The sequence below is a fragment of the Mycolicibacterium fluoranthenivorans genome (genome assembly GCF_011758805.1).
Lineage (GTDB): Bacteria > Actinomycetota > Actinomycetes > Mycobacteriales > Mycobacteriaceae > Mycobacterium > Mycobacterium fluoranthenivorans.
The window spans coordinates 2057099-2114769 of sequence record NZ_JAANOW010000001.1 but is presented as its reverse complement, the minus strand read 5'-3'; the positions used below and the strand labels follow the sequence as shown (position 1 = coordinate 2114769).

The 57671-nt window shown below is 67.3% G+C and carries 46 protein-coding genes, 1 tRNA gene and 2 pseudogenes (2 of these 49 running past the window's edge); 20 read left to right on the top strand and 29 right to left on the bottom strand.

Features of this window, described 5'->3' with window-relative positions; all coding sequences use genetic code 11:
* The 4 genes in view from FHU31_RS10285 to FHU31_RS10270 are tightly spaced (at most 14 nt apart) and all read right to left on the bottom strand, a layout consistent with a single transcriptional unit that may run on beyond the window.
* Positions 1 to 8886, bottom strand: partial view of a non-ribosomal peptide synthase/polyketide synthase gene (locus FHU31_RS10285; RefSeq protein ID WP_263987946.1) — the 5' end (the start) only. It extends 13656 nt beyond the left edge of the window; 8886 of the gene's 22542 nt are visible here — the first part of the coding sequence; the start codon lies at positions 8884 to 8886; the stop codon falls past the left edge of the window.
* Positions 8883 to 10691 (bottom strand): ABC transporter ATP-binding protein, encoded by a 1809-nt coding sequence (locus FHU31_RS10280; protein ID WP_167157966.1) that lies wholly within the window; start codon positions 10689 to 10691, stop codon positions 8883 to 8885. The genes FHU31_RS10285 and FHU31_RS10280 overlap by 4 nt, the downstream gene beginning before the upstream one ends.
* The gene (locus tag FHU31_RS10275) at positions 10688 to 12400 is read right to left on the bottom strand and encodes an ABC transporter ATP-binding protein (protein ID WP_167157964.1); all 1713 of its coding nucleotides are present in this window, start codon (positions 12398 to 12400) and stop codon (positions 10688 to 10690) included. Before FHU31_RS10275 ends, FHU31_RS10280 begins: the two co-directional genes overlap by 4 nt.
* Before the next feature lie 14 nt (positions 12401 to 12414).
* On the bottom strand, positions 12415 to 12669 hold the full coding sequence (locus FHU31_RS10270; protein WP_090355129.1) for an MbtH family protein: 255 nt from the start codon (positions 12667 to 12669) through the stop codon (positions 12415 to 12417).
* Between the two features lie 114 nt (positions 12670 to 12783).
* On the opposite strand from FHU31_RS10270, the gene FHU31_RS10265 reads away from it, so the two are divergent.
* Entirely contained in the window at positions 12784 to 13728 is a 945-nt protein-coding gene (locus tag FHU31_RS10265) for a methionyl-tRNA formyltransferase (protein ID WP_167157962.1), read from the top strand.
* Positions 13729 to 13791: 63 nt separating this feature from the next.
* Here FHU31_RS10265 and FHU31_RS10260 read toward each other — a convergent pair whose 3' ends face one another.
* Both FHU31_RS10260 and panD read right to left on the bottom strand, forming a co-directional pair.
* Positions 13792 to 15123 carry a lysine N(6)-hydroxylase/L-ornithine N(5)-oxygenase family protein gene (locus tag FHU31_RS10260; RefSeq protein ID WP_167157960.1) on the bottom strand — a complete coding sequence of 444 codons (1332 nt, stop codon included), beginning with the start codon at positions 15121 to 15123 and terminating at the stop codon, positions 13792 to 13794.
* Entirely contained in the window at positions 15123 to 15530 is a 408-nt protein-coding gene (gene panD, locus FHU31_RS10255) for an aspartate 1-decarboxylase (protein ID WP_167157958.1), read from the bottom strand. Before panD ends, FHU31_RS10260 begins: the two co-directional genes overlap by 1 nt.
* 76 nt (positions 15531 to 15606) lie before the next feature.
* Between panD and FHU31_RS10250 the strand changes: the two genes are divergently transcribed.
* Entirely contained in the window at positions 15607 to 16617 is a 1011-nt protein-coding gene (locus FHU31_RS10250) for an iron-siderophore ABC transporter substrate-binding protein (RefSeq protein ID WP_234901179.1), read from the top strand.
* On the opposite strand, the gene FHU31_RS10245 is transcribed toward FHU31_RS10250, so the two are convergent.
* The 4 genes from FHU31_RS10245 to FHU31_RS10230 are packed head-to-tail and all read right to left on the bottom strand — an operon-like array spanning position 16614 to position 20371.
* Entirely contained in the window at positions 16614 to 17432 is an 819-nt protein-coding gene (locus tag FHU31_RS10245) for an ABC transporter ATP-binding protein (protein WP_167157956.1), read from the bottom strand. The genes FHU31_RS10250 and FHU31_RS10245 overlap by 4 nt on opposite strands.
* A 12-nt stretch (positions 17433 to 17444) precedes the next feature.
* On the bottom strand, positions 17445 to 18503 hold the full coding sequence (locus tag FHU31_RS10240; RefSeq protein WP_167157954.1) for a FecCD family ABC transporter permease: 1059 nt from the start codon (positions 18501 to 18503) through the stop codon (positions 17445 to 17447).
* A complete protein-coding gene (locus FHU31_RS10235; RefSeq protein WP_167157952.1) occupies positions 18500 to 19531 on the bottom strand; it encodes an iron chelate uptake ABC transporter family permease subunit in 1032 nt (343 codons plus the stop codon). The genes FHU31_RS10240 and FHU31_RS10235 overlap by 4 nt, the downstream gene beginning before the upstream one ends.
* A gap of 3 nt (positions 19532 to 19534) precedes the next feature.
* A complete protein-coding gene (locus FHU31_RS10230) occupies positions 19535 to 20371 on the bottom strand; it encodes a siderophore-interacting protein (RefSeq protein ID WP_167157950.1) in 837 nt (278 codons plus the stop codon).
* Between the two features lie 203 nt (positions 20372 to 20574).
* Between FHU31_RS10230 and FHU31_RS10225 the strand changes: the two genes are divergently transcribed.
* Positions 20575 to 21684, top strand: coding sequence for a GGDEF domain-containing protein (locus FHU31_RS10225; protein WP_409371213.1), 1110 nt, complete (start codon positions 20575 to 20577; stop codon positions 21682 to 21684).
* Between the two features lie 103 nt (positions 21685 to 21787).
* Here the strand turns inward: FHU31_RS10225 and FHU31_RS10220 are convergent, their stop codons facing one another.
* Positions 21788 to 21949 (bottom strand): DUF6131 family protein, encoded by a 162-nt coding sequence (locus FHU31_RS10220; protein WP_167157948.1) that lies wholly within the window; start codon positions 21947 to 21949, stop codon positions 21788 to 21790.
* A 107-nt stretch (positions 21950 to 22056) separates the two neighbouring features.
* On the opposite strand from FHU31_RS10220, the gene FHU31_RS10215 reads away from it, so the two are divergent.
* Positions 22057 to 23463: an IS1380 family transposase gene (locus tag FHU31_RS10215; protein WP_167155782.1), complete on the top strand. Its 1407-nt coding sequence runs from the start codon at positions 22057 to 22059 to the stop codon at positions 23461 to 23463.
* 321 nt (positions 23464 to 23784) lie between these two features.
* Here the strand turns inward: FHU31_RS10215 and FHU31_RS10210 are convergent, their stop codons facing one another.
* The 4 genes from FHU31_RS10210 to FHU31_RS10195 form a co-directional block, all read right to left on the bottom strand.
* Positions 23785 to 24591, bottom strand: a complete 807-nt coding sequence (locus FHU31_RS10210; RefSeq protein ID WP_167160869.1) for a transglutaminase-like domain-containing protein — start codon at positions 24589 to 24591, stop codon at positions 23785 to 23787.
* A gap of 255 nt (positions 24592 to 24846) precedes the next feature.
* Entirely contained in the window at positions 24847 to 25005 is a 159-nt protein-coding gene (locus tag FHU31_RS10205; RefSeq protein ID WP_167157946.1) for a DUF6307 family protein, read from the bottom strand.
* Positions 25006 to 25198: 193 nt separating this feature from the next.
* Entirely contained in the window at positions 25199 to 25660 is a 462-nt protein-coding gene (locus tag FHU31_RS10200; protein ID WP_167157944.1) for a DUF5994 family protein, read from the bottom strand.
* Positions 25661 to 25793: 133 nt separating this feature from the next.
* Positions 25794 to 26270, bottom strand: a complete 477-nt coding sequence (locus tag FHU31_RS10195; RefSeq protein ID WP_167157942.1) for an ANTAR domain-containing protein — start codon at positions 26268 to 26270, stop codon at positions 25794 to 25796.
* A gap of 321 nt (positions 26271 to 26591) precedes the next feature.
* On the opposite strand from FHU31_RS10195, the gene FHU31_RS10190 reads away from it, so the two are divergent.
* The 3 genes from FHU31_RS10190 (at position 26592) to FHU31_RS10180 (ending at position 28883) form a co-directional block, all read left to right on the top strand.
* Positions 26592 to 27299 (top strand): GAF and ANTAR domain-containing protein, encoded by a 708-nt coding sequence (locus FHU31_RS10190; protein ID WP_167157941.1) that lies wholly within the window; start codon positions 26592 to 26594, stop codon positions 27297 to 27299.
* 125 nt (positions 27300 to 27424) lie between these two features.
* Positions 27425 to 28102, top strand: a complete 678-nt coding sequence (locus tag FHU31_RS10185) for a GAF and ANTAR domain-containing protein (RefSeq protein WP_167160867.1) — start codon at positions 27425 to 27427, stop codon at positions 28100 to 28102.
* Positions 28103 to 28127: 25 nt separating this feature from the next.
* Positions 28128 to 28883, top strand: a complete 756-nt coding sequence (locus FHU31_RS10180) for a GAF and ANTAR domain-containing protein (protein ID WP_167157939.1) — start codon at positions 28128 to 28130, stop codon at positions 28881 to 28883.
* Here the strand turns inward: FHU31_RS10180 and FHU31_RS31230 are convergent.
* The 3 genes from FHU31_RS31230 to FHU31_RS10170 form a co-directional block, all read right to left on the bottom strand.
* Positions 28863 to 29354 carry a hypothetical protein gene (locus tag FHU31_RS31230; protein ID WP_208410188.1) on the bottom strand — a complete coding sequence of 164 codons (492 nt, stop codon included), beginning with the start codon at positions 29352 to 29354 and terminating at the stop codon, positions 28863 to 28865. The two genes, FHU31_RS10180 and FHU31_RS31230, sit on opposite strands and share 21 nt — an antisense overlap.
* Positions 29348 to 29761, bottom strand: coding sequence for a hypothetical protein (locus FHU31_RS31225; protein WP_208410187.1), 414 nt, complete (start codon positions 29759 to 29761; stop codon positions 29348 to 29350). Before FHU31_RS31225 ends, FHU31_RS31230 begins: the two co-directional genes overlap by 7 nt.
* Positions 29762 to 29860: 99 nt before the next feature.
* Positions 29861 to 32227 (bottom strand): arylsulfatase, encoded by a 2367-nt coding sequence (locus FHU31_RS10170; protein ID WP_167157937.1) that lies wholly within the window; start codon positions 32225 to 32227, stop codon positions 29861 to 29863.
* A gap of 191 nt (positions 32228 to 32418) precedes the next feature.
* Between FHU31_RS10170 and FHU31_RS10165 the strand changes: the two genes are divergently transcribed.
* Positions 32419 to 34767 (top strand): arylsulfatase, encoded by a 2349-nt coding sequence (locus FHU31_RS10165; RefSeq protein ID WP_167157935.1) that lies wholly within the window; start codon positions 32419 to 32421, stop codon positions 34765 to 34767.
* Positions 34768 to 34927: 160 nt separating this feature from the next.
* On the opposite strand, the gene FHU31_RS10160 is transcribed toward FHU31_RS10165, so the two are convergent.
* From FHU31_RS10160 to pgm, 4 genes are all read right to left on the bottom strand, one after another.
* Positions 34928 to 36205: a sensor domain-containing phosphodiesterase gene (locus FHU31_RS10160; protein WP_167157933.1), complete on the bottom strand. Its 1278-nt coding sequence runs from the start codon at positions 36203 to 36205 to the stop codon at positions 34928 to 34930.
* A gap of 1172 nt (positions 36206 to 37377) precedes the next feature.
* Positions 37378 to 37453: transfer RNA gene (locus FHU31_RS10155), tRNA-Ala, on the bottom strand.
* Between the two features lie 55 nt (positions 37454 to 37508).
* Positions 37509 to 38762: an MFS transporter gene (locus FHU31_RS10150; RefSeq protein ID WP_167157931.1), complete on the bottom strand. Its 1254-nt coding sequence runs from the start codon at positions 38760 to 38762 to the stop codon at positions 37509 to 37511.
* A 96-nt stretch (positions 38763 to 38858) separates the two neighbouring features.
* Positions 38859 to 40493 (bottom strand): phosphoglucomutase (alpha-D-glucose-1,6-bisphosphate-dependent), encoded by a 1635-nt coding sequence (gene pgm, locus FHU31_RS10145; protein ID WP_167157929.1) that lies wholly within the window; start codon positions 40491 to 40493, stop codon positions 38859 to 38861.
* A 74-nt stretch (positions 40494 to 40567) separates the two neighbouring features.
* On the opposite strand from pgm, the gene FHU31_RS10140 reads away from it, so the two are divergent.
* Positions 40568 to 41230 carry a hemerythrin domain-containing protein gene (locus FHU31_RS10140; protein ID WP_167157927.1) on the top strand — a complete coding sequence of 221 codons (663 nt, stop codon included), beginning with the start codon at positions 40568 to 40570 and terminating at the stop codon, positions 41228 to 41230.
* Here the strand turns inward: FHU31_RS10140 and FHU31_RS10135 are convergent.
* Positions 41227 to 44502 (bottom strand): ATP-binding protein, encoded by a 3276-nt coding sequence (locus FHU31_RS10135; protein WP_167157926.1) that lies wholly within the window; start codon positions 44500 to 44502, stop codon positions 41227 to 41229. The genes FHU31_RS10140 and FHU31_RS10135 overlap by 4 nt on opposite strands.
* A gap of 48 nt (positions 44503 to 44550) precedes the next feature.
* On the opposite strand from FHU31_RS10135, the gene crcB (FHU31_RS10130) reads away from it, so the two are divergent.
* The 6 genes and pseudogenes from crcB (FHU31_RS10130) (at position 44551) to mbtN (ending at position 49448) form a co-directional block, all read left to right on the top strand.
* Positions 44551 to 44946 (top strand): fluoride efflux transporter CrcB, encoded by a 396-nt coding sequence (gene crcB, locus FHU31_RS10130; RefSeq protein WP_167157924.1) that lies wholly within the window; start codon positions 44551 to 44553, stop codon positions 44944 to 44946.
* On the top strand, positions 44943 to 45320 hold the full coding sequence (gene crcB / locus FHU31_RS10125; protein ID WP_167157922.1) for a fluoride efflux transporter CrcB: 378 nt from the start codon (positions 44943 to 44945) through the stop codon (positions 45318 to 45320). Before crcB (FHU31_RS10130) ends, crcB (FHU31_RS10125) begins: the two co-directional genes overlap by 4 nt.
* Positions 45317 to 46378: a putative PII-like signaling protein gene (locus FHU31_RS10120; RefSeq protein WP_167157920.1), complete on the top strand. Its 1062-nt coding sequence runs from the start codon at positions 45317 to 45319 to the stop codon at positions 46376 to 46378. Before crcB (FHU31_RS10125) ends, FHU31_RS10120 begins: the two co-directional genes overlap by 4 nt.
* Positions 46379 to 46441: 63 nt before the next feature.
* A pseudogene (locus FHU31_RS10115) lies at positions 46442 to 46717 on the top strand (acyl carrier protein); the annotation flags it as partial.
* Complete coding sequence (gene mbtM / locus FHU31_RS10110) at positions 46714 to 48291, top strand: long-chain-fatty acid--ACP ligase MbtM (RefSeq protein ID WP_167157916.1); 1578 nt, start codon at positions 46714 to 46716, stop codon at positions 48289 to 48291. The pseudogene FHU31_RS10115 and the gene mbtM, both read left to right, overlap by 4 nt.
* Entirely contained in the window at positions 48288 to 49448 is a 1161-nt protein-coding gene (mbtN, locus tag FHU31_RS10105) for a mycobactin biosynthesis acyl-ACP dehydrogenase MbtN (RefSeq protein WP_263988152.1), read from the top strand. The genes mbtM and mbtN overlap by 4 nt, the downstream gene beginning before the upstream one ends.
* A gap of 10 nt (positions 49449 to 49458) precedes the next feature.
* Here the strand turns inward: mbtN and FHU31_RS10100 are convergent, their stop codons facing one another.
* Together FHU31_RS10100 and FHU31_RS10095 are read right to left on the bottom strand one after the other, a co-directional pair.
* Positions 49459 to 50088, bottom strand: coding sequence for a GNAT family N-acetyltransferase (locus FHU31_RS10100; RefSeq protein WP_167157912.1), 630 nt, complete (start codon positions 50086 to 50088; stop codon positions 49459 to 49461).
* 85 nt (positions 50089 to 50173) lie between these two features.
* Positions 50174 to 50560 carry a DUF2237 family protein gene (locus FHU31_RS10095; protein WP_167157910.1) on the bottom strand — a complete coding sequence of 129 codons (387 nt, stop codon included), beginning with the start codon at positions 50558 to 50560 and terminating at the stop codon, positions 50174 to 50176.
* A 168-nt stretch (positions 50561 to 50728) separates the two neighbouring features.
* Here FHU31_RS10095 and FHU31_RS10090 point away from each other — a divergent pair, with 168 nt between their 5' ends.
* Positions 50729 to 50959, top strand: a complete 231-nt coding sequence (locus FHU31_RS10090) for a hypothetical protein (RefSeq protein ID WP_167157908.1) — start codon at positions 50729 to 50731, stop codon at positions 50957 to 50959.
* Here FHU31_RS10090 and nagA read toward each other — a convergent pair.
* The 3 genes and pseudogenes from nagA to FHU31_RS10075 all read right to left on the bottom strand — a co-directional run bounded on the left by nagA (position 50916) and on the right by FHU31_RS10075 (position 52858).
* Positions 50916 to 52076 carry an N-acetylglucosamine-6-phosphate deacetylase gene (gene nagA, locus FHU31_RS10085; RefSeq protein ID WP_167157906.1) on the bottom strand — a complete coding sequence of 387 codons (1161 nt, stop codon included), beginning with the start codon at positions 52074 to 52076 and terminating at the stop codon, positions 50916 to 50918. The two genes, FHU31_RS10090 and nagA, sit on opposite strands and share 44 nt — an antisense overlap.
* Positions 52077 to 52259, bottom strand: a pseudogene (locus FHU31_RS32280) (glucosamine-6-phosphate deaminase); the annotation flags it as partial. It abuts the gene before it with no gap.
* 143 nt (positions 52260 to 52402) lie between these two features.
* Complete coding sequence (locus FHU31_RS10075) at positions 52403 to 52858, bottom strand: PTS sugar transporter subunit IIA (RefSeq protein ID WP_167157902.1); 456 nt, start codon at positions 52856 to 52858, stop codon at positions 52403 to 52405.
* Between the two features lie 68 nt (positions 52859 to 52926).
* On the opposite strand from FHU31_RS10075, the gene FHU31_RS10070 reads away from it, so the two are divergent.
* Positions 52927 to 54471, top strand: a complete 1545-nt coding sequence (locus FHU31_RS10070; RefSeq protein WP_167157900.1) for a PTS transporter subunit EIIC — start codon at positions 52927 to 52929, stop codon at positions 54469 to 54471.
* Between the two features lie 12 nt (positions 54472 to 54483).
* Here the strand turns inward: FHU31_RS10070 and FHU31_RS10065 are convergent, their stop codons facing one another.
* Positions 54484 to 55113 (bottom strand): TetR/AcrR family transcriptional regulator, encoded by a 630-nt coding sequence (locus FHU31_RS10065; protein WP_167160866.1) that lies wholly within the window; start codon positions 55111 to 55113, stop codon positions 54484 to 54486.
* A gap of 108 nt (positions 55114 to 55221) precedes the next feature.
* Here FHU31_RS10065 and FHU31_RS10060 point away from each other — a divergent pair, with 108 nt between their 5' ends.
* The 3 genes in view from FHU31_RS10060 to mhpA are tightly spaced (at most 41 nt apart) and all read left to right on the top strand, a layout consistent with a single transcriptional unit that may run on beyond the window.
* On the top strand, positions 55222 to 56346 hold the full coding sequence (locus FHU31_RS10060; RefSeq protein ID WP_167157898.1) for a VOC family protein: 1125 nt from the start codon (positions 55222 to 55224) through the stop codon (positions 56344 to 56346).
* On the top strand, positions 56343 to 57278 hold the full coding sequence (locus tag FHU31_RS10055) for a fumarylacetoacetate hydrolase family protein (protein WP_167157896.1): 936 nt from the start codon (positions 56343 to 56345) through the stop codon (positions 57276 to 57278). Before FHU31_RS10060 ends, FHU31_RS10055 begins: the two co-directional genes overlap by 4 nt.
* Before the next feature lie 41 nt (positions 57279 to 57319).
* Positions 57320 to 57671, top strand: partial view of a bifunctional 3-(3-hydroxy-phenyl)propionate/3-hydroxycinnamic acid hydroxylase MhpA gene (gene mhpA / locus FHU31_RS10050; RefSeq protein WP_167160864.1) — the beginning only. Its footprint extends 971 nt past the window's final position; only the first 352 of its 1323 coding nucleotides appear in the window; it begins with the start codon at positions 57320 to 57322; its stop codon lies off the right edge, out of view.

The window sequence follows — 57671 nt, the reverse complement described above, 5'->3', positions numbered from 1 at the left end:
CGCACCGGCGATGTACAACTCGCCGATCACACCGTCGCGTACCGGGCGCAGCCACGCGTCCAGGACATAGGCACGGGTGTTCCAGATGGGCCGGCCCACGGTCGGGGTGACGCTGTCGTCGGTGCCGCCGCCCAGGGTGTTGATCGTGTACTCGGTGGGGCCGTACAAGTTGTAACCGGTGCTGTCCGGCCGGTCCCGAAGGCGGTTCCACACCTCCTCGGACACCGCTTCGCCACCCAACAGCACCAGGGTCGGCGCGTGGCCGCCTTCTCGGGCGAGCGAAGCGACGGGGGAAGAACCTCGGGCGAGCGAAGCGACGGGGGATGAACCCGAGGCGAGCTCACCCAGCAGGCCTTCTTCGAAGAGGTGGTGGGCATAGCTCGGGGTGACGTTGATGACGTCGATCCGATGCTGGTGGCAGTACGCCACCAGTGCGGTGGCATCCCGGCGCAACTCCTCATCGCAGATGTGCACCTCGTGGCCCTCCACGAGCCACAGCAGCTCCTCCCACGACATGTCGAAGGAGAACGACACGGTGTGCGCGACGCGTAGCCGCCGGCCACCGGCCTTGGCGATCGCCGGTGCGAAGATCTCGGCCCGGTGGTTCAACTGCATGTTGGTCAGGCCGCGGTAGGGCGTCACCACACCCTTGGGGCGTCCGGTGGAGCCCGAGGTGAAGATGACGTAGGCCGGATACTCGAGCCGCCGCACGCCCACGAAGGCACCGAGTTCGCTGTCGGACAGCGCAATTCCAGATGTCTGGGACAGTGCGTGCGTCACCGCTGCGCTGTCCGGGCTCACGACCGTGCCGCCGAGGCGGGTCTGGTGCGCGGCGAGTTCGGTGCTCGATTCCGGGCACACCAGCAGCACCGGGCGCGCGTCGTCGAGCATGCCGGTGAGTCGGGCCGGCGGATAGTCGCGCTCCAACGGCAGATAGGCCGCCCCGGTACGCAGGACCGCGAACAGCGCCACCACCATGTCCACCGAGCGGGGCAATGCCAGTGCCACCACCTGTTCCGGGCGGGCGCCGTGCGCGATCAACAGCCGTGCCAGCCGGTTGATCCGCTCGTCGAGTTCGGCGTAGGTGAGTCGCTGGGCGCCGAAGACCAGCGCGATGTCCTCCGGGCACGACGCGGCACGGTCGGCCAGCAGGTCGGCGATGGTCTCCGTGCCGATCTCGTGTTCGACATTGTCCCACTGCCGCACCAGTGTTTCGTGTTCGGCGGCCAGCGTCAGGTCGAGCGCCCCGACCTGAGAATCCGGCTGGGTCAACAGCAATTCGACCGCGCGGCAGAGCCGGGCGACCATCACCGCCGCGGTGTCGGCATCGATCACATCGGGCCGGTACTCCAGTTTGATCCGCAACCGCTCCCCCGGGGTGAGCACCCAGGTCAACGGGTAGTGCGTGGTGTCAACGAAGTCGACGCCGACGATGCCCTGTTCGCGTTCGAAATCGGTGAAGGTGTCGTCGTCCAGGAAATTCTGCAGCACATAGAGGCTGTCGAAGAGCTGCTGCTGACCCGTGGCGCGGGTGATATCGCCGAGGCCGAGGTAGTCGTGGGCCATCAGGTCGAGCCGGAAATCCTCCACGGCACGCAGCAGTTCGGTCACCGTCGACGTCGGCGCCATGTCCACCCGGACCGGGACGGTGTTGAGAAACTGTCCGATCACATGCTCGACACCGGGCAGCACCGGTGGGCGCCCGGCCACCGTCGTGCCGAAGACGACGTCGGTGCTTCCGGTCTCATACCCGAGCACGATGCCCAGCGCGGTGGTGAGCACGGTGTTGGCCGTGGTCTGCGTGCGACGGGCGTGCTGGTCGAGCAGTGCGGTGATCTCCGCGGACAGTTCGCCGTAGACCCGTTGCGGCATCACCGGTTCGGCACCGGTGCCCTCCGGCGGGGCGACCAGGGTCGGCTGGTCGAGACCGGCCAGCGCCTCCGACCACGCCCGTGTCGAGGCGGCGCGATCCTGCGCACTCACCCACCGCAGGTAGTCGGCGTAGGTGGCCGTACCCGCGGGCAGCACGCCACGCAGGCCGCCGGAGTTGTACAGCGCGAACAACTCCCGCAGGACCAGCTCACGCGACCAGCCGTCCCACAGCAGGAAGTGGCAAGTCAGCAGCAGCCGGTCACCGCGGTCGGGCAGCCGGATGACGGTGAGACGCACCAGTGGTGGCATCCGCAGATCGAAGGGGGTTTCGCTGTCGGTGCGCATCACCCCGGCGAGCTGAGCTTCGGCGACATCGGCGGTCAGGTTCGACAGGTCCACCTCGGCGACCGTGGCGGGCACGAACCGTCCCACGTATTGCACGGGCCGCGACAGGTCATCGCTGGTGAATCCGGCGCGCAGGTTGTCGTGACGGGTCAGCAGGGCCCCGAATGCGACCCGCAGGGCGTCGACGTCGAGTCGATGGTCGAAGTCGAAGACATTCTGTGCCAGATAGGTGTTGACGTCGTCGGTGTAGGTGCACTGGTAGTACACGCCTTCCTGTAGCGGCGAGAGTGGCCACACCTCGGCCACCTCGACGGGGCTCGACGCGGTCAGCAGGGCCAGCTCGTCCTCGGAAAGTCCGTGCCATGCTTGCGGTGTCACCGCAGCGATGGCGGGGGCTTCTGCGCCCAGCGCGGTGGCCAGCGCGCGTGCGGTGCGCAGCCGGAACAGCTCGCTGGTGGCCAGCGTGAGTCCGGCCCCGGCCAGCCTGTTGACCACGCGTAGCGCCAGCAGACTGTCTCCGCCCAGCGCGAAGAAATCCTCGTCTATTCCGGCGTCCTCGGTGCCCAGCACCTGCGCGAAGGTCGCGCAGATCAGTTCCTCGTAGGCTGTGCGCGGCGCCGTCCGCGACACGGTCCGCGCGGGCTCAGGCAACGCCGATCTGTCCCGTTTCCCGTTGGGCAGCAACGGGATCGCGTCGAGCACCGTGACGGTGGCCGGAATCATGTGGGCCGGCAGGACGCCGGCGAGCGCGGCCCGGACCGCTTCCGGGTCGGGTCGGCATCCCGCGCGGGCGACCACATACCCGTCCAGACGGTGCCGGCGGGCGGTGACCACCGCCTCGGCGATATCGGGCAGCCCGGCCAGGGCGGTCTCGATCTCGCCGAGTTCGACGCGGAACCCGTTGACCTTGACCTGATTGTCGGCGCGGCCGAGATACTCGACCGTGCGCTCCGGCGTCCAGCGCGCCAGATCGCCGGTGCGGTAGAGCCGCTCACCGCCCTCGCTGAACGGGTCGGCGACAAACCGGGCGGCGGTGTTGGCCTGCTGACCGAGGTATCCGCGGGCCACCTGCACCCCGCCCACATAGATTTCGCCGACGGCGCCGGGCGGCACCGGCGACAGGTCCGGTCCGAGCAGGTAGATCCGGCAGCCCGGGACCGGCCGGCCGAGCGTGACGGCTCCCGTCACTACTCCGGCGAGCACATCGCCGGTGACCTCGGAGGAACCGTAGGAGTTGACGATCTCGGCTTCTGGCGACACCTGTTGCAGTGCAGCGACAGTGGCCGCGTCCAGTGGTTCACCGCTACAGATCCAGCGTGCCATGGTCCCGAACTTGTTGCTCGCGACCTCGGCCATCGCCGCGCCCAAACTGGGTACCACCAGCAGTTGGGTGGCAGCGACGTCGTCGACCAATCGGGCCAGCGCCGCACCGTCCTTGGCGGTGGCGTCATCGGCGACGACCGTGGTGGCGCCGGCGACCAGTGCGCCGAGCAACTCGGTGGTGCCGTCGATGAAGCTCATGGAACTCTTGGCGATGCGCACATCGTCGCGGTCGCGGGACCACGCCGTCCTGGCCCACGACAGCCGGTTGGTCAGTGCACCGTGTGTGCCGACGACGCCTTTCGGGCGCCCGGTACTGCCGGAGGTGTAGACCACCGATGCGGCGTCATCCGGATCGAGGACGGTGTCGCGCCATGGCCGGCCCGCGGCGTCGGTGCTGACCACCGGGAGGCCGTGGTCGGGCAGCGTCGTGCCGTCGGTGAGCACGACCTTGGGTCGCGCGTCGTCGAGCATGTAGGTGATCCGCGCCGACGGATACCCGGGGTCGATGGGCAGATAGGCTGCGCCGCTTCGCAACACGGCGAGCAGGGCGATGGCCATCGACGTGGTCCGGCTGGTGGCCACCGCGACGAGGTCACCGCGTCGCACGCCCGCAGCCACCAGCGCCCCGGCCAGGGCGGCCGATCGGTCGTCGAGATCGCGGTAGGTCAGCCGCGTGCCGGTGTCGCTGACGGCGACGGTGCTGGGGGTACGGCGGACCTGGTTGTCGAAGAGTTCCAGGACCGTGCCGGTACGCGCGGGCGCACCGGCGCCCGCGCGCAGCACCTCATCGCGGCCGGCCGGGTCGAGCACGTCGATATCGCTGCACCGGGTCGTGTCGCCCTCGGTGAGGACGGCCGCCAGCGTCCTACGGAAGAGGGCCAGCACCTGCTCGGCGGTCGCCGTGTCGAGCACCGCACGGTCATGGGTCAGCGCGACGTGCAGATCCCTCCCCGGCTTGAGCATCAGGGTCAGCGGATAGTGCGGCGCCTCGATGACGTCCATGCCGGTCACGCGGATCGCGGCGGTGTGATTGTCGGTGGCGGGATAGTTCTCGATGACCACCAGGGTGTCGAAGAGTTCTGCCACCCCGACGGCGTGCTGGATGTCCGCCAGGGCCACGTGGTGGTGCTCGAACAGGGCGGCCTGTGCCTGAGCGTGGCGCTGTACCACGTCGGCGAGGGTGTCCGACGGTGTCCAGCGGGTGCGCGCGGGCACCGTGTTGATCAGCAGGCCGACCATATCGTCGATGCCGGGAACGTCACTGCCGCGACCGGAGACGGTGCTGCCGTGGACCACATCGGTGCGGCCGGTGAGCTGGCCGACGGTGATACCCCATGCCGCGCCGAGTACCGCGCTGACGGTGACGCCGTGTCCGGTGGCCCAGTCGGCGATCTGGGCCGGAAGGTCGGCGCTCACCTTGCCGAATCCGGTGTCGCCGCGGTCATGCGGCGGCAGTGCGTCGGCAAGGTGGGTCGGTTCGTCGACACCGTCGAGCGCGGCGCGCCACGCGGCTTGCGACCCGGCCGGCGCGCTGCGGTGCAGCCACTCCAGGTGGTCGCGGTAGCGGGCCGGCGCCGGCAGGGCGTGGGTATCGGGGTTGTCGTGCAGGGCGGCCAGTTCCCGCAGCACGATCGGTACCGACCAGCCGTCGGCGATGAGGTGGTGCACCGTCTGGATGAGTACATGCCGATCGGCCGCCAGGCGGAGCAGGGTGTACCGCATGAGCGGTGGCGCGGCGAGGTCGAAGGGTTCGGTGCGTTGTTGTTCGGCGATCTCGTCGATGCGGGTTCGGGTGTCCGCACCCGCCGGCGCGCTCAGGTCGTGGTAGTTCCATCGCACGGCGGGCGCGGCACCGAGAACGGCCACCAGGCTGCCGTCGGCCAGCGCGCGGAAGGCCGCGCCGAGGTTCGGGTGCCGCGCGATCACGGCGTCGGCGGCGCGGCGCATCCGGACCGGGTCCACCGGCCCGTCGTAGGAGATGATCTGTTGCACCACATAGGGATCGCCGTCGGCATAGGTCGAGTGGAAGTAGATGCCGGCCTGCAGCGGTGACAGCGGCAGCACATCGACCACGGGCGCCGGTAGCGCATCCACGTCGGCCTGGGTCAGCGTCACCAGCGGAAAGTCCGACGGTGTGGGACCGGTGACGTGCGAGCTGTGCGCGATGGCGGTCAACGCGTCGGTCCACCACCGCGCGAGCCGCGAAACCTGGTCGCGGTCGAGCACACCGGCAGGCCAGCTGAAGGTCGCTTCCAGACACACACCGTCGCCGGCCGCCACCGCGATCGCATTGATCTCGAGGGCACGCGGCAGCGGCATGCGCGGGTCGCGGTCCTCGCCGATCGCCGCGTCGTGGCCGGTATCGGCCGGGGCCCAGGGCAGCTCACCGGCACCGGTGAACCGGCCGAGGTAGTTGAACAGGATCTGCGGGGCGACGGCAAGGTCCGACCGCCCGGAAAGATAGCGCAGCGCACCGTAACTCAGTCCGTTGCGCGGCACGGCACGCAGTTGGTCCTTGACGGTCTTGACCGCGGCGCCGAGCGCCGGTCCGCCCGTCATCAGCTCGGCCCAGCCTGCGGGACCGGGGTGAACGTGGACGGGGAACAAGGTGGTGAACCAGCCCACGGTGCGAGACAGGTCGAGGTGATCACCTGCGGCGCCGAGGTGGTCGCTCTCCCGGCCGTGTCCCTCGAGTTCGAGGAGCACGCCACCGGCGTCGCCCCGCCAGTACGCCACCGCGGCGGCCAGTGCGGTGACGAGTGCATCGTTGACCCCGCCCCGGATCGCGGCGGGCACCGGACCGAGCAGCCGCGCCGTGACGTCCTCGTCCAGTCGCACCGTGAGCCTGGCCTCGGTGGCGACCGTGTCGACGGCCGGGTCCAGCGGACGGCTGCCCAGCTGCGGATCGTCGACCGCCACGACTCGCAGCCAGTACTGCTCGTCGGCGGCGAACTCGCTCCGCGCGCACGCGGCCCGCAGCTCGGTCGACCACGTCCGGAAGGTGGTGTCGGGTGTGGCCATGGTGATCGGGCGGCCGGCGGCGACGTCCGACCATGCCGACTCCAGATCCTCGGCGAGTACCCGCAGGGACACCCCGTCGATCACCGTGTGATGGATGACCAGGAGCAGCCGACCGGGACGGCCCGCGCCGGCGTCCAGCCACACCGCTTGCAGCATGCGGCCCGACGCGGGAGCCAACCGCGCGACGGCACGGTCACGTTCGGTCCCGATATCGGCGGATCCGTCGACACGGGTGAGCACCTCCGCCGCGGTCACCGCGCCAGCAGGTGGCACCGTCAGTCCCGCACCGGCGCCCAGCCGTGCCCGCAACAGGTCGTGGCAGTCCAGCAGGGCGTCGAGCATCGCGGTCAACGTGGGCAGGGTGAGCCCCACCGGGGTGTGCAGGATGACGGATTGGAAGAAACCCTCGGTGCCGTGGCCGATTTCGTCCAGCCAGGCCAGGATCGGGGTCGGCTCGATCTCACCGGTGCCCTCCAGCGCTGTCGCGGCGGGTCCCGCGATATCGGTGACCGCGGCGGCGAGTTCGGCCGGGGTACGCAGGGTCAGGACATCACGTGGCCGTACGCGCAGCCCCATCCGGCGGGCTCGGCTGACCAGACCCATGGCGGCGATGCTGTCGCCGCCGAGGGCGAAGAAGTCGGCGTCGGCTCCGACGGACGGCACGCCGAGCAGTTCGGCGTAGATAGCGCAGATCGCCTGCACGCGTGGGTCGGTCACCGGTGCGCCGGCGCCGGGTGCGGCGAGAGCCGGTTCGGGCAGCGCCCGCCGGTCGATCTTCCCGTTGGCGGTCACCGGGAATTCGTCGAGGACCATGACCGAGTTCGGCACCATGTGCTCGGGCAGCTTTTGTGCGCACCAGGCCCGCAACTCGTCGGGATCGGCACCCGTGGTGGACAGGGCGTAACCGGTGAGCTGTGCGCCGCCGACGGGAGTCTTACGCAGGATCACCGCGGCGTGGCGCACCTGCGGGTGGGCGGCGAGGATGACCTCGATCTCCTCGAGCTCGACGCGCATCCCGCGGATCTTGACCTGGTTGTCGACGCGGCCCAGGAACTCGAGCACGCCATCGGCGGTCCACCTTGCGAGGTCGCCGGTGCGGTACATGCGGGATCCGTCCTGCGCGAACGGGTTCGCGATGAACCGGGCACCGGTGAGTCCGGGAGCGTTGACGTAGCCGCGGCCCAGCAGGAAGCCCGCCGCGTAGAGTTCGCCGCCCTCCCCAACCGGCACCGGGTGCAGGTCGTCGTCGAGGACGTAGAGCTGGGTGTGCGGGTTGGGCCGTCCGATCGAGGTCTCGATACGTTCGGCGCTGTCGCGGTAGATGACATGGGAGACGCCGATGGTGGCCTCGGCGGGACCGTAACCGTGGTAGAGCGTCGTGGACAGCTGGGACCGGAACCGGTCGAACAGCGCCGGGGTCAGCACCTCACCGCCGCACCAGACATGCTTGAGGCCGGACAGCAGGGTGGTCCCGTCGGCGAGCTCGAGCAGCACATCGAGCATCGAGGACACCAGATAGACGAACGTCACCTTCTCGGTGGCGATCAGATCGAGCAGGTACTGCGGATCCCGTTCCCCGCCTGGGTCGGCCACCACGACGTAGCCTCCGGACACCAGCGGCAGCAGCACTTCGTTGATCGAGATGTCAAAGGACAGTGGTGCTTTGAATAGGGACGCGTCGCCGGGCCCGAAGCCCAGGATCTCCTGCGCCTGCCAGTTGAGGCGTTCGCAGATGGCTTCGTGCCGGATCATCGCGCCCTTGGGCTTGCCGGTGGAGCCCGAGGTGAAGATGACGTACGCCAGTTGGCTGTCATCGATGTCCACGACCGGGGCGATGGCCGGCTGGTCTTCGAAAGCCCAGTTGTCCAGGTCGAGTTCGATCGGATGGGGGTCGTCGTCGCGCCCGTCGCCGGGCGCGACGAGTACCGCCGTGGCCTTCGTGTCTGCCAGCACCTGACTGCGGCGCTCGGCGGGCCACTGGGGATCGACGGGCACGAACGCACCGCCGGCGGCGAGGATCGCGATCACCGCGACCACCATCTCGGGCGAGCGCGGGACCGCGATCGCGACCACCTGCTCGTGCGTCACACCGACGGCGCGAAGGCGATGGGCCAGCTGGTAGGCGCGCAGCGCGAGGCCGCGATATGTCAGCCTGGTGGCACCGGACACTACAGCCAGTGCATCCGGGGTCAGACGCGCCTGTTGGGCGAACAGCTCGGGCACGGTGGTGGTGGCCGCCGGCCAGGTGTCGTTATTCCACTGCCGCAACAGGTTCAGGCGGTCATCGGGGGTCAGTCCGTCGTCGATACCCGGGATCGTGGTCACGCGTCCGTCCTCTCCGCATCCGTGTGATGCGCCGCCCAGGCACGCCACAGCTGGGCGTACCGACCCTGCGCCGAGATCAGCTCGGCGTGGGTCCCCTCTTCGATGATGTCGCCGTGCGCCATCACCACGATCCGATCGGCGGTGGCCGCCTGCGTGAGACGGTGGGCGACGACGAGTGTGGTGCGCCCCTCGGTGACGGCTGCCGCGGCGCGTTCCAGGTCGCGTGCGCCCAGGCTGCCCGCCTCGGCGGTGGCCTCGTCCAGGATGGCGACCGCCGGATCGAGAAGCAGCAGCCGTGCCAGCGCCAGTTGTTGCGCCTGGGCCGAGGTCAGCTCATGCCCACCCTCGCCCACCACCGTCTGCACACCGTCTTCGAGCGCGGCGACCCAGTCCCCTGCGCCGACGGTATCCAGCGCCGCAAGCACTTCGGCGTCGGTGGCGTCGGGCTTGGCCAGCCGAAGGTCGTCGGCCAGCGTGCCCGCGAACACATGCACGTCCTGGCTGATGATCGCGACATGCTTGCGCCGCTGCTCGGGGGTGAGGTCGGCTAGCGGGGTGCCACCGATGCGCACGCTGCCGTGTTGCGGGGTGAGCACTCCCGCGGCGATGCCGGCGACGGTCGACTTGCCGGCACCGGTCGATCCGACCAGTGCCACCCGCTGCCCGGGCTCCACTCGCACGGTCACCCGGTGCAGGACCGGATGCTCACCGTCATAGCTGAATTCGAGATCGGTCAGATCCAGCGCGGTATCTCGCGGTGCGCGGCTGGGATGTTCGACAGCCGGTGGTTGCGGGATGCTCACCAGGCCGACCAGGCGGGCCAGACTGGCCCCGGCGTCCTGGGCCTCGTCGACGGTGAACAGCAGCATGCTGATCGGTCCGAAGAGCCGGTGGAACAGCAGGGCCGCCGCGGTGGTCTGTCCGACGGTGACCGACCCGTGCTGCACCAGCCAGTAGCCGGCCACCAGGATCACCGAGAGACCGATGAACTCGGCGCGATTGATCCGTCCCACGAATCGGGTGAAGAACGTGAAGACGCCGATCGAGATATCCCGGACCCGGGCCGAGGCATCCTCGATACCGTCCTGATGGACGGTGTGGGCGTGGTAGGCGTGCACGGTGGGAGCGCCCAGCATGCTCTCCATCAACACCTGCGACCGCTCCGCGATCACCCGGCGCTCCTGTGCGTATCGCGGCGCGGAGCGCGGCAGATACCAGCGCAGCGCCAGCAGGTAGAACGGGATGGAGACCGCGCCGGCCAGAGCGAGACGCCAGTCCAGGCCCAGCATCGACACCAAGGTCAGCGCTGCCAGCATGAGCGCGGAGAACATCGTCGGGAACACGTCCGTCACCGCTTTGGCGATGGTCGCCACATCCGTGCTCACCCGGGACAGCAGGTCGCCCCGCCCGACTCGTTCCACGGTCGTGCTCGGCAGGGTCAGCGCGCGGTTCACCCCGGTTTCCCGCAGATCGGCGAGCATCAGCGCACCGAGACGGCCGATCAGATAGTTCGACCATCCGGTGGCGGCGCCGCCCACCAGTGCGGCAGCTCCGAGTACCAGCGCGACGGTGATGATGACCGACGACGGCGATCCGTCGATGATCCGGTCGACGAGTACCCCGAGTACATAGACCGGGAGTACCGCGGCCCCGGCCGCCACGACGCCGACCAGGATGGTGGCGCTCAATGCTGCGGTGCGCGAACGCAATTCACGGCGCAGCCAGATCCAGGTCTCGCGGCCGGTCGCGACGGGGAGGATCTGCTTGTCCTCGGAGACGGTCAGCGCCTCGCCGGCGGCGCTCATCGCAGCACCGCCGCGGTGTAGTCGGGGCGGTCCAGCAGCGTCTCGTGGGTTCCCTCGACGACCACTCGCCCACCGTCGACCAGCACCACACGATCGGCCACCGCCAGCAGGGCCGGACTGCTCGTCACGATGACGGTGGTGAAATCGCCCGTCTCCGGGCCATGTCGTAAGTCGGCGATGCCCTGGGCCACCGCACTTTCCGTCACCGCGTCGACTGCCGTGGTGGGTTCGTGCAACACCAGCACGGGCGCCGCGTGCAGCAGCGCGCGTGCCAAGGTGAGGCGCTGGCGCTGACCGCCGGACAGGCTGGAGCCGCGCTCGGTGACGCGGTGATCGAGCCCGTCGTGGTGCACATCGATCACGTCGACCGCGCTGGACGCCTGCAGCGCCTTCTCCAGCCTCGGCGCGCCCGCGCCCTCGATGACCAGGTTGGTGCGCAGCGATCCGGTGAACAGGTCGGCTTTGTGCGGTTCGACCAGCAGGACCCGCCGGGCTTCGGCGAGATCGAGCTCTTCCAAGGCTGTGCCGCCGAGCCGGATCGCACCGGCATAGTCGTCGCGCGCCAATTGTCCGGACAGCACTGCGACAATCGCCTCGGCGTCACTGGCCCGGGTGGTCACCACCCCGACCAATTGGCCCGGCTCGACAGGCAGCGTGATTTCCTGCAGGGTGCCGTACCGCACCCCGTCCAGGACGATTCCATGCGGGCCGGCGCCCAGCGTGCCGACGCCCGGCGACAGGGTGAGCGGCGCATTCTCGATCCAGCCGACACGTTCGGCCGAGGCTCGCGCCTCCGCGATCCAGCTGGGTACCTCGGCCATGGTGCCGAACGGCTCCAGCAGGAATTGGGCGAGCCCGATCACGGTGATCAGTTGACCGACGGTGATATCCCCGCGCAGCGCGAACCAGCCTGCGAGCACGGCGATCCCGACGGCCAGCAGGGCGCTCAGCGCGGTGGAGAAGCCGAGGTACACACCTTGGGTACGGGCCGCGCGGATGCTGGCCGCGAGCGCGTCGCGGCTCACCGTGCGGTAGCGCTGCGCGGCCGCCGGCTCAGCGCCGATCCCCCGCAAGGGACGCAGCCCCGCGATCAGGTCCGCCGACATCGCGGTGGCCTCACCGGCGAGCTCCTGCTGGTCGGCGACCCTGCGGGTGATCACGGGTCCGCCGAAGTGCAGAACGAACAGGATCACGGGCGTACCCAGCAGGACGGCCAGGCCGAGCGGAACGTCGATGGTGAGCAACACCGTTGCGCACACCACGATTGCGGTGATCGCACCGGCGATGCGGGGAATGTAGTCCAGCAGGTACGAGGTGTTGTCGGCATCGGTGCTGGCGATCGACAGGAGTTCACCGGTGCGCTGGGTGGTGCGCAGACGCTGCGGGTGCAGGATCCGGGCCGCCAGGTCGACCCGCAGTTGGTGTCCCTCGGTGGCGATTGCCCGCATCAGGTGCCGCGCGCCCAGCCGGTAGGCAGAGGTCAATGCGACGAACAGGGCCGCGAGTACCCCGATCCACAGCAGCAGTTGCGTGGCATCGCCGGGCTTCACGGCGCGGTCGATGAGCACGCCGATGAGCACCGGAACCATGGCCTCACACAGCTGATGAACGCAGATGAGCAGGGATCCGCTGGTCAGCAGGCGAGCGTTGCGGGTGACGGTGCGCCACAGGATGGCCAGGCCGGTGCGGGTCCGTTGCGCCTCGTGCACTGCGCCGTCGGCGCTTACGATGAGCCGTCACCCAGCGCCGGGCCGCCCGCGGCAGCCATCCGCAGCCGAAGGCTTTTGGGCCGCATGTCCGTCCAGTTCTGCTCGACGTAATCCAGACACGCCTGGCGGCCGGTCTGGCCATCGGCGCCGAAGGCGATGGTCCATCCACCCGGCACCTGCTTGAACGTGGGCCACAACGAATGTTGCTCCTCGTCGTTGACCAGCACGTAGAACGTCGCGGTCTCGTCGTCAAAGGGGTTGCCCGACACAAAGTCTCCTCAGCAGTGCGTGGCTGTCGGCGTGCCTGTGACACGCCCGCCTGAACCTGGACACCCTATCAAAGGTTAGGCTTGCCAAAGACGGCCGGATACAGAAGGTGAGACATGCGGGTAGCAATGTTCGGGTACCAGACCTGGGGACACAAGACCCTGGAGGCACTCATCAAATCACCTCACGAAGTCGTGCTGGTCGTCACCCACCCGCCGAGTGATCAGCCCTACGAATCGATTTGGGCGGATTCCGTCGAAGATCTGGCCCGTGACCACGGCATTCCGGTGTGTTTGGCCCAACGACCCGATGATGCCCTGATCGAGCGGGTCCGCAGCGCACAGCCCGACATCATGGTGGCCAACAACTGGCGGACCTGGCTGCCCCGCGAGTTGTTCGACCTACCACCGCACGGCACGCTCAACCTGCATGATTCGATGCTGCCCCGGTTCACCGGATTCTCGCCGGTGATCTGGGCAATGATCAGTGGTGCCAACGAGGTTGGACTGACGGCGCACCGGATGGACGATGACCTGGACACCGGCGATATCGTGCTGCAACGCGCCATCCCGATCGGTCCTGCGGACACCGGAACCGAGTTGGTGCGCGCCACCATCGACCTCATTCCCGAGGTGCTGATCGAGTCCCTCGACCTCATCGAGCGCGGGGCGGCCACCTGGACACCCCAGAACCTCGATGAGCGCACGTTCTTCCACAAACGCTCGGCACGCGACAGTCTCATCGACTGGCGTTGGTCCGCAGCGGAATTGGACCGGTTCGTGCGCGCCTTGTCCGACCCTTATCCGAATGCGGTCACCTACTACCGCGGTGAACGAATCCGGATCCTCAAGGCCGCGGTATCGCGTTACCGATACGGAGGCACACCGGGTCGCGTCTTCATCGCCGAAGGTGACGGCATGGTGATCGTCACCGGAGCCGAGGCCCACCGCGGACAGGAGCCCGGCCTGGTGATCCACCGGGTTCGCCTGGACGACGGTACCGAGCTGCCCGCCCTGGAGTACTTCGGCCGCGGCGGCGGGTACCTGACCGATCGTCCGTGAACCTCCGATAGCGGGGTTGGAGATCTCCAACCCCGCTATCGTGCACGTGCTTTCGCGATCGGGTCAGTGACCTCCGACCAATTCGTGGGTACGCCGACCGGCCTCCACGCGGCGCGCGATGGACTCGACGATCTCACCGCTGCGGACCGCCACATTCGACAGCAGCGATGAACTCAGTCCGTGCGTGTGCTCGGTGCCGCCCTGCAGGTAAATGGCGCCGGAGATGTCCCGGGACGTCCGCAACCGGTAGTCGCGGGTCAGTTCGGGCAGATCCACCCCGAATTCGCCCGCCTCGTACAGGTCGCCGAGTAGCTCCGGCAACGGCATCGGGATGAAGCCGGTCGCGTAGACCACCGCATCGCAGTCCAACACCTCTACCGTGCGAGTGGGGTGATGCTCGATCGTCACCCGGACACCGGTGTCGTGCTCCACGGCGCCCTGCACGCTCGACGCACCGCGAAAGAAGAGCCGGCGCTTACCCGCGACCCGCTCGGCGTACTCGCGGGTGTAGAGCTCCTCGATGAGCGGCAGATCCACGCACGAGTAGTTGGTGGCCCGGTGGTAGTCCATCAGCCGCTGCCGGACCGTCGGCGCGGCCGTGTAGAAATCGTCGACCGCGGCGGGATCGAAAACGCGGTTGGCGTACGGACTGTCGTCCGCCGGGCTGTAACCGTACTTGGCGAATACCCCGTGCACCTCCGCATCGGGGTAGGTGACGTGCAGATAGTCGGTGACCTCGGCCGCGCTCTGGCCGGCCCCCACCACGACGAACCGGTGATTGGTCGTCGACGGCACCTTCGGCAGCTTGCTCAGTAGCTCGTGATTGTGGAACTGCCGCGCAGTCTCGGTGACCCCGATCGGCAACTGCGCCCGCAGCCCGCCCGCGAGCACCACGGCGCGGGCCCGCAGCGTGGATGACTGACCATCGCGTACGACATCGACGGCGAGCCAGTCTCCCTCGTCACGCACCGCCACCGCGCGGGTGCCGTAGTGCACCGTGGCTGCGACCCGCGCCGCCGCCCACTCCAGGTAGTCGTGGAACTCGAGCCGGGTCGGGAAGAACGTCTGGTGATTGATGAAGTCACTGAGTCGGCCACGGTCGGTCAGATAGCTCAGGAAGGTGTACCGGCTGCGCACGTTGCGCTGGCTGGCCAAGTCCTTCAGGAACGAGATCTGCATCGTCGTGCCGGGAATGAGCATGCCTGTGTGCCAGCCGAATTCCGGCTTCGCCTCGATGAACTCGGCGGCGATGGCCGGATTGGGTCCCCGGTCGTGGTTGTGTTCCTCGATCGCAATTGCCAGACCGAGGTTCGACGGGCCAAAGCCCACGCCGACAACGTCGAGCACGCGGTCTATCGCGTTGCCAGAATCGCCATTTCCGGAACTGAAGGACATCAGGCTCCCGCCATCTGATTGATCGCACCGGGCACCGGCTCGGACGGGTCGGAGCCCAGGGCCACGATGCGATTGCCCTCATCGACGTGCACCACCCGGGGTGCGTGATCGGCGATCTCCCGGTCGTCCAGCATCTGGAAGGACATGATGATGACCAGGTCGCCCGGATTGATCAAATGCGCTGCCGCCCCATTGATCCCGATCACCCCGGAGCCGGCCGCCCCCGTGATCGCGTACGTGGTCAGGCGCGCACCGTTGGTGATGTCCACGACGTCGACCTGCTCGCCCTCGAGGATATCGGCGGCTCGCATCAGGTCTTGGTCGATGGTGATCGATCCTACGTAGTGCAGATCGGCCTGGGTGACGGTGGCGCGGTGCACCTTGCCCCCCAGCATGGTTCGGAACATATGTCCCTCCAGCAGTTGTTAAGTCAGTTCGCACCCGATTGGCAGTCAGCCACGGAGCGTAGGTTAACCTAACCTTATGTCGCTTACAAACCTCGGAATGGTCTTCCGGCGTACCACGATCATGTTGGCCGCTGCGGCGCTCGGCACCGGCCTCTTGGTCGGCTGCGGCGGGTCGACCGCAAAGAACGAGAACGCCGCCTCCAGCACCACGGCGGCTGCGGAATCCGTCTCCATCGCACATAAATTCGGCGAAACCAAGGTTCCCGCCAACCCCCAGCGGGTGGTCACGGTGGGCTGGAACGACCAGGACGATGTGCTCGCCCTGGGTGTCGTGCCGGTGGGTACCCGCAGCTTCTTCGACAACTACAACAACTTCCCGTGGGTGAAGGAGGCCACCGGCGGTAAGGGTGTGCCCGTCATCCCAGGCGACGAGATCAACTACGAGGCCATTGCCAAGGCAAAGCCGGACGTCATCTTCGCCATCTACGAGACCATCGACAAGAAGACCTACGACCAGTTGTCGCAGATTGCGCCGACCGTGGTCCAATCCGACAAGTACGCCGACGAGGAAACCCCCTGGGACGTCCAGCTTCTGACGATCGGCAAGGCCCTGGGCAAGGAGACACGAGCCCAAGCCCTCGTCGACAAGGTCAAGGTGAAGATCGACGAGACCAAGACCGCGCACCCCGAGTTCGCCGACAAGACTCTGGTCGCCGACTACACCACCGAATTGAACTCGCAGTACCTGCTCCCCGCCGGCGATCCGCGTCGTCAGTTGTTCGACGCGCTGGGCTTCAAGGCCCAGCAGGACTCCGGTGACGTGTCGGACGAGAAACTGTCCCTGCTGGAGGGTGACGTGCTGTTCGTCAACGGTCTCTCCAAGGAGCAGGTCGCAGGATCTCCGGCGTTCTCCCGGCTGAAGGTCGTGCAGGACGGCCGCACGCTGTATGCCGGTTCGGACTCCACGCTGAGTGGCGCGCTGACCTACAGCGGACCCGAAGCGCTGCTGTACGCGCTGAACGTGCTGACCCCGCAGCTGAGCAATGCGCTGACGGGCAAGCCGGTCACCGACCTGTCGAATTCTTAACGCGTGCCCCGGGTGTCCGCCCGCGCCTTGTCGCGAGCGGATGCCCGGGGTATCACCAACGGCGTCCCGGTCTCCGGGTCGTCGATGATCTGGCATCTCAGGCCGTAGACCTCCTCGACCAGTTCCGCGGTGATCACCTCGGCCGGATCGCCCTGGGCCACAATGGCACCCGACTTCATGGCGATGATCCGGTCGGCGAACCGGCAGGCATGGTTCAGATCGTGCAGCACCGCCACGATGGTGCGGCCCCTGGTGGCGTTCAGTTCCACGAAGAGGTCCAGCAGTTCGATCTGGTGGGCGATGTCCAGATATGTGGTCGGCTCATCGAGCAGGATCACCTGCGTGTCCTGCGCCAACACCATCGACACCCACACCCGCTGACGCTGCCCGCCGGAGAGCTCGTCGACGGGCCGGCCGGAGATCGCGGTGACACCGGTGGCCGCCATGGCGTCAGCCACCGCCTGCTGGTCGGAACGCGCGTACTGCCGTAACACCCGCTGATGCGGAAACCGGCCGCGTGCCACCAGGTCTGCGACCGTGATGCCCTCGGGGGCGATGGAGCTCTGCGGCAGCAGCCCCAGCTTGCGGGCAACATCCTTGGTCCGCAGCCCGGCGATATCGGCACCGTCGAGAACGACCTGACCGGCCACCGGACGCAGCAACCGCGCCAGCCCCCGCAACAGGGTGGACTTGCCGCAGGCATTCGGACCGACGATCGCGGTGATGGCCCCCTCGGCGATATCCACCGTCAAGCCGTCGACGATGCGACGATCGCCGTATCCCAGCGACAAGTCGCGTGCGCCCAGATCCGTCATTACACTTCCCCTCTACTGCCGCCGGGCCTGCATGACAAGCAGCCAGATCAGATACGCCCCGCCGGCCACCACGGTGACCGCACCCACCGGAAGTTCGGCCGGGGCAAAGATCCTCAGTGCGATCAGATCGCTGGACAACAGCAGGAACGCGCCCATGACCGCCGACGAGATGAGCCCCACACCCGGTGTGCCCACCACCCGACGCGCCAGTTGGGGTGCGGCCAACGCCACGAACGAGATGGGCCCGGCCGCCGCAGTGGCCACCGCGATGAGCAACACCCCCACACCGAAATAAGCGATGCGGGCTCGCTCGGGCCGAAGTCCGAGACCTCCCGCCGCGTCGTCACCCAACTGCAGGATCGACAACTGCGGGCCGATCGGCACCAGGACGACCACCACGATCGCGACACACACCAGCACGGGGACGGCCTGTTCCCAGCGCAGCCCGTTGAGGGTGCCCTGCTGCCAGACGGCCGCCGTGATCGCCTGGTGCAATTTGATTTTCAGGATGATCCACTGATTCAGCGAGCTGAGCATGGCGCCCACGCCGATACCGACGATGATGAGCCGGAAGCCGGCCATCCCGTTGCGGTAGGCCAGCAGGTACACCACCACCGCGGTGAGCAGGCCACCGATCACCCCACCGAGTGCGGTGAGGTAGTACCCGCCGCCGAAGGCACCGATGACCACCAACGCACCGGTGTAGGCGCCGAAGTTGAACCCGATGACATCGGGACTGCCCAGTGGGTTTCGGGTCAGCGCTTGGAAGATGGCACCCGACATGCCCAGGGCCGCACCGATCACCAGGGCGAGCACAATCCTGGGCAGTCGCCATTGCAGCACCAGGACGTTGACGAAGCCCTGTTCCCGACCGGTCAGCACCCCGATCACCTCGGCGGGTGACACCGGGTACTCCCCCACACCCAGCGCCAGCACCGCCAGCGCCACGGCGCCGAACCCGAGCGCCGAGAGCACGACGATACTGCGCCACGATGCCCGTAGTGCCAGTGCCGGTTCACGGCGCAGCACCAGCTGAGGACGCCCGAAATCAACGGGCTGGAGCCGATTCACAGGCCGCTCGCCTTGGTGCGACGGACCAGCCAGATCAACACCGGGGCACCGATGAACGCGGTGACGATGCCGGCGGGCAGTTCCCCCGGTGGCACCACGATCCGACCGACCACGTCGGCGGCGAGCAGCAGCGCCGGCGCGGCGAGCACGCAGTAGGCACAGATCCAGCGCCAGTCCGGCCCGGTGAACCACCGCACGGCGTGCGGCACCATCAGACCCACGAATCCGATCGGCCCGGCCGCGGCCGTCGCCGCTCCGGTCAGCAAGGTCACCGCCAGCAACCCGAGCACTCTGGTGCGGACCACGTTGCCGCCCATGGCCACCGCGAGCTCATCGCCGAGCGCGACGGCGTTGAGCCCATGGCTGACGTACAGACACAGCACCGCACCGACGATGACGAACGGGACGACCGTGGCCGCCACCTCCAACGGTCTGCCGTCGAGCGCGCCGGCGTCCCAGAACCGCATCGAGTCAAAGGCCCGCGGGTGACGCAGCCGGATGGCGAACGAGATCCCGTCGGCCACCGCACCTATCGCGACGCCGGCCAACAGCATCCGCACCGGCGTTGCCGTCAGCCGGCCGGACGCGGCCACCCCGTAGACCGCGAGCATCGCCACGAAGGTACCGAGAAAGGCGAACCAGAGGTAACTCGACAGGGAGTGAAAGCCCAAGAACGCGATCGCCGACACCACGAACAGCCCGGCCACCCCTTCCAGACCCAAGATCTGACTGTCGGCCAACGGGTTGCGGGTGATGCCCTGGATCAGCGCCCCGGACAGGCCGAGCGCGATACCGACGACGATGCCCAACACGGTGCGCGGGATGCGCAGTTCATACACGATCCACTGGTTGCCGGTGTCGGTGTAGTCGGTCACGGCATGCCAGACCGTCAACAGATCGACGGTCTGCGTGCCGACGGCCAAGCTCAGAACGCACACCAGCATCAGCACCGCAGCACAGCACGCGAGTCCGGCCAGATGCCTGCGCTGCGGGGCACCGAGTTCGGGTTCCGCGGTCGCTGTCGCCATCGACTACAGGCCCACGCGCTCGAGCGCCAGGTCGTATTCCTCGGCGGCGGCCTTCGCACTCTTACCCTCGGCCAGCGCACGCTCGTAGATGGCTTCGACCTCGACACTGACCGCCTCGTACTTGCGATCCCAGGTCTCGGAGTCGAAGCGCCAATAGCCGACGATGTCGTATTGGTCTGGCACCCAACCGTATTCGCTGCGCAGGTACTTGCGGACCATGCGGGTGGCCTGCGCTTCCCCGGCGAACCAGCAGTATCCCCGGCCGCCGGGATGCGGGTGAGCGCGGACCAACTCGGGCAGCCTGCTGGGGGCGAGTCCGTTGCCGGTGCCGATGGTGACCACGACGGGGATATCGGAGCGCTGCGGCAGATAGGTCAGATCGGCGCGGTCGGCGACCTCCACGATCGCTGCGGCCTCGGTATCGGCCGGAAGTTCGTCCAGTATGCGGGCCAGTGCCGGTAGGCCGGACAGGTCAGCCACCAGCAGCTGCCATGAGGTGGCCGGCTCGGGTCGGTACCAGCTGCGCGCGTGGTCCACCGCCACCCGCTGGCCCGGGGCCGCCCGCCGCACCCATCGGGTGGCCGGCCCGCGTTCATGCAGGACGAAGTCGCAGGTGACCTGCCGTCCGTCGCGGCGACGCACGCTGTAATTGCGACCCTCGGGTTCACCGTCCATCTCTGGCGGACCGGGCTGCCCCGGCTCGGGAAAGTAGATGCCGAGGGCGGCGTCGCCGGCCTCGGGCAATCCGAGCGAGTCCAGATCCGGCACCTCGAACACCACCCGGCGGATATGTGGGCCGATATCGCTGACTTCGGTGACGACACCCTGCGCGGTTCCCATGCAGTGCAGGCTAACCTAAGCAACGCCGGCTCAGGCAGCCGCGCACGCCGACCGGGCTTCGGCAACCGTTCACACGATGTGACATCACACGGTGGCGCGGCCTTCCGCGGTCGCGCGCCATCTCAGCGAACCGCCGGTAAGGTGACTTCGCAGTTGGCGCTGTCCCCCACCGCAAGCAGAATCGAAGCCCGCAGGAGGTGGGTCTGAACGCCCCGCTGGTATCGCCCAGGCCGAGCGACGGGTACGACCATCGGTTCACCGAAGTCGACTATCTACGCGGCATGGAACGCCTGGTGCATGCGGTGCAGGAATTGTCACTGGCGCGCAGTCTGTCCGACATCCAGCGGATCGTGCGCACCTCGGCGCGTGAGCTCATCGGCTGCGACGGCACCACCTTCGTGTTGCGCGACGACGGGATCTGCTACTACGCGGACGAGGACGCCATTGCCCCGCTGTGGAAGGGCGGCCGCTTTCCCATGACGACCTGTATCAGCGGGTGGGTCATGCTCAACCGCGCCGCCGTCGTCATTCCGGACATCTATGCCGATGCCCGTATCCCGCACGCCGCGTACCGCCCGACCTTCGTGCACAGCCTGGTGATGGTGCCGATCCGCACACTCGAGCCGGTCGGGGCGATCGGCGCCTACTGGGCTCAGGAACGTGCCGCGACCTCACGCGAAGTGTCCCTGTTGCAGGCCCTCGCGGACTCCACTTCGATCGCCATGGAGAACGTGCGCATTTACGCGGAGTTGGAGCAGCGGGTGCGTGATCGCACCGCCGATCTCGAGCGGGCGAACGAGGAGATCCACCAGATGTCCCTCACCGATGACCTGACCGGACTCACCAATCGCCGCGGCTTCTACCTTCTCGGCGAGTCGGCGCTGCGCGCGGCCCGCCGGAACAACCACCACTGTCTGCTCGCCTATATCGATGTCGACGGGCTCAAACGGGTGAACGACGAGCTGGGGCATGACGCCGGCGACTCACTCATCGCCGACGTGAGTGAGGTGCTGCGGACCATGCTGCGCGAGTCGGACATCCTTGCCCGGATAGGCGGTGACGAGTTCTGTGTGCTGGTCACCGAACCCGGCGGAGACACGGCCAGACTCAAGGATCGTCTCGCCGAGGCGTTCCGGACGTTCAACACGACCCAGGCACGCCCCTATCGGTTGTCTGCGAGTGTGGGCCTGGCCCTGACCCATCCGGAGTCCTCACACACCCTGGACGAACTACTCACCCTCGCCGATGAGCTCATGTACGCGGACAAGAAGGCCGCTACCGAGTCACGGGCCGGCGGAGTGAACACGGGTTGAGCGGCCGTACACGGGCTTTCGGGTCATGCGCGTGCCGAAGTGCCCCCGGCCAGAACGCTGAGGGCACTTCGGTATACGACGCTCGCGCGGCACTACCGCGCGATCAATACCAGACTTTTCGGCCGCCGATCGGGCGCCCGATCTGGCCCAGAACCAATAGCACCAGGCCTACGACCAGAACGATCCAGCCAATGGTGGCGATGACGGCCGGGACCGGCAAAAGATAGCCGATCGCGATGAGGATGATGCCTAAGCCTCGTTCCACCGACTGACCTGGTTGTATAGGGGTGTCGGAATGAGGAAAGTGCCCTCTGGGCTGGGATGATTGGTGTTCTCACGCATCAATCGGTCCAGTTCGGAAAGGCACTTCCGGTGCAAGTTTCGCATAGGTTCGCCTCGGATTCAGCGGTGTTCGACGATGGCAATCTCGTGTCGTGTGCCGGTGTGGTTGCGGTGATGACGTTGGCCGAGCAGACCGGGCTTTCGCGCTTGCTCGGCGAGAAGGTCCACATCAGCGCGCCGCGGATAAAGTCCGGGTCGGCGAACCCGGCACCGAAGCTGGCCACCGTGGTCGCAGGCATGGTTGCCGGTGCGGACTGCATCGATGACGTCGACATCCTGCGCAGCGGCGGGATGAAGTCGCTCTTCGACGGCGTGTACGCACCGTCGACGGTGGGAACGTTGCTGCGGGAGTTCACCTTCGGTCACGCCCGCCAGTTGGAGTCGGTGCTGCGCGAGCACCTGGTGGCGTTGTGCGGCCGGGTCGACCTGCTCCCCAACGCCGCCGAACAACGGGTGTTCATCGACATCGACTCGTTGCTGCGCCCGGTCTACGGCCACGCCAAACAAGGCGCCTCCTACGGGCACACCAAGATCGCCGGCAAGCAGATCCTGCGCAAGGGACTGTCCCCGCTCGCCACCACGATCAGCACCGCGTCCTCGGCTCCGGTGATCGCCGGGATGCGGCTCCGCGCCGGAAAGGCCAACTCGGGCAAGGGTGCCGCACGGATGGTCGCCCAAGCCATCAGCACCGCCCGCGCCGCCGGTGCCAGCGGGAAGATCCTGGTCCGCGGCGACTCGGCCTACGGCAACCGCAAGGTGGTCGCCGCGTGTGTCCGCGCAGGCGCCCAGTTCTCGCTGGTGATGACCCGCAACCCGGCCATCGACCGCGCGTTGGCCGCCATCGACGACGACGCGTGGACACCGGTGTCCTACCCCGGAGCGGTCCAAGATCCCGATACGGGGGCCTGGATCTCCGATGCCGAAGTCGCCGAAATCCCCTACACCGCATTCGCATCCACCCCCGATGCGATCACCGCCCGCCTGGTCGTGCGCCGCGTCAAAGACGCCCGCTACCCCGACGCGCTGTTCCCGGTGTGGCGGTATCACCCGTTCCTGACCAACACCGACCTGCCGGTCACCGAGGCCGACGTCACCCACCGCCAGCACGCGATCATCGAGACCGTGTTCGCCGATCTGATCGACGGAGCGTTGGCGCACATCCCGTCGGGCCGGTTCGGCGCGAACTCCGCCTGGGTGCTGTGCGCGGCGATCGCCCACAACCTGCTGCGCGCCGCCGGAGTCCTCGCCGGAGAACGTCACGGCCGAGCGCGGGGATCGACGCTGCGCCGCCGCATCGTCAACGTGCCAGCCCGACTGGCCCGTCCACAGCGCCGACCAGCCCTGCACCTACCTAGCCGCTGGCCCTGGTCGAAGGCCTGGCTTGCCCTGTGGCGCAGCATCATCGGACACAGCCCACCACAACGCGCGATCCCCTGATCAACTGCCAAACAGGCCCGACCGGAGCACACAGGAAAAGCTGGCCAGACCAGCGGGGCCACCTCATGCCCGCATCCCGAACATCGGCATCAACGAGAAACGACTCCCGTCACCGAGGTCAGTCGGTGGATCGAGGCTAAGACGATCACCTGACGCTCCTAAAGTTATTGACGACTCCGACAAAGGATGGGATACCCAGCAGCGGCGGGTTCTAATCCAGACGTCCAATCCAGACGTCCCAATCCAGACATCGTCAACGATGGCGCGCCCAGCGGGTCGGCGGCATGGCGGTGGTCGAACGGCAGGTTCGACCACCGCCCGTCAACCGATCGACACCAACTCGTCCAAGGGGTCGAACGGCAGGTCCTGATTGGTGGTCGCGGTCACCACCATGTTGGTGAGGGTGATCGAACCGCCGTGATTGTCGAGGAAGGCCGTGTCCGCGGCGTCGCGTCCGGTGGCGATACGCACCAGCGTCTGGCGCGGCGCCAGGCAGGTGGCATCGACGACGCGCCACTGCCCGTCCACGAAAGCCTCGGCGACGGCATGAAAATCCATCGGGACGCAACCCGGGGCGTACGCCGCGACCAGGCGGGCCGGAACGTTCACCGCGCGCAGCAGCGCGACGACCAGATGGGCGTAGTCGCGGCACACTCCGGCCCCCGCCAGCAAGGTGTCCTCGGCGCCGTCGATGGGGTCGCTGGATCCGGGCACATAGCTCAAACGGGCCCCGACCCACGATGAGATCTTGGCCAACAGCGTTGCCTTGTCGCTGAATTGACCGAACTCGAACCCGGCGAAGCCGAAGAACTTGTCCGATTCGGCGTAGCGGCTCGGTCTCAGATACTGAGACAGGTCGTAATCGGTGACCGGTGCCGGCTCGCTCCGGCCGACGATCGTCGCGGCGTAGTCGACGGTCAGCCAACCCGCGGCGGCTTCAAGTTTGTGGATCCGGTTGCCGTGTACGCCGGTGATCTCGGCCGGACAGACCGATTGTCCGTTCAAGACGAAGGTCAACGACTCCGATACCTGCGCTCCGGGATGCGGAGCGACGGCAATCTGAAACTCCAGGGCAGCCGGGGCGGCGATGTCCACGTCGAGATGGGCTCCGACCTCACGGATGAGAATGCTGATGGTTTCCGCCGATCCATATGTTCACGGGAACTGCTACGGCGGCGTGCCGACAGTGCCACGCCTACATGCTTGATTCCGGCTCACCTTAGCGAGGCGAGCAGTGGCACGCCCGCTACGGACCGATGAGAGAAGGATCGGCCCCGACCTGTGGCCGGGGCCGATCTTCAAAAACAACATCTGAACTGCTCAAACACATCTCCCAAGCGCCAGACGCGGTCAGGGCACCGATCCTGGCCCCGTGCGACCGCGCTAGCGGATCTTCTCGGGGATGGTGTCGAGCGCATGCAGCACCTGCACAGCGAGCTTGCCGGCGCTGTCGTCATCGAGGGCCGCCGATGTCAGCAGTGTTTCTTTGACGAGCTCGACGCGCCTTTGGTAGGGCGTACGGATGGTTGTCGGGGCGTTCATGGCGTCCTGTTCCGTCAAGCCTGTTAGGTCAATATGACACCGCTCAACACCCTCTACGCTACTCCCTGGCGACCCTCCGTGTGACACATTGCCGACCGCCACCGAGTGCGGTCCCTCCGACTCATCGAATCAACTGGTACACAGACGATCTCGTGCGAGAACGAATACGTCGCCGGCAGCAGCCGTGGGCCCCTCAAGACCCCATCGCCATCAGCGAGGGGGTCTGTGTGGTCTCAGACGCATCCCCATCGGCTGGTTGCGCCGCTGCCATCATCTTGCTGTGCGCGGAACCAGCCTCCTCGCCCGGCGGAATGACGTCGACGATCACGCGTTCCCCGTCCAGCCCGAGAATCTCGATCGTGCCGACAGGCTGCCGCACATATCCGTCGAGACGAACGGTTCGGCCACCCGTGACGAGCTTGGGTGGCGGCGCCGTCCACTCATTGACGTTGTACAACACTCGCTCGATGCGACCGAGGCGAACCGACAGCACTGCCAACAGATCAGGCAGCTCAGCAGCAAGGTCGCCGCCGTGCGGCCACCACGCCCCGTCCGACCGGCCCTGCGGGGGCGCCTTGGGCTTCAGGCGCAGTCGCGGCGTCTCTGCCGGGACCGTTCCATTCGAATCACTCTTACGTGACTGGTGTGACGTCATGACGACGGTCCATTCTTGGCGATCAGCCAGATACTTCGGATCAGCGATGACACGGCTCTAGTTGGCCAGGTGTGCGGGATACCGCCGATACCCTCCAGCATACGCCGCGTTACACCTGCACGTCGGCGCAAGGTCAATAGCCGCCCCGCAGAGCGGGTACTTGACCCAAACCATCTGCAGCACAAACTTCTTCGCCGACCGCGGCTGCCGGATCGGACATGGTGACGCGGATGCGGCGGGGACACCGCTCGTGACCGCAGGAAAACGAATCCTGTTGTGGCGACGAAATTCCGGCGCCGACGGATCGGCTCGCCAGAAACTCGCCGCCCGGACCGGCGGATCCTTGGCAGCACGTGCCCTCGCTACAGCAAGTGCCCCCAGCGGCGGTGCACCTCGGCGCCATACCTTGGAGATACCTTGGAGATACCTTGTCGTCGGCCATCTCTATCAGCGCGGTGGCGAGGTCGATCGCCTTCACCGGCGATTCGCGGACCGCAGCACCGAAGTCCCTCAGCGCCTCGTCCTGCGAGCAATTGCTCAAGCCCATCAGCACCCCGACCGCTATCTCGACCTGTCGGCGCTCTTCGATCCCGGCAATCAGATCGGACAACGTGAACATTGCAGCGGATCCGGGCGCCACCCGCCCGGTGCAGCCGTCACTCGAAACGGGGTCAGCGATTGCGGGCTCGCTCGGCGGATCGGAGTTCGGTCATGCGTGCCCCCTGTGGTGAGATGCCGCTCATCGTAGACACGTGAATTGGCAGCTGGTTCCGCTTCGTCGGATCTCGCGCCGGGGGGATGCTCGACTCCGCTTCGCGGATTGCCGCCACAACCACCCCGATGCCTCGGCACTCACCGTCTGAATATGTTCTGGCACTCCACTTCTCGCTGACCACCCATTCCGCTGTGACCCGTCCGTTAGAGTGACGCTGTGCCCACGTATCCGCAGTCCATCGCCGCGCAGCTCGCGGCGTTGGTGACTGAGGTCCATCGTGGTACCGCACCGGAGGCCGCTGGACTTCGCGACCTCATCGACAGCGCATGCGAACACGTGCCCGGCGCGCAGTATGTCGGGATCACGATGGCTGACCATGCGGATGGCATCACCACGGTGGCGGCTTCGCACCGTTACCCCGCATTATTAGACGAGATCCAGCAGCGTTACCAGGAGGGCCCCTGCGTCTCGGCCGCCTGGGAGCACGCCACGATATGCATCCGCGACCTCGAAACCGATCATCGATGGCCCCGCTACCGCCACGAGGTGTTGAGCCAGAGCCCCATCCGTTCGGTGATGGCCTTCGAGTTGTTCGCGGACGGCCCCACGATGGGTGCCTTGAACTTTTACGCCGAGCGGCCGCACGCGTTCGACCAGGAATCCGTCGAACTCGGACTGGTCTTCGCCACCCACATTTCGCTCGCCTGGGCAGTCGTACGGCGTCAGGAGCAATTTCGCAGCGCCCTGGCCAGCCGCGACCTCATCGGACAGGCAAAGGGCATGATCATGGAGCGGTATCGCGTCGATGCCGTCCACGCTTTCGAACTGCTGAAGCGCCTGTCGCAGATATCGAACAGCAAGGTGGTTGACGTCGCGCAGGCACTGATTGCCGCCGAATTCCCGCCACCGGCTCACCACCGGTGACGAGTAGCCTGCAAAGAGGGGACGTGAATTGAGGGGACGATCATGGCGAAGTGCATCGCGGTTCCCCACGGCTCAGGCGCGGTGGCCTGACGGTGGCCACCATCGAGGAGTCGCTGCTGGCTGCAATGGGTGAGCATCGCGGCTCGGCTGCCGCAGACCGGCTGTGCGAGTCGTGTGTGGCACTGCTGGGCATCGACGCCGCGGCGATATCCCTGGTGTTCGACGGCACCAACCACGGGACGCTCGGCGCCAGCGGCGCAGCGGCCCGTCGGTATGACGAAGCGCAGTTCACCTACGGCGAGGGACCCTGCCTCGATGCGGTCGCCCGCCGGGCGCCGGTGGTGTCCGTCGATCTGGCTGATCCTTCCGAAATTCGTTGGCCTGCATACGGTCCGGCGATGCTTGCCAATCGCATACACGGGGTGTACGCCATGCCGATCGTGGTGGCGGGCGAGTTCGTCGGCGCCTTGGACTTCTTCCAGACGGACCCGGTCGGGTTGGCGCCCCGGCAGGTGGCCGGCGTGGTGGCGGCCGCCGAACTGGCGCGGATCCCGATGCTTGATCTGCTCGATCGGAAGCTGCACGACTCGGCCGTCATCCCCGGGAGCGAAGCGTGGTCGGAGTTCAACGTGCTGACCAGGGCGGAGGTGAGCCAGGCCACCGGCATGATCATGGCTCAACTCAATATCCCGGCCCACACTGCGCTCGTTCGACTGCGGGCACATGCGTACGCGACCAATCGCAGCGCCACCGAGGTGGCCCGCGACATTCTGGCCCGGCGGCTGCGACTGGAAGCCGACTGATGACCGGCGCGGAAAGGCACCTGTGATGACCGAGGCACCGCGGGAGACCCGGGTACTGGAAGCAGTGGTGTCGTTGGTGGACAGCCTGCTCGATGATTTCGACCTGGTCGAGAACTTGACCGACCTCACCCACCGTTGCGCGGCGCTTCTCGACGTGGATGCGGCCGGTCTGCTGCTCGCCGACCCGCACCGGCGGTTGCACCTGATGGCCGCCACCTCAGAGCAGTCCAGCGATCTGGAGCTGTTTCAACTGCAGGCCGAGGAAGGTCCTTGCCTGGACTGCTTTGCCGGCGGACGACCTGTTTCGGTCCCGGATCTTCCTCTCCAGGCGGACAGGTGGCCGCGGTTCGTGCCGGCAGCCACCGAGGCCGGATTCGCGTCGGTCCATGCCGTGCCGATGCGCGCGGCGGGCACGGTGTTGGGCGCGCTCGGCTTGTTCGGCGCCGACACCGGCGACCTCAACGAAGCCGACCTGCTGGTGGCCCAGACGCTGGCCCACGTCGCGTGCGTGGCGATTCTGCAAGATCACGCACCCACGCCGGCGACCGTGGTGCCGCGCTTGCAGACCGCGTTGACCAGTCGCGTCGTGGTGGAGCAGGCCAAGGGTTTCCTGGCCGAGCGGCTGCACGTCTCGGTCGAGAACGCGTTCGGCCTGCTGCGCGGCTACGCACAGACCCACCACGTTCACCTGACCGCGGTGGCCCGCGATGTGATCAGCGACCCCGACGCCCGCGAGACCATCCTGTCCACGATCGGTGCCTCAACCGCGCCGTCGGCCTGACCCGGGGTGTCCACACGAGGCCAGGTGCTGCTTCTGCGTCGTCGGCTCACTGACACCGAGGTGTGAGCTCGGAATAGACCTGGCGGAACTTTCCGCTGCGCGGACCGTCGTCGCCCCATGAGCAGACAAGAAGGCCGCCAACCGGTTTCGCAACTCTGCCCACACCGCTTCTCGATCGCCGCCGTCCTTGACACGCAGGCGAACCGTCAGGCTTGATGGTGTGCATTGAATGAGCTGGCAGCCGGTTACGCCGGGCGTTTCTTCGGCCACCGTGGCGATGGCCAGCGGAAGTATCCGGACCTCTTCGCCCTGCCGTGTGGGAAAGGTCAGGATGTCGTGGGTGCGACCGACGACCTGAATCGACGGAAAGGGACTACCGCAGATACAGGGGTCGGCATCCATGGCCACTCGGTCGCCCATGCGGTAGCGGATGATCGGTTGAATCCTGTTGGCCAGGTAGGTGATCAGCACATCGTCGGAGAGCCGACCGGCCGGGACAGGGCGGCGGAGAAGATACGCTGCATTCCCCCTCGCCACGGCATCTTCCGGATGCGACGAGCCATCATCGTGTTGCCGAGAAAGTGCCCTCCGGAGACGAAAACCGCGGCAAGTCGGCCACGCCCGCGTACCAGCGCCCACCCCAGTCCCGGCGAATGCCAAAACACCGACAGCGAGCGCGCATAGCCCAACACGTTGTAGACAACCAGCGCGGCGTGATCGTGCAGCAGGATCGCCGGGATGCCGGTCGCTCCGGACGTCGTACACACCACATAGCGATCCAGAAATTCGCGCCCACTGTTGCCCGAATCCGCAAGGAACGCCTCGATTCGAGCCTTGGTCACCGACGGGTCCGTCACCCAGTCATCGAAATGGCTCATCAGCTCGGCGTTGGAAGCCGCCCCCGATCATCTGCGGCTTGGTGTGGTGGGGATCGGACGGACGTGACCCCCTCGTCGCAGAAGAATGCGGGCGCGGATCTACTGACGCGCCATGGCGACGCGCGCTTCGGCTCTGGCGGCCTCCTCGTGGTCGTGATGTTCCGCAGGCGAGGTACTGATAGTGACCTTGTCGATCGTGCCGGTGAAGGCGAACGGCGATGCGTACATCGTGGTGATCGGCGAACCCGGATTTCGGCCCACGGCGAGGCCGCCGCCTATCCCCAAAGACAGCGGAACGGTCACCGGGAAGTCGGCCTCACCGACCACGTCGTCATCGACGAGCAGGCGGGCATGACCGGGAGTACCCCTGCCAGCCAACAGATCTGGCGGTCCCGTGGGCACGAACTCGTAACGCAGCGTGTGCCGACCGGGTGCGACCGCCGCATTCGACACCACGTGGAGTTCTTGTGCGCCGACGTAGTTGTGCACGTAGTGCAGCAGCCCATCCTGAACGAACATGGTGTATCCGCCGATGTTGCTTCCCTGACAGACGATGACACCGTTGTCGTTCTCGGCCAGCTCGGCCTCGGCGGTGATGGAGTGCGCGCGGTTGAGTACCTTGACCGCGGTGTTCTCCGGGACCGCCTGTGTGCCGGGGAAATACACGTAGGATTCGCGCTCGGCACTGATCTGCGGTCGCGGATCGGCGAAGCGCATTGTGCCTCTGCTGTCGAGCGGCAGAACGTGGTATTTGCCCGCCTCGGTGTACCAGAGTGCGATCATCTCGACCAACCGCGGACGTTCAGATTCGGCCAAATTCTTGGTTTCGGTGGGATCGACGTCGACGTGGTAGAGCTCCCAGCCGGTGGCGTCGAGCTCGCGCAGCTTGTCCTCGGTCAGCTCGACCGCACCGAATCCGGCCCCCGCCTCCGCAAAGGACGCTCCGGGAAACGGGCAGACCGCCCGCCAGCCGTCGTGATAGATCGAACGGTGCGCGAACATCTCGAAGTACTGCGTGTGACGCTTGGACGGAGCTTGGGCGTCGTCGAATGTGTGTGCCAGGCTGACCCCTTCGATGGCTGATTGCGATACGCCTCGAATTGCCGCTGGAGGATCGATGCCGAGAGCATCGAGCACCGTGGGCACCATGTCGATGACATGGCAATATTGTTGACGTAGTTCGCCTTTGGCCTTGATTCCGGCCGGCCAGTGTACGAGGAAGCCGTCGGCGACGCCGCCGCGATAGGTTTCGCGCTTCCACCGCCGGAACGGGGTGTTGCCGGCGAACGTCCAGCCCCACGAGTAGTGATTGAAGTACTTCGGCCCGCCGAGGTCATCGATCGCGTCGAGATTCTGCTGCAGGTCATCGGGCACGTTGTTGAAGAACTTGTTCTCGTTGACCGACCCGTGTGGACCACCCTCGGCGCTCGCGCCGTTGTCGGAGACCAGCATCACCAACGTGTTGTCCAGCTGCCGGGTGCTCTCCAGATAGTCGATCAATCGGCCGATCTGATGGTCGACGTGCTCGAAATACCCCGCGAACACTTCCATCATCCGCGCATACAAGCGTTGTTCGTCGGCACTCAGGTCGTCCCACCGCGCAACGTCGGGATCGTGGCGCGATAGCTCCACGTCGTCGGCGAAGATCCCCAGTTCCTTTTGCCGGGCGAAGACCTTCTCCCGGTATGCGTCCCAACCGTCGTCGAACTTTCCGCGATACTTCGCCACCCACTCCGGCGGAGCCTGATGCGGGGCATGGTTCGCGCCCGTGGCGAAGTACAGGAAGAACGGCTTGTCGGGCGCCACCTGCTTCAGATCGGCGATGAAGTTGATCGCCCGATCCGCGAGGTCCTCGCTGAGGTGGTACCCCTCTTCAGGCGTCTTCGGCGGATCGACCTGATGATTGTCGAACACCAGATCGGGATAGTACTGATGGGTGTCGCCGCCCAGGAAGCCGTAGTAGCGCTCGAACCCACGCCCCAGCGGCCAGCGGTCATACGGCCCGGCAGCGCTGATTTGTTCGGCCGGGGTCAAATGCCACTTGCCGATGCAGTAGGTGGCATAGCCATGCTGCAGAAGCATCTCGGAGAGGAGGCCGTTCTCGAACGGGATCGCACCGTTGGAGCCGGGGAAGCCCGTAGACCCCTCCGTAATGCAGGCCATCGCGTTGGAGTGATGGTTGCGGCCCGTCAGCATGCACGATCGGGATGGTGAGCAGAGCGCCGTGGTGTGCATGTTGGTGTAGAGCAAACCGTTGGTCGCCAATCGGTCCAGGTTCGGTGTATTGATCGGCGAGCCGTAGCAACCGAACTGTCCATAGCCGGTGTCGTCGAGCACGATGAAGACGACGTTCGCGGCCCCCGGCTGGGAACGGTTCGGCGTCGGCCAGGCGGGGTCGGATTCACCGATCGTCCGACCGATTCGGCCGGGAAAGGTTGTACCTGATGGGTATTCGGTCAGTGCCATGTCGCCGCCCCTCGTCGGTCTTCAGGACAACTGCACAGTACAAATTTCTCGCTCCGTTTGGACGGTGTTCGACATTGCGGCGAGAAGACGGCAGGGTCCTCGGACATCATTGGTCCAAAGCAACCCGGCATCGTCCATGGAGTTGCATAATCACCGATGGTGACCATTCTCTGGTGCTAGGGGAGGCCGAGATGCCAGATGAAGAATCAGGCGCCGCCGCACCCGGCGACGGCTCGGTGCTGCCGATACCCCCCAAGCCATTCGACGGCAAGATCGGCGACACCTACGCCGACTCAACTCCGGAAAAGCCCGAGATGCTCATGGCACCGGAGGCGGCCCCGAATGTGCTGGTCGTGCTGATCGACGACGTCGGGTTCGGCCACACCTCGACGTTCGGCGGCCCGGTGAATACGCCGACGCTGCAACGATTGGCTGACGATGGATTGCGGTACAACCGTTTTCACACCACCGCGCTGTGTTCGCCGACCCGCGCCGCGCTGCTGACAGGTCGCAACCACCACAGCGCGCACACCGGCACGATCATGGAATTGGCCACCGGCTATCCGGGCTACGACGGCGTCATCGGGCGCGATACCGCGACCGTGGCCGAGACACTGCGACTGCGTGGTTACAACACCGCCGCCTTCGGCAAATGGCACAACACCCCCGACTACGAGTTGTCCGCTGCCGGACCGTACGACCGGTGGCCGACCCGACTGGGGTTCGAGTACTTCTACGGCTTCCAGGGCGGCGAGGCCAATCAGTGGCACACGCCGATGTATGAGGGCACCACCCCGATCGAGCCACCCGACGAGCCCGGCTGGCACTTCTCCGAGGCGATCGCCGACCGCTGCGTGTCCTGGATCGCCGAGCAGCAGGCCGTTGCACCGGACAAGCCGTTCTTTGTGTACTGGGCGCCCGGCGCTACCCACACCCCACACCACGTGGCACCCGAATGGGCCGATCGCTACCAGGGCAAATTCGACCACGGCTGGGACGAGCAACGCCGTCTGACTTGGGAGAAGCAGAAACAGCTCGGGGTCATCCCCGCGGACACCAGGCTCACACCGCGACCGGACAGCATCCCCGCCTGGAACAGCGCCAGCGCCGACGAGAAGCGGCTCTACGCCCGCATGCAGGAGGTGTACGCCGGCTTCCTCGAACACGTCGATGCCCAGGTCGGCCGCATCGTCGATCAACTCGAGGTGCTGGGCCTGCGCGACGACACGATGATCGTCTACATCGTCGGTGACAACGGCCCCAGCGCCGAGGGCTCGCTGACCGGCACCCTGAACAACATGAAGACCCAACAGGGTTTCCCGGACAGTCCGGAGACGATGCTGCCGCTGATAGACGAGATCGGCTCGGCCAAGCACGAGAACCACTACCCGGTGCCGTGGGCGTGGGCCGGATCCTCGCCGTTTCAGTGGATGAAGCAGGTGGCATCGCATTTCGGCGGCACCCGCAATCCGGTGGTGATCTCCTGGCCCAAGAGGATCAAGGACACCGGCGGCCTGCGTTCGCAGTTCCATCACGTGATCGACATCGCCCCGACGATTCTCGACGTCGCCGGCATCGTGGCGCCGAAAACCGTGGATGGTGTCGAGCAACGGGCTATCGAAGGGGTCAGCCTGGCCTACACCTTCGATGACGCCGACGCCGCAAGCCGGCGCACCACACAGTATTTCGAGATGATGGGCAATCGGGCGCTCTACCACGAGGGCTGGGTCGCCGGCTGCCTCCATGGCAAGCTGCCTTGGCAGACAACGGGTTCGGCGTCCTTCGACAACGACACCTGGGAACTCTACGACATCGAGCGCGACTTCAGCCAGGCCGACGACCTCGCCGCGCAGCACCCGGACAAGCTGCACGAATTACAGGACATGTTCCTGGTCGAGGCCAGGAAATACAACGTCCTGCCGCTGGACGACCGGTTCGCCGAACGCGCCGACGCCGCGCTGCGCCCGAACCTGTTGGCGGGCAAGACCAGCTTTGTGTACCTGCCCGGCACGGTCCGGATACCGGAACCGGCCGCACCCAATACCAAGAACGTCGACCACACCATCGGTGTCGAACTCGACATCCCCGACGTGGGCGCCGACGGTGCGCTGGTCAGCTGTGGTGGCGAAGCCGGTGGCTACACCCTGTTCATCCACGGCGGACACCTGGTGTGGGAACACAACTGGTTCAACGAGGAGCGGTACCGGGTCACCTCCGACGCACCGATCCCACCGGGGCATCACATCGTATCGGCAGAGATCCGGGTGGACGACGCGACCACACCCGGAACGGGCGGCGACGTCACATTGCGACTGGGCGAAACAGCCATCGGTACAGGGCGTTTCGACAAGCAGGTGCCATTCCGCTTCACCGTCAATGAGACGTTCGACGTCGGCTGCAGCCTGATCACACCGGTCTCATCGCTCTACCAGTCCCCGGCCACCTTCACGGGCACCATCAAACGCGTTCTCATCGACATCAGCGGAGCACCCTTCATAGATCTGGCCACCCGGGCAAAAGTAGCCATGGCCCTGCAGTAGCCGATGAGGAGCTCACGTGCGACGCGTGCGGTCCGACTTCGGCATGTGATTGCCGCCTAGGCGTGTCCACGAGTGTGGGGTTGTCACGTTCTTCGCAACTGACAACGATGGTGCGATCGGATCTCGTTGGCAGGCCCTTGGCTCACCACAATCTCCGATGTCACGGTTTCTCCAGGCATCTGGGCGCACCGAGGTGAAAGCCCTGGCCGTACTCGATACCGAGATGAATCAAGGTCTGGAGCTGGCCTGCCGTCTCCACCGCTTCGGCGACAATCGTCGCGTTCATCTCGGTACCAAGCGAGGTGAGCGCGGTGGCTATAGCCCGCTTAGCCGGATCTTTGTCGATGTCGGCGATGAGCTCACCGTCGATCTTGATGACGTCAGGACGAAGTCGCAGCAATTGAGTGAAGCTGGCATAGCCGGCACCCGCATCGTCGACTGCGAGGCCTATCCCATGTTCGCGCAGGTGCGTCAGGCCCACGGCGAGGCCATCGGGAAACGGCTCGTGTTCGGTGATTTCAATGATCAATCTTCGGTCTTGGGCCAGCAGGAAGTCCTGAATCGGCGCTTCCAGTGCAGCGGTCGGACTCAAATTGACCGCGATCGGAGAATCAGCCGGGATGCCGCGAGCGGCCGCCAAGACGGCACGCAGGGCGGCATATTCCAGGTCGAGGCCTCGACCCATGCGGCGCGCCGTGCTGAACCACTGCGCCGGGGCCAGTCCCGATGATGCGGGAAAGCGCGCCAACCCTTCGTAGGCGATCGTCCTGTGACTCGCGAGGTGCACGATGGGCTGGAACGCCACGCGAAGGACGTCGGGTTGCGCGAGGAGCGCGTCCAGTCGAACCCGGTGTCCCTCGGCCTCGGCCGCCTCCGGCACCATCACCGATGCGACGAAACGAGCTGTGAAGGCTGCCTCCGCAGGGTCGTGGCCATCGACGATCGCGTGTGTCAGCAGCGTCGAGAGTTCCGACTGGCTGGCGATCAATGCCGACACAAAGTCGCTGACCGCAACCATGGGGTCGATATCTGTAGCAGTGAACGCGCCCGGGACTGTCGCGGCCAGCATCAGAGAACCCATGGCTGCACCGTTGTGGATCAACGGAATCACCGCCCATGATCGTGTGCCCCATTGTCGGTTAAGCGCACGGACTCTTTGCGACAATCGGGTGTCTACCAGTGCATCGTCTACCAGGAGCGGGTGCTTCTCCCGCGCGGCAATGCCCTGCAAACTGCGGTCCTTCGGGATGACGAAGCCCAAGGCCGACGTCAGTACGCCGCTGGCGGAAACCGTCACATAGGCGTTATCGGAGGCGCGAAGCAGGTTGATGGCTGCACCATCAGCATTGGCCATGAACACACACGCTTGCTCGGCGACGCGGATCATCAGTGACGCTGGATCCACCGAGGTGGACAGCGCGGTTACCAGCCGGTTCATTGCGCCTTTCCTCCACATCGGCCACGAACCGCTGGAAGTAGTTCCGGTAATAGGGCGAGGTTTAGCGAAGCCCGCGGCATCACAGGTTCCCCTCAGGTTACGCACTTCATCGGCGGCAACGCCTTGTAACAAACAAATCGCCCGTCAAACAACCGTCTTCTGCCTGTAGATGCCGCTGCAGTAACGGGCCGCGCGCAGCGTTACGGTCACGCCTGGACGAACTGTGCACTAACCCGGGTTTGATGCGCACGTTCTTTCGAGGGAAGGAGTGTTTGCATCATGCCGAAGATGTAAGACGACGAGTTCAAGGCCCGGGCGGTGCGGTTGGTCGCCGACCAGCCTGACGGGGTACGCACCGATACCAAACGAGAGGTCCGTGAGCTCGAGCGCAAGAACATTGAGCTTGAGGAGACCATCGAACTCCTCAAAGCTGCAGCAGCTTTCATGACACTCGGGCGTGCTGAACTTCTCCGCACCGCGCATCACCGAAAGCTGAGTGAGCTGCTGATCACGTTCTTCCGCACCCCACTCCGAGGCCGACAGCCTGTGCGGGGCCGGGTGCGGCGATCACAGCGCCGAGCGCACCACCTCCCCCAACGGCTGCCGCCGGCTAAAGATCTTCTCTTGAGCGAATTCCCACTTGGGCCGAAAGGATAGTTCGGCTGATGAAGACTGTGCTCACCGGTACAGCAGCGGGCGCCTCGGCAGCGACAATCTTAGCCGTTCTGTTCGGGCGCCCAGGGACTATGTCGAGGGCCTTTTGGTCGGTCACAGTTTCAAGCCGCTCACGGACTCAAACAATGCATCCACACGCTGCCAGGCGCGTGCGTGACGGCTGAATATGACGAACAAGACGCGAATGGTTGAATTCGGATCCATCACATGAGACAGGAGATTTTGGTACTCACCGGAGCGACCGACTTTCGGCAGTCTGAAAGTGAAGCTCGGAAAAGCTCTACCCCCGGGCCATCTTGACGGAGGTTTCGATCAATGCAGGGCACGGCGCACATACCACGGAATTTCGGCACACCATTGTCTTGGAAGCCTCGGGCATTACCAGGACTATTGGCTGTGACATAAGGCGCAACCAACAGAAAAACCCCGGCCGATGGCCGGGGTCTTCCGTAACCGATGACGAGACTCACGTGTAACCCACGTCTCGACTCGTCACATGGTGGAGCTAAGGGGATTCGAACCCCTGACCCCCACACTGCCAGTGTGGTGCGCTACCAACTGCGCCATAGCCCCGTAACTTGTGCTCACCGAAAGTACACCACCCGTACCCCTGGTTCAAAACCGCTGGTCACGGGAGCTCTCCACCCGCCTCCGGGCCGAGCGGACGAGCCGGGGTGTGTGCTTGCGACGTCATCTGACGGGTCTCCGGCGCAAAAGCCCACCCCAATGCGGCGATCAGCAGGATCACCCCGCTGATCACGAACGCCGACCCGAACGACAGATACTGGGCGATCTGCCCGACCACCAGGGATCCGGCGATGGCCCCCACGTCGGACATCATCTGATAGGTCGCCACCGCCGTGCCGGCCCGCGCCTTGCTGCCGATGATGTCGGCCACCGCAGCCTGCTGCGGCGAGGTGAACACGCCCGCCGCGGCCCCGGCGACGAACGCGGCCGCCATGAACAGCGTCAGCGAGGACGCCAGCCCGACCAACAGGGTCGCCACCCCGGAGATCGCCAGCCCCGTGATCAACGGCACCCGACGGCCCACCCGATCGGAGAGGTAACCGCTGGGAATCACCGCCGAGACGTTCCCGATGGCGAACACCGCCAACGCCAGCCCGGCCATCCGCGGCCCGCGATGCAGCACCTCGGTCACGAACAGCGGAACCAACGCGATCCGCAGACCGAACACCGACCACCCGGTCGCGAAGTTCGAGAACAGGGCCGCCAGGTAGGCGCGGTTGCCGAGCACATCGCGCACCGTCACCGTCGGTCCGCTGTGGTCGGCCGGCGCCCCCAGCGGCGAGTGTCGCAGGCTGACCCAGACCACCCCGGCCGCCACCACCAACGCCACCCCGTAGATCGCGAACGGCGCAGACAGCCCGAGCCCTGCGGTCAACGCGCCGAGCACCGGTCCGCCGACCGACCCGACCAGGAAAGCGCTGGAGAACATCCCCGCCACCCGGCCGCGGGCGTCCGGCGGTGAGATCCGGATCATCAGACCGAGCGAGGACACCGTGAACATCGCCGACCCGAACCCGCCCAGCGAGCGGAACAGCAGCAGCTGCCAGTAGGTCTGCGCGAAGGCGCACACCCCGGTGGACACCGCGACGATCAGCAGGCCGCTCAGGTAGACGCGCCGCTCCCCCAGCTTCTGCACGAAGAGGCCGCTGGCCGGCGCCGCGCACAGCCGCATCAGCGCGAACGCGGTGATAACGAAGGTCGCGGCGCTGATGCTGACGCCGAAGTTGCGGGCGTATTGCGGAAGGACGGGAGAAACCACGCCATACCCGAGGGCGATGACCGCGTTGGCGGTGATCAGCACCCACACTTCACCGGGTAGCCGCTGCTTACAGTCGTCCTCCGTAACAGAACTCACCCGTTGACTGTAGGCACCCACATCCGGGTGCCTCTCTGCTGGAGTGCGTCATCACATGATGACAACCTTCAGAAGACAACCACTCCGGACTCCGGTTCAGGCGATGACGGCGTTCACCACGTCCTTGGCCGCCTGCTGCACCTGCGCCAGATGCTCGGCCCCCTTGAACGACTCGGCATAGATCTTGTAGACGTCCTCGGTGCCCGACGGCCGGGCCGCGAACCAGGCGTTCTCGGTGGTCACCTTCAACCCGCCCAGCGGCGCCCCGTTGCCCGGCGCCGTGGTCAGCTTCGCGGTGATCGGTTCACCGGCCAACTCCGTCGCGCTGACCTGGTCGGCCGACAACTTCGACAACCGCGCCTTCTGCTCCCGGTCGGCGGGCGCATCGATGCGGGCATAGGTCGGCGCACCGTACTTGTCGGCCAGCTCCGCGTAGCGCTGCGACGGGGTGGAACCGGTGACCGCCAGGATCTCCGAAGCCAGCAGGGCCAGGATGATGCCATCCTTGTCGGTGGTCCAGGTCGAGCCGTCGGTACGCAGGAACGACGCCCCGGCGCTCTCCTCGCCGCCGAATCCGATTGAGCCGCTGATCAACCCGTCGACGAACCATTTGAACCCGACCGGTACCTCGACCAGCTTGCGGCCCAATCCCGCCACCACCCGGTCGATGATCGACGAGCTGACGGCCGTCTTACCGACCGCCGTCGAACCCGGCCACGACGGCCGGTGCGTGTACAGGTAGTCGATGGCCACGGCCAGGAAGTGATTCGGGTTGAGCAGGCCGCCGTCGGGGGTGACGATGCCGTGCCGGTCCGAGTCGGCGTCGTTGCCGGTGGCGATCTGATAGAGGTCGCGGTTGGCGATGAGCGAGGCCATCGCGTTGGGCGAGCTGCAGTCCATCCGGATCTTGCCGTCGGTGTCCAGCGTCATGAACCGCCAGGTGGCGTCGACCAGCGGGTTCACCACCGTCAGGTCCAGCTGGTGCCGTTCGGCGATGGCACCCCAGTAGTCCACACTGGCCCCGCCGAGTGGATCGGCGCCGATGCGAATGCCCTGGGCGCGGATGGCGTGCAGGTCCACCACATTGGGCAGGTCCTCGATATAGGCGTTCAGGTAATCGTGGCGCTGCGCGATCTGCAACGCTCGCGACAGCGGCACCCGCTTCACCGACTTGATGCCCTCGCGCAGGATCTCGTTCGCGCGATTGGCAATCCAGCCGGTGGCATCGGTATCCGCCGGCCCGCCGTTGGGCGGGTTGTACTTGAATCCGCCGTCGCGGGGCGGGTTGTGCGACGGGGTGACGACGATACCGTCGGCCAGGTCGGTGTCCCGGCCGCGGTTGAAGGTGAGGATGGCGTGGCTGACGGCCGGCGTCGGGGTGTAGCGGTCGGCGGCGTCGATCATCGCGACCACGTCGTTGGCGGCCAGCACCTCCAGCGCAGACGCCCACGCCGGTTCGCTCAAGGCGTGGGTGTCGCGGCCGATGAACAGCGGCCCGGTGGTGCCCTGCGCCGTGCGGTACTCGACGATGGCCTGCGTGGTGGCCAGGATGTGGGCCTCGTTGAACGCGCCGTCCAGGCTGGAACCGCGATGGCCGGACGTCCCGAACACGACCTGCTGGGCGATGTCGTCGGGATCCGGCAAGACGGTGTAGTACGCCGTCACCACGTGTGCGATGTCGATGAGGTCGGACGGATCGGCCGGCTTGCCGGCGCGTGGATTGGGGGCCATGTCCTCGATTGTTCCGCACATCTTGCAAGCCCGCCGCAAGTGCGCCACAAGTGCCGCGCGACAACGTATGCGGCATGAACAGCTCACCAAAATCCGCGCAACAGAGCACCGAACCCGACCTGTCCGGCATCACCATGGCCCACCGCGCCATGATCAATGACGTCGGCCGGCTCGCCGAACTGCTGGCCGCGGTGGCCGGCGGGGCCCACACCTGCGCTCATCCGAAGGACGTCACCCGCTACCTCCACCTGCTGTGCGAATCCATCCACCATCACCACACCGTCGAGGACGAGGTGCTGTGGCCGATCGTCACGGCCTCGGCGGGCAGTTTCGTCGATCTGTCCGAACTCACCGACGACCATGCCGCCCTGGTCCCCAGACTGGACCGCATCACCTCGCTGGCCACGGCCTTCGGGAAGGTGCCCGGCCCGGCGACGGCGGCACCGCTGGCCACCGCGCTGGCCGACCTGCACCAACTGGTGTGCGAACACATCGCCGACGAGGAGCGTGACGTCTTCGGCGTGATCCGCCGGCATGTGTCGGTCACCGACTGGGCCGTCGTGGAGAAGGCGGCCCAGCGCGCCGGGCGGATGTCCTTCGACGGACCGCGCATCGTCGGCGCGGCAACCGAGGCGGAGTACGCGCAGCTGGCGGCGGAGGCGAATCCGCTGCTCCTCGGGTTCATCAAGCTGATGTCGCGGCGCCACAAGCGCTTTGAACGCAGAGTGTTCGGTTAACGGAGCAGCCGCGCGGCCTCGGCGGCCAGGCGCGTGCGTAGCTCCGCGGCGGCCCGCCGGTACCGGGCCGCCGCGGCGGTATCGCCGGTCGCCTCGGCCAGCACGGCCAGCGCCTCGTCCACCGGCCCGGTCAGCAGGGTGCCGTTGTCCAGCCCGGCCATCAGCCCGCTGTAGGGCAACAACTCGGCCGCCTCCGCCTTCGCCACCGCCAGATCACCGACGGCCACGGCGGCGTGCACCCGCAACGTCGTCATCGCCACCCAGTAATAGGACCGCTCGGTGGGCACCCGCTGGGCCCAGACCTCTTGTGCCTCATCGATTCTGCCCGCCGACACCAGCGCCAGCACCGCGCCGTCGGCCATCGTCGCCGAGATCGTGCGGTGCAGCACCAGCAGCTCATCGGCCATCGGCGCGAGGTCCCCGCGGCTCAGCGCCGCGCTGACCCGTCCGACCAGACCGACCAGCGCCCCGTTGGCCACCCCATGCTCGGCCAGGCTGACACCGGCGGCCAGGTACCGGGCCTCCCCTTCGTCCGGCCGTCCGGCCAGCACCGTCAACTGGGCGGAATAGGCGTCGAGCACGCCGAGCAGGAAGGCCAGCTGACCGGTGCCGGCCCGGGCCACGGCCTGATCGACGTGGTCAAGCGCGGCCGCCAGATCCGAGCGGCCCGATGCGGCGAGGAACAGCAGCCAGTGCCCCACCGCTTGATAGTCCACGGCACCGCAATCCTGTGCGACCTTCAGCAGTGCGGCAGCCATCGGCTGACGTTGATCGGCCAGATCCGGACCAAGGGCGGCAAAGGCACGCACGTTCAGCGCCGCGCACCACAGCCGGGCATGTGCGTCGGGGTCGGCCGCATGCAGCGCCTGCGCCAGCTCCAGCGCCTCCAGGCTGGCCGCCATCGCCACCTCGTGCTCGGCGCCCTCGACCTCCTTGAACAAGGTGATGAGCAGCCGGACCCGCACCGGCGGCGGGTGGTCCTGGGCCAGGATCCGCCGCAGCGGTTCGACGATGACGGGGTCGATGTGATCGCCGGTTCGCAGCCGCCAGACCAGCGGACTGTCCAACGCGGTCAGCGCACGCACCAACAGATCGTCGTCGCCGGCGACGAGGGTGACGGTGCGGTTGAGTTCCTCGCGCGCCGAGATGGCGTCACCCGCGCGGGCCAGCGCCGAGATCAGCCCGCAGCGGGCCGGTACCGCGCGCCGCGGATCCGCAGCCGCCAGTTCCAGCATGCGCACCGCGGCCCGCCACTGCCGGGCCGCCTCGCCCGGCGCACCGACCGCATCGGCCTCCTGGGCGGCTGCGGTCGCGAATTCTGCCGCCTCGGCGGCAGTTTCGGGAGTGGCGGCGGCCACCGCATGATAGGCCAGCGACGCGGCGTCGGTGCCGCGTGCGCGCAACATGTTCAGTGCCGTGGCGTGCAGCCGGGTCCGGCGCAGCAGTGACGTGTCGTCATAGAGAGTGTCGCGGATCAGGCTGTGCGCAAATCGGATCCGGCCGGGCGCGGGTTCGTCGAGCAAGCCGGCCAGTACGGCGGGTTCGAGCGCGTCGAGCAGATCGTCGTCGCTGCGGGCCAGTTCCTCCAGCAGATCCAGGTCCACTTCGCGGCCGAGCACCGCGGCCTGCCGCAAGGCGGTGGCGGTCTGCCCGGGCAGCCGGGCCAGCCGGCGGCGGACCACGTCGCGCACCCCGGCCGGCACGCGGCCGTGCGCTGCGTCGGCTCCTTCGGCAACCATCAGCCGGGCCATCTCCCGTACGAACAGCGGATTGCCACCGGTTCTGTCCCGCAACAACTTCAGGGTCGCTCCGGTCACCGCGGGCAGCCCGCAGTCGGTGGCCAGCTCGACCATGGCCGCGTCGTCCAGCCCGGTGAGCATCAGATGCGCGGCCGTGTGATTGGCCAGCGCGGCGCGGGCCATATCGAGTTCGGCACCCGATTCCGACGGGCGGTAGGTGCCGATCGCGAGCACCGGCCGGTCACCGAGCCGGTCGGAGACCAGGCGCAGCAGTTCCAGGGTCAGACCGTCGGTGCGGTGCAGATCGTCGAGGACGATCGCCAGGGGCTGGGCGGTCGCGGCGTTGCCGAGCACCTCGGCCAGGGTGTGCGCCAGCCAGAACGCGCCGCTGTCGGTGGCCGGGCCGTCGTGCAGCAGTGGAGCCAGGGCGCCCGCCTGCCCAGGTTCCATACTCGACCGGAACGGGTCGAGAACCTCGGTCCAGGCCCAGCCCGGTGGCGCGCCGTCGACCTCTGGGCAGCGCCCCAGCACCACCGTCCACCCCGCCTGGTGCAGCGTGGCGGTGGCCGTGTCCGCCAGGGTGGTTTTGCCCGCTCCGGCTTCGCCGCCGATCCACACCACCTTCAGTCCGTCGCGCCGTGCGGCGGTGGCGGCCGTCTCCAGAGCGGCGAGTTCACCGGCCCGGCCCCGGGTCCGCGACCTCGTCGGCGCCGAGGCCACCGGGGCGGCCGCGGCGGGCGTGACCGCGATGGGGTCGAGGTGCTCGGCCTGGCGCAGGATGTCGCGCTCCAGATCACGCAGTGGCCGGCCGGGTTCGAGCCCGAGCTCGTCGGTCAGGTAGTCGCGGGTCCGACGCAGCACCTCCAGGGCCGCGACCTGACGCCCGGCCCGGTACTGGGCGGCGGCCAGCAGGCAGGCGGCGGTCTCGCGGCCCGGATGGTCGCGGGCATGGGGTTCGAGCACCCGTAGCACCACCGCGTGCTGACCGAGGGCAGACTGGGCGGCGGCGTAGGACTCGACCGCCGACAGCCGCAGCTCCGTCAGCCGCGCGACTTCCGGTGCGGCCCAGAGCGTGTCGGCGACCTCGACGTAGGGATCCCCCGTCCACTCGGTGAGCACCTCTTCCAGCAGATCCGACTGTGACTCGGCGGCAATAGTTTTCGCCTCCACCGACCACGCATCGACGGCGTCGTCGGGCAGCCGCAGGCAGTATCCGGGTGCGGCGCTGACGATCACCTGGGCGGCGGCCCGGCGTTGCCGGTCGGGTTCGAGCACCCGGCGCAGGTGCGATATGTAGGCCTGCAGCGCCGCCAGCGCTTTCGGCGGCGGTTCGCCCTCCCAGAGGTCCTCGATGAGCCGGTCCACCGACACCACCTGGCCGTGCGCGAGCACCAGTCGGGCCAGCACCGCCCGCTGCTTGGGGCCACCCAGATCGACGGGCTTGAATTCCCCGGTCGCTTCGCTCCTGCCCGCCGGCTCGCCATGGACCCAGGCACGGACCGGGCCCAATACACAGATCCGCACAACCGTCATGGTGTGCCCAACATAACGGTCCCCGCGTCGGGCTACATACTGGGCGGCATGGCTGGTTTCGACCGACGTGAACTGGCGGCCGTGTTCGCCGGCGGCGCACTGGGCACCCTGGCCCGCGCGGGGCTGGCGCACGCGCTGCCGGTGCTGCCCGGACAGTGGCCGTGGCCGACGTTTCTCGTCAACATCGTCGGCACGGTGCTGCTCGCGTACTTCACCACCCGACTGCTCGAGCGGCTGCCGACCTCGGCCTACCGGCGTCCGCTGCTGGGCACCGGGTTGTGCGGTGGCCTCACGACGTTCTCCACCATGCAGGTCGAGACGGTGACCATGCTGGAGCACCGCTTCTACGGCCTGGCCGTCGCCTACACGGTCGCCGGCATCGCGCTCGGGTTGCTGGCCATGCACATCACCACGGCACTGGTGCGACGGGCGCGGGTCCGATGACCTTCGCGGTGTGGATGGGCGTCGCCGTGATCGGCGGGTTCGGTGCGGTGTCCCGGTTCCTGGTGGACAAGGCGGTGACCAAACACGCGGCCAAGCGGTTGTCCCGGCCGTTCCCGGTCGGCACGTTGGCCGTGAACGTCAGCGGGGCGGGGCTGTTGGGCTTCTTCGGCGGTATGGCGCTGAGCCCGAACGCCGCGCTGTTGGCCGGCACCGCCTTCGTCGGCGCATACACCACGTTCTCGACGTGGATGCTGGAGACACAGCGGCTCGGCGAGGAACGTCAGGTGTGGCCGGCGGTGGCCAATATCGTGATCAGCGTGGTGCTCGGGTTGGGCGCGGCCTGGCTGGGACTGACCGTCGGGAGGCTCGTGTGAGCACGGAATACCTCAAGCTGACGGCGTACTTCGGTGAGCGGTTGCGCGGTAAACGCGGCTTCGTCGCCGACGAGTTGCTGGACCTGTTCGGCTCGCAGCGGATCGCCACCAGTGTGGTGCTGCGCGGCAGCGCCGGGTTCGGTCCGCGCCACGTTCTGCGCAGCGACGCGACGCTGACCCAGTCGGAAGATCTGCCGGTCGCCGTCGCCGCGGTGGACCGCGCCGAACGGATCACCGCGATATCCGAACAAGCGGTGGCGATGATCAGCCGCGGCGTCGTGACGCTGGAGCGGGCTCGACTCCTCGGCGCCCCCCTGCCCGACCAGGCCAAACTCACCCTCTACATCGGGCGGCAGACCCGCGTCGAGGGGCGGCCGGCCTACCGCGCGGTCTGCGACGTGCTGCATGCGCACGGATTCGCCGGCGCTGCGGTCTTCCTCGGGGTCGACGGCACCGTGGCCGGGCAGCGCAGGCGGGCGCGCTTCTTCAGTGCCAACACCGACGTGCCGTTGATGATCATCGCCGCCGGCACCGGCGAGCAGGTCGCGGCGGCGACACCGGAGCTGAAGCGGCTGGTGCCCAGCGCCACCATGACGCTGGAACGCGCCCAGCTCTGCAAACGTGACGGTCGGCTGATCGCGCCCCCGCCCACGGTGCCCGAGATCGACGCAGCCGGGCGTCCGCTGCGGCAGAAGCTGATGATCCACACCTCGGAGAGCACCGTGTCGACATCGACCGGCGCCACGCCGATCCACCGCGCACTGGTGGCGCGGCTGCGCGAACACCACACGGTCAGCGGGGTGACCGTGGTGCGCGGTATCTGGGGGTTTCACGGCGACCATGAGCCGCACGGAGACAAGCTGATGCAGTTGGGCCGTCAGGTACCGGTCACCACGATCGTGGTGGATACGCCGGCCCGCATCGCGGCAGGATTCGCGGTCGTCGACGAGTTGACCGCCCGGCACGGGCTGGTCACCAGCGAGCTGGTTCCGGCCTTCGTGAGCATCGACGGTGGGAAACGCCGGGGCAGCACCGAGCTCGCGGGGCCCACCTGGTGAGACACCCAACAGCGCATGAGCCGCTGTAAGCCTAGCCTTAGCTAACTACCCGGTGTAGCGTCCCCCGACATGGAACAGTCACCGTCCGCTGCTGTCAACCCCGAGCTGCTCGCGGTCCTGAGAGACGATCTCAGCATCGACGTCAGCAAGGTCACCCGCGACTCCAGGCTGATCGACGATCTCGGCATGGATTCAGTGGCGTTCGCCGTCGGCATGGTGGCCATCGAGGACCGCCTCGACGCGGCCCTGACCGAAGAAGATCTGCTCAGCTGCGAGACCATCGGCCAGCTGGAGGACACCATCACCGCCAAACTGCCCGCCGGGCAGGCCAACTCGTGAGTGTCCTCGCCCAAGCCCTCTCGGCCGCGATGACCGGGTCGAACAACGACCTGCACGTCTTCGACACCGCCGCCGGCACCTGGCACCGCCATCCGTGGGCAGAGGTACACGCCCGCGCCGAGAACGTCGCCGAACGCATCTGTGCCGAGGGCGCCCAGGCCGTCGGCCTGGTGGGCGATCCGAACGTCGAATTCATCGCCGCGATCACCGGTGCCCTGCTGGCCGGGGCCGCCGTGTCGATCCTGCCCGGACCGGTCCGCGGCGCCGACCCGCAACGCTGGGCCCGAGCCACCCTGTCGCGTTTCGAGAGCATCGGCGTGCGTTCGGTGTTCAGCCACGGCACCCACCTTCGCGAACTCGACTCCGTCGGCGGCGACGTGACCGTGGCCGATGTGACCGCGGTCGCGCTCGCCCAGCGCTCGACCACTCACCACGGCACCGTGGGCAGCGCCGTCGCGGTCCTGCAGGGCACCGCCGGATCCACGGGCACGCCTCGTACCGCCCAACTTTCACCCGAGGCGGTGCTCGCCAACCTTCGGGCACTGGTGGACCGCGTCGGCGTCGGAGCCGACGACACCGGGCACTCCTGGCTGCCGCTCTATCACGATATGGGGCTGTCCTTCCTGCTCACCACCGCGCTCGGCGGGGCGAACCTGTGGCACGCACCCACCTCGGCGTTCTCCGCCCAGCCGTTCGGCTGGCTGGCCTGGCTGACCGAGAGCCGCGCCACCCTGACCGCGGCACCGAACATGGCCTACAACATCGTCGGGAAATACGCCCGCCTGGTCAGTGACGTGGACTTCTCGCACCTGCGCTTCGCCCTCAACGGCGGCGAACCCGTCGATTGCGACGGCAGCCAACGGTTCGCCACCGAGATGGCCCGCTTCGGACTGGACCCGGGCGCGCTCGCCCCCTCCTACGGCCTGGCCGAATCCAACTGTGCGGTGAGTGTTCCCACGCCCGGCAGTGGTCTGCGGCTCGACGAGATCCACGTCGTGAGCGATGACGGCGGCTTCGTCCGAAAGCACGCGGTGCTCGGTGAGGCGATCCCCGGGATGGAGATCAGGGTCGCCCCACGCGAGCAGTTCGTCGACAGTATCGCCGATCGCGAGGTCGGCGAGGTCGAGATCCGGGGCACGTCCATGATGACCGGTTACCTCGGCGAAACTCCGGTCGATCACGGAAACTGGTTTCCCACAGGCGATATCGGGTACCTTCTGGACGGCAGCCTGGTCATCTGCGGACGCGCCAAGGAGATCATCACCGTGGCCGGACGTAACATCTTCCCCACCGAGATCGAGCAGGTGGCCGCCCAGGTCGACGGAATCCGCCCGGGGGCGGTGGTCGCGATCGGCACCGACGGCCCCTCAACGCGGCCCGGCCTGGTGATCGCCGCGGAGTTCAAGGGCGCCGACGAACCCGCCGCGCGCAGTGCGCTGGTGCAGCGCGTCGCCTCCGAATGCGGCGTGGTGCCCGCCGAAGTGGTGTTCGTGCGGCCCGGGTCGTTGCCGCGCACCTCCTCGGGCAAGCTGCGCAGGCTCGAGGTCAAGCGCAATCTGGAGGCCGCACCGTGACGCTCGCCGCGCCGTCCGACGAGGACTTCTCCGCCCTGCTCGAGCGGGTGTTCAACGATCAGGTCAGGGCCTGGACCGCCGAAGCCGAAGCGACGGAACACTTTCCGCGCGCACTCATCGAGTATCTGGGCCGGGAGGGCGTGTTCGCCGCCAAATGGGGTGACGCACAGCAGCCCGACGTCGCGGATGTGATCGCGCTGGCGATCGAACTGGGGAAGCTGGGTTCGGCCGGTATCGCCGTCGGGGTGAGCCTGCACGATTCGGCGATCGCCATTCTGCGCCGATTCGCCCGTCACGACTATCTGCGCGATATCGCAGAGCGGGCCATCCGCGGTGACGCGGTCCTGTGCATCGGCGCGTCCGAGGAGTCCGGTGGCTCCGACCTGCAGATCGTCGGCACCGAAGTACGTTCGGCGCGTGGTGGTTTCGAGGTCAGAGGTGTCAAGAAGTTCGTCTCGCTGTCGCCCATCGCCGACTATGTGATGGCCGTAGCGCGCGATGTCGGCGACGACCCGTCCAGCCGGAAGGGCAACGTCGTCGTCATCGCCGTGCCGCTCGACGATCCCGGGGTGCGGGTTCAGGCGCCTTACCGCAAGGTGGGCGCCGGGCCGCTGGACACCGCCGCCGTGCACATCGACACCTGGGTGCCCGCCGAGGCGCTGGTGGCCCGCGCGGGCACCGGCCTGGCCGCGATCTCCTGGGGCCTGGCCCACGAACGGATGTCGGTGGCCGGCCAGGTCGCCAGCAACTGCCAACGCCTGCTGGGAATCACCTTGGCGCGCATGATGGATCGCCGCCAATTCGGTCACACGCTGTACGAACACCAGGCCCTGCGGATGCGTATCGCCGACCTGCAGGCCCGGGTGGACATGCTGCGGCACGCCCTGACCGGCATCGCGGCCGGCAAGAAGCTGGACCTGCGCACCGCGGCCGCGATGAAAGTCACCGCGGCCCGCCTCGGTGAAGAGGTGGTCTCGGAGTGCATGCACATCTTCGGCGGCACAGGCTATCTCATCGACGAGACCCCGATGGGTCAGTGGTGGCGCGATATGAAGCTGGCCCGGGTGGGCGGCGGCACCGACGAGGTGCTGTGGGAATTGGTCGCCGCGGCGATGAAGCCCGACCACGACGGCTACGCCGCGATGATGGCCCACTGACCCCGAGCGGCTATCTGTGCTCCGGGATGTCGTCCGGGGTCCGGGGAAACACGTAGAGCGCCATCCGGCGATTCGACATCTGATGCTCGCCCAGGAACGTGCATCCGACGTATTCGACCAGCCGGCGGGCACCGAGGTTGCGGTGGTCGGGGTCGAACATCACGCGGCGGCACTGCGGCTCGGCGGCGAACAGGTCGGCCAGCAGCTTCGGCATGATGAGCGGGGCGATACCCCGGTTCACCAGCTTCGTGTCGGCGATCGCGGCGTGCATGCCCAGGTCGTACGGATCGGCGTCGTACCGCGTGGCGATGGAATCTTTTGCCGCTCTGTACAATTCGATGTAGCCGATCTGCTCGCCCTTGCGGCTGGTGATGAACGGGCGAGAGAACGTGCCGGCCAGCTGGGCCTTGAGGTACAACCGCCAGCGCTCCGGCGGCCAGTCGTACTCCCACGCCTGCGCCAGATGCGGCAGGTTCATCCACTCCGAGACCAGCTCGGCGTCGGAATCGGGGTCGGCCAGGCGGGCCGCGTACGGTGCGGCGATCTGCGGGATCGCCGGCGCCGGGACGTGGCGGACCTCGTCGGAGATCGTGGTCAGCTCGCGCGGCAGGATGGGGAGCACGTCGTCAGAGTCGATCATTTGAGCGCCGAGCCTACCCAACACCATGACGTTCGGGTGGGCTACACCGGCGGTGGGCGCAGCCCTGCGATACCGTGCTCGGCCGTCAGAGATCGCTGGCGTCGTCGGGCACGTCGACGGCATGTTCGGCGAGCGCCTCCAAGGGCACCACGTCCAGGGTGCGCTCGTGTGTGCACGCCATCACCACCGGCGCCGCGCACCCGTCCTCGTAGGCGCGCAGCCAGTTGGGCGCGGTCACGCACCACCGGTCGCCCGGCTGCAGTCCGGGGAACCGGTACTGCGGCATCGGTGTCGACAGGTCGTTGCCGATGGAACGCTGATGGTCCAGGAACTCCCGCGTCACCACCGCGCAGATCGAGTGCATACCCGGATCCTCGGGGCCGGTCGAGCAGCAGCCGTCACGGTAGAAGCCGGTGAGCGGTTCCGTCCCACAGGGTTCCAGCGGACCGCCGAGCACATTGCGTTCGGGCATCGTCTCATCATGCCCTGCTCCTCAGCGTCGTGAGCGGTACTCCACGTGCCACCACCCGCGCGATCAGGCCGCCGGTGTGACGCGGCACACCCGGTGCACTTCTCGGCTACCCGCCAGTAACCCTCACTCTGTACAGTCGTAGCCGTTGCCAGCATGGCGGCCACGGGCATGAGGGTGACACAGGATATGACGATGGACGGTTCGGCGAGCGATGCCGCGACGGCACTCGAGGAGCTGACGCTGACCGAACCCGAGGACGCTGCGCCGACGAAGCACGTCCCCAGCCCTGATGACGGCGCCACCACACCCGGTGGTCCGACCATGGTGCTGATCGGCACCGGCATCTACCTCGCCGTCAAGGTGTGGCGGTACCGACGCCGCCGTCGCCGCCAGGTGTGACGACCCAGCTCCCCCGGTAGAGCGTGCCGGTCACGCCCAGATCGGCATCCATCGTCACCACATCGGCGGGCGCCCCGGGCACCAGGCCGGGACGAGGCAGCCCCAGCGCCCGCGCCGGATTGATGGTGGCTTGGCGCACCGCCTGCAGCAGCGCGTCATCGCGGCCCAGGCCGCTGTGGGCGACGGCGAACCGGAACACGGCATCCATGGTGGCGGTGCTGCCCGCGATGGTGTCGGTGCCCGCGACCCGCGCCTTCCCGTCCTGCACCTCGACCGACATGGTGCCCAGCAGGTAGTGGCCGTCGGCGCCACCGGTGGCCGCCATCGCATCGGTGATCAACGAGACCCGGTCGCTGCTTCGGCACACGTGCCGGTAGATGGCCGGGTCGACGTGCACACCGTCGGTGATCAGCTCAACGGTCACCCGCGGATCCTCCAGCAGCGCGACGATGGGGCCGGGTGCGCGATGCCCGATGGGGCGCATCGCGTTGAACAGATGGGTCCCGACCGTCGCACCGGCGTCGATCGCCGCCCTGGTCTGCGCATAGCTGGCCTCGGTGTGCCCGACGGCAGCCACCACCGCGGCGTCGGCCAGCGCGGTGATCGCCTCCAGCGCGCCGGCGCGCTCCGGCGCCAGCGTCACCATGCGCACCGCACCGCCGCCGGCGTCCAGAATGCGGGTGAGCTCAACGGGATCCGGGTCACGCATCAGCGATGCGTCGTGGGCGCCACAGCGATGGACCGATAACCACGGGCCCTCCAGGTGGATGCCGTCGATCAGACCGGCGCGGGTGTGTTCGGCCAGCGCGGCGACTTGGCGCAGCAGGTCATCGGGCGCCGCGGTGACCAAGGAGGCGATCAGCGTGGTGCTGCCGTGCCGGCGATGCAGCCCGGCTGCCGCCGATGTCGCGGCCAGGGTGCCCGCCGAGAAATCGGCTCCGGCGCCGCCGTGCAGATGGGTGTCGACGAAACCCGGCACCACCACGGCCGCAGTGTGGTCCGCAGGGGTCGGTGGGTGACCCGACCCGACCGCACGCACCGTGTCACCGGCGAGGTCAATCCATCCGGGCCGTAACAGATCCGCGCCGGTGAGCAGGGTGTCGGCGGCGATCAGCACTCAGATACCCTGCCAATCCGGTTTGGATCGGTAGGCCTCGCGGTAGTAGTCGGACAGCTGCAGGCGGCGGGCGGCGGCATCGTCGAGCAGCACGGTCACATGGGGATGGTGCTGCAGGATGGTTGCCGGCCACATGGCCGACACGGACCCTTCGACGAGGTGGTGTACGGCTTGGTGACGCGCGATCAGCTCGTCGTAGACGACCAGCGGGGACGATCCGGTGGCCAGCCCCAGCACCGCGTCGGGTTTGCGCGCCAGCAGGGCAGCGATGGCGTCGGCAGCGAGGAGGCCGAGCGTTCCGGTATCGGGCGCGATGACGACTTCCATTATTTCGTCGCCACGAAAAGCTCTGCACCACCAGTGATCTCGCCATCAGCCCGCTGGGTGATACGGCCGGGTTCGCGTTCGTCCATGATGACCACGGGCACGACGGGGTTGAGTCCCTTGGCGACCACCGCGGGCACGTCGTAGGTGATGATGAGCTGGCCGGCGGTGACCTCATCGCCCTGGGCGGCGTGGGTGGTGAAGCCCTCCCCGTTCAACGCGACGGTATCCAGACCCAGATGCACCAGGACACCGACCTTGGCCGGGGTCAGCACGATATAGGCGTGTGGCATGAGTTTGAGCAGCGTGCCACTGACCGGGGCCAGCGCCTCGACCACCGTGTGGGGCGGATCGATGGCAGCACCGTGGCCGACCATACCCTGGGCGAATACCGGGTCGGGCACCTCACTGAGCGCCACCGCACGGCCGGGGACCGGCGCGAGAACTTCTGTGGTCATGGTGCTCAACACTACGATCCCGGCGCAACCGGGTCTCGGGTTCACCAGTTCTCGTTTAAGCTCCCCGAATGGGTGGGTCGACGAAACCTCAAAGTAGTCCGCGGATTCCGGGATTTGCGCAGTTACAGCGCCTCGGCAAGAGTCTCATGCTGCCGATCGCGGTGCTGCCCGCGGCCGGCATCTTGTTGCGACTGGGGCAGCCCGATCTGCTCGGCCGTATCGACACCCCGGTGATCGGCGCGTTCTTCAAAGCGATGAGCGCCGCCGGTGACGCGGTGTTCGCGCATCTGCCGCTGCTGTTCGCTGTCGGCGTGGCCATCGGCTTCGCCCGTAAGGCCGACGGCTCCACCGCACTGGCCGCCGTGGTCGGCTATCTGGTGGTCGAGGCGGTGTTCAAGACCATGTCGCCGATCGTGCTGGCCGGCCAGCTGGACAAATCCGGTGAGCAGGCCCAGATCAACTACAGCGTATTCGCCGGTATCGTCGTCGGCCTCGTCACCGCGTGGCTGTTCGACCGCTACCACACCATCCAATTACCCTCGTATCTGGGCTTTTTCGGCGGACGACGGTTCGTGCCGATCGTGGTGTCGCTGGCGGCGCTGTTCATCGGCTTCGGTCTGAGCTACTTCTACCCGCTCTTCGACGGCGGCCTCACCGGCCTGGGTAAGTTCATCGGCGCCAGCGGGGCGCTCGGCGCCTTCGTCTACGGCTTCGCCAACCGGATGCTGATCCCGCTGGGGCTGCACCACATCCCGAACTCGTATGTGTGGTTCCTCTACGGCGACTACCAGACCCCCGGCGGGCAGACGGTCACCGGTGAGCTCACCCGGTTCGCCGCCGGTGACCCGAGCGCGGGCATCCTGACCTCCGGCTTCTACCCGATCCTGATGTTCGGGTTACCGGCCGCGGCGCTGGCGATGATCCACGTCGCCAACAAGAAGCAGCGCAAGGTGGCCGTCGGCATCCTGTCCGCCGCCGCGCTGACGGCGTTCCTCACCGGGGTCACCGAACCGCTGGAATTCGCGTTCATGTTCGTCGCGTTCCCGCTGTACGTCATCCACGCGGTACTGACCGGATTGTCGCTGGCGATTGCCTATCTGCTCGATATCCACCTCGGGTTCTCGTTCTCCGCCGGGTTGATCGACCTGCTGCTCTACGGCACGGCGCCGGCGGCGAAGAACATCCCCTTGCTGATCGGCATGGGCCTGGTGTTCTTCGCCGTCTACTACCTGCTGTTCCGGTTCGCCATCGTCAAATGGAATATGCGCACCCCCGGTCGCGAGCCGGAAGACGAGTTCGAGGCCGAGGAGCAGGCCAATCTCGGCGAGGGTGCCGATTCGGCGACCGCCGTCGCAGTGCCGGTGGGGTCCGACGCGCAGCTGGATTCGAAGGCCGAACAGGTGATCGCCGCGTTCGGCGGACGGGCGAATCTGGTCAACGTCGACGCGTGCATCACCCGGCTGCGGATGGAGGTCGCCGACCCCTCGAAGGTGGATCAGGCCCGGCTGAAAAGCCTTGGCGCCGCTGGGGTCATCGAAGTCGGCAACGGTGTGCAGGCGGTGTTCGGCACCGAGGCCGAGGCGTTGAAGAACGATATCCTCGGCATCCTCTAGACCCGGCGCGAGTCAGGACGCCTCGGCCCGGACACTGAGGTCGGGCAGCGGACGTGCACATACCTCGCGTGCATCGTCCTCGGTCATGCCGAACAGGCGCAGCAAGTCCGCCGTCACCGCATCGGCTGCGTGCGCGTCGTCGCGATCAGGTTGCGCCTGAAGCAGATTGCCCAACCCGAGCAACGCGCCACCGGCCATCGCGAGCGCCAGTTCGGGATCCGGGACCCGGAACCGCCCCGCCGCCACCCCTGCCCTGATGTCACGCAGCGCCCGAGGTGCCAGGCCGCGATCCGATACCAACAGGGCCATCCCGTTGGCCAGCAACACCCGGCTCTCCTGTGGCCGGCTGCGGAACAACCGACCCGTCAACCTGAAGGCGGCCGCGAAGATCTCAGCCGGGTCGTCGAGCTCGGCGGTACACGCATCGAGCAGGGCTCCGTGCGCGTCGAGCGCCTCCGTCACCGCCGCTTCGAACAACTGCTCCTTGGTGGCGAAGTGGTTGTAGAAGGAGCCCATCCCGACATCGGCGGCCTGGGTGATCTCCAGGATCGGCGCATTGAGCCGGCCTGCGGCGACGAACGCCTGCGCGGCCTCGATCAGCGCGGCGCGGGTGCGCCGCTTACGGGAGTCGACCCGGCTCATGGGTGCTTCAGGCACGCTGAGCAGCGTAGCTCATTTCTGAGGATTTCGTCAGAAACATTGACTGACGGCCACGTCTCATGTGACGATTTCGTCAGAAAAGGGGGCAGCATGGACACTGACGTGCACAAAGACCTGCACAGCGAGCAGGGCGCGCACAAGGGTGAACATCCCGGACGCTCGCGTAACCCGGTCATCAAGGTGGTCGACCTGGCCTGGCTGGAGTTCGAGAAACCCGATCTGACCCGGGCCGAAGCGTTCGCCCGCGCGTTCGGGTTCCAGACCGCTCTGCGCACCCCCAGCGAGGTGCATCTGCGCGGTACCGACGCGGACGCGCCATGCGTGCTGTTGCGCCAGGGCCCGGCCACCCGGTTCGCCGGTCTGGCGTTGCAAGCGGCCGACGAGGTGGACGTGCTGCGGCTGGCAGAGCACACCGGTGTCGCAGCCCATGCGCTGCCGGAAGCGATCGGCGGGCTGGCCGTCGACCTCGCCGACCCGGGCGGCACACCGGTACGGGTGGTCGCCGGCATGCACACCCTGCCGCAACTGCCCGTCCAACCTCCGCTCGTGCACAACACCGGCCGCACCGTCACCCGCACCAACGCCACTCAGCGCCCCCCGCGGGTGCCGGCCCGCGTGCAGCGCCTCGGTCACGTGGTGCTGCAGTCCACCACCTACCGCCGGACCTTGAACTGGTACCTGGACCTGTTCGGGATGATCGTCAGCGACTTCCTCTACTTCCCCGGCCAGCGCGACCGCGGCCCCACCATGAGCTTCATCCGCTGCGATCGGGGCACCACCCCGGCCGATCACCACACCCTGGCCCTGGCGCTCGGTCCGGCGAACCGCTACGTGCATTCTGCCTACCAGGTCAGCGACCTCGACGCGCTGGCCGCCGGCGGCGAATACCTGCGGGAGCGTGGCTATTTCCGGTCCTGGGGTATCGGGCGGCACATCCAGGGCAGTCAGCTGTTCGACTACTGGCGCGACCCCGACGGCTTCCTGGTCGAGCATTTCGCCGACGGCGACATGTTCGACAACACGCTGGAGCCCGGCTGGGCGCCGTTCACCGCCACCGGCCTGTCGCAGTGGGGCCCGCCGGTCAGCCGGGACTTCCTGGGTACCGACGTGAAATCGGTCCGCCATGAAGCCGCGCGCCTGCTGACCGCACTGCGCGGCGACAACGAATTCGACATCCGGCGCCTGGCCGGCCTACTGAAAGTTGCTTCCTCATGACCATTTCCGTGTTGCGCACCGCCGACGCCTGGTGGGTCAAGACGCCCACCGGGGCCGCCCGGATCGACACCGAGGCCGCCACCACCGGCGCGCTGCTGGCCGACCGGGCCGCCATCGACGCGGCACGCACCAGCCAGAGTGTGCCGCTGGACAGCCTCGCGCTCGTCTCCCCCGTCACCGCGCCGTGCCGGGTGGTGGCGCAGATGACCAACTTCGAATCCCACGTCCGCGACTCGGGCATGGATCCGAAGACGGTTCCCCTGACCTTCTTCCGTAAGTCCTCGGCATCGATCAGCGGGCCGTTCGACGATATCGTCAAGCCCCAGCATGTCCGGTTCCTGGACTACGAGGTCGAGATCGGCCTGGTCATCGGACGCGACATCCCGGTGGGCACCACTCTTTCCGAGGCCGACCTGCCCGGCGTCATCGCCGGCCTGGTGATCACCAATGACGTGTCGGCTCGCGATATCCAGTTACCCCAGACCCAGTTCTACGAGGCCAAGTCCTACCCCACGTTCACCCCGACCGGCCCCGAGCTGGTGCTACTCGACGCCGACGAGCTCAAGCGATTCGGCGACCTCCGGTTGCGGTTGAGCGTCAACGGATCTCAGCGACAGAACGCGATCGTGGAGGGGGACATGCTGTACCGGCCGCTGCAGGCGTTGCAGTCGCTAACCAGATTCCAGGATCTGTCCGCCGGTGACCTGGTGCTCACCGGCACTCCCGCCGGCACCGCGCTGGTGGCCCCGGCGAAGGCGATCGAGATGATCGGCAGCCTGCTGCCGCCGGCGGTGAAGTGGAAAGCGTTCTTCAAGCGGCAGGCCGGCAACCCGAAGTACCTGCGCGACGGCGATATCGTGGAAGCCATGATCGGCACCGATGACGGTGCGATCGACCTTGGCGCACAGCGTTTGACGGTGCGCTACCGGTGACACACGTCTCGGTGGCCGTCATCGGCGCCGGGCCCACCGGAATGACCGTCGCCACCCTGCTGGCCCAGTACGGGATCGAGACCCTGGTGCTGGAGCGCTGGCCCGACGTCTACCCGCAGCCCCGCGCCGTACACCTCGATGACGAGGTGTACCGGATCGTGGACCGGCTGGGTGTGGCCGGCGAATTCGCCAAGGTCTCCCGGCCCGCCCTCGGGTTGCAACTGGTCGACGAGCAGCTGAATGTGATGGCCCGGTTCCACCGCGGGCCCGGGCGCTGCGGCTTCCCGCAGGCCAACATGTTCGACCAGCCCGAGCTGGAGACGCTCTTGCGGGACAACGCATCCCGGTATCCACAGATTGATCTGCGCGCGGGGGTCGAGGTCACCGGTGTCG

Coding starts and splice junctions, on each gene's coding strand:
- FHU31_RS10280 (WP_167157966.1), bottom strand. CDS start 10,691: ATGAGCGCCGCCGGCGAGGCGCTGACCGTCTCCGAGGACAAGCAGATC.
- FHU31_RS10265 (WP_167157962.1), top strand. CDS start 12,784: ATGCGGGTAGCAATGTTCGGGTACCAGACCTGGGGACACAAGACCCTG.
- FHU31_RS10260 (WP_167157960.1), bottom strand. CDS start 15,123: ATGTCCTTCAGTTCCGGAAATGGCGATTCTGGCAACGCGATAGACCGC.
- panD (WP_167157958.1), bottom strand. CDS start 15,530: ATGTTCCGAACCATGCTGGGGGGCAAGGTGCACCGCGCCACCGTCACC.
- FHU31_RS10250 (WP_234901179.1), top strand. CDS start 15,607: ATGTCGCTTACAAACCTCGGAATGGTCTTCCGGCGTACCACGATCATG.
- FHU31_RS10245 (WP_167157956.1), bottom strand. CDS start 17,432: ATGACGGATCTGGGCGCACGCGACTTGTCGCTGGGATACGGCGATCGT.
- FHU31_RS10235 (WP_167157952.1), bottom strand. CDS start 19,531: ATGGCGACAGCGACCGCGGAACCCGAACTCGGTGCCCCGCAGCGCAGG.
- FHU31_RS10230 (WP_167157950.1), bottom strand. CDS start 20,371: ATGGGAACCGCGCAGGGTGTCGTCACCGAAGTCAGCGATATCGGCCCA.
- FHU31_RS10205 (WP_167157946.1), bottom strand. CDS start 25,005: ATGAACGCCCCGACAACCATCCGTACGCCCTACCAAAGGCGCGTCGAG.
- FHU31_RS10200 (WP_167157944.1), bottom strand. CDS start 25,660: ATGACGTCACACCAGTCACGTAAGAGTGATTCGAATGGAACGGTCCCG.
- FHU31_RS10185 (WP_167160867.1), top strand. CDS start 27,425: ATGGGTGAGCATCGCGGCTCGGCTGCCGCAGACCGGCTGTGCGAGTCG.
- FHU31_RS10180 (WP_167157939.1), top strand. CDS start 28,128: ATGACCGAGGCACCGCGGGAGACCCGGGTACTGGAAGCAGTGGTGTCG.
- FHU31_RS31225 (WP_208410187.1), bottom strand. CDS start 29,761: ATGAGCCATTTCGATGACTGGGTGACGGACCCGTCGGTGACCAAGGCT.
- FHU31_RS10170 (WP_167157937.1), bottom strand. CDS start 32,227: ATGGCACTGACCGAATACCCATCAGGTACAACCTTTCCCGGCCGAATC.
- FHU31_RS10165 (WP_167157935.1), top strand. CDS start 32,419: ATGCCAGATGAAGAATCAGGCGCCGCCGCACCCGGCGACGGCTCGGTG.
- FHU31_RS10160 (WP_167157933.1), bottom strand. CDS start 36,205: ATGAACCGGCTGGTAACCGCGCTGTCCACCTCGGTGGATCCAGCGTCA.
- pgm (WP_167157929.1), bottom strand. CDS start 40,493: ATGGCCCCCAATCCACGCGCCGGCAAGCCGGCCGATCCGTCCGACCTC.
- FHU31_RS10140 (WP_167157927.1), top strand. CDS start 40,568: ATGAACAGCTCACCAAAATCCGCGCAACAGAGCACCGAACCCGACCTG.
- FHU31_RS10135 (WP_167157926.1), bottom strand. CDS start 44,502: ATGACGGTTGTGCGGATCTGTGTATTGGGCCCGGTCCGTGCCTGGGTC.
- crcB (WP_167157924.1), top strand. CDS start 44,551: ATGGCTGGTTTCGACCGACGTGAACTGGCGGCCGTGTTCGCCGGCGGC.
- crcB (WP_167157922.1), top strand. CDS start 44,943: ATGACCTTCGCGGTGTGGATGGGCGTCGCCGTGATCGGCGGGTTCGGT.
- FHU31_RS10100 (WP_167157912.1), bottom strand. CDS start 50,088: ATGATCGACTCTGACGACGTGCTCCCCATCCTGCCGCGCGAGCTGACC.
- FHU31_RS10095 (WP_167157910.1), bottom strand. CDS start 50,560: ATGCCCGAACGCAATGTGCTCGGCGGTCCGCTGGAACCCTGTGGGACG.
- FHU31_RS10090 (WP_167157908.1), top strand. CDS start 50,729: ATGAGGGTGACACAGGATATGACGATGGACGGTTCGGCGAGCGATGCC.
- FHU31_RS10075 (WP_167157902.1), bottom strand. CDS start 52,858: ATGACCACAGAAGTTCTCGCGCCGGTCCCCGGCCGTGCGGTGGCGCTC.
- FHU31_RS10070 (WP_167157900.1), top strand. CDS start 52,927: ATGGGTGGGTCGACGAAACCTCAAAGTAGTCCGCGGATTCCGGGATTT.
- FHU31_RS10065 (WP_167160866.1), bottom strand. CDS start 55,113: ATGAGCCGGGTCGACTCCCGTAAGCGGCGCACCCGCGCCGCGCTGATC.
- FHU31_RS10060 (WP_167157898.1), top strand. CDS start 55,222: ATGGACACTGACGTGCACAAAGACCTGCACAGCGAGCAGGGCGCGCAC.
- FHU31_RS10055 (WP_167157896.1), top strand. CDS start 56,343: ATGACCATTTCCGTGTTGCGCACCGCCGACGCCTGGTGGGTCAAGACG.